We start from the raw sequence: 55,096 nt of genomic DNA on the forward strand, positions 1-55,096 counted from the left end.
CGCGCCGTCCCAGTGCTTGATCGTATTGCGATCCACCGCCGGGGCGTCATCGAGACAGTTCACATTGATCATCACCATGGCCTGGCCATTGCCATCCTCGCCGCGCGCGAACGATTCGATGCCGCAATGGCTGCAGAACAGATGGTCGATCCGGTCGGTATTGAAGTGATAGGGAACCAGCTTTTCCTCCCCGCTCAACAGCGCAAATTCGCTCGCCGGCACGGCCTGCAATATCCAGCCCAGCCGCCGGCAGCGCGAACAATTGCAATCCATCATGCCATCGAGCGCCGTCTTGGCGGTAAAGCGTACCGCTCCGCAATGGCATTGGCCGTGATAGGTCTGGGACGTGCTCATCGGAAATCTCCTCGGTTGTTCGAACAAAACAAGAACAAAAGCCGCATGGAGTCAAGTCATTGCCTGCCCCATGCCCTCGACAGCCACGCCCTGCCTGCGCTAGAACCCGAGCCAACTTGCCGCGCGCCCCTCGCGCCATTTTGCCGGAGCCTTTGCATGGATAGCCTCGAACCCAAACTCGTCACCATCTTTGGCGGTTCCGGCTTCGTGGGAACCCAGATCGTGCAATTGCTGGCCAATCGCGGCCACCGCATCCGCGTCGCCACGCGCCGTCCCGACCTGGCCGGTCACGTCAAGACGCTCGGCATGGTGGGGCAGGTGGTGCCCATTCAGGCCAACCTGCGCAATCGCGCCTCCGTTGAGCGCGCTGTCGCCCATGCCGATATCGTCATCAACCTGGTCGGCATCGGCTATGAGCGCGGCGCCCAGACGTTCAAAGCCGTGCATACCGAAGGCGCCGGCCTCGTCGCTGATGCCGCCAAGGCCGCCGGTGCGCATACCCTGGTCCATATGTCGGCGCTTGGCGTCGACAAGGCCGCCTCGGTCAGCGCCTATGCCAGCTCCAAGCTCGAAGGCGAAGCGGCCGTGCTGGCCGCCTTCCCCAACGCCGTCATCTTCCGGCCCTCCATCATGTTTGGCCGCGACGATGGCTTCTTCAATCTCATGGGCAGCCTGTCCCGGCTCCTGCCGGCGCTGCCGCTGATATCAGGCGATACAAAGTTCCAGCCCGTCTATGTCGGCGATGTCGCCCAGGCTTTCGCCAAGGCTGCCGAGGGCCAGCTCAAGACCGGCCGCATCTACGAGCTGGGCGGGCCGACCACCGAAACCCATCGCGCGCTGCTGCAGCGCATCCTGCGCGAAGCGGGCCGCAAGAATAGCCTGCTGCCGCTGTCGCCCGGCTTTGCCAAATTCCTGGCTGCTCCGCTCGCCATCCTGCCCTTCCCGCCCTTGCTGACCGCCGATCAGGTCGATCTGCTCGGCGTCGACAATGTCGTCTCGGAAGCCGCCATCAAGGAAAAGCGCACCCTGGCGGGCATTGGCATCGCGCCCACCGCGATGGACACGATCCTGCCCACCTATATGTACCGCTTCCGCAAACACGGCCAATTCGACCGTGACGCCAGCCTCGCCGATCCCACCTCCTTCAAGGCTGACCCCTCGCACTACGAAAAGGTCAAGATCTAGACCTTTCCCGGAGCGCCGGATTTTGAAAGCCACCGCCAGCGCGGTGGCTTTTTTGTTGCCTGCGGTTCCATTCCCGATGGAATCCCAAAAACAATCGTAAGATATATCTTGAAATCGCCGCAAGCCGCGCCGATCTTAGCGTTCAATGGAAACCAAGATATATCGGAGACCCATCATGGGACAGTATTGGCGCAATGGCGAACCCAATTGGCGTCGGCTTGAAGCCATGGCCCGCCGCGGCTGGGGACAGTTTGCGGGCGGCGTTGGTGGTGACGGCTGGGGCAATATGGGCGGCAATTTTCGCATCGGCCGCATGCTTGCCTCGGGCGACCTGCGGCTCGTGGCGCTCTATCTCATCGAGCAGCAGCCGCGTCACGGCTATGACCTGATCAAGGCCATCGAGGAAAAATCGGGCGGCTTTTATTCGCCCAGCCCCGGCATCGTCTATCCGGCGCTGACTTTCCTCGAGGAAGCCGGCTATGTCACCTCGGAAGCCGATGGCAACAAGAAGCTCTATACCATCACCGATGACGGGCGTTCGCACCTGGCCGACAATCGCGAAGCCATCGAATCGACCCTGTCATTCCTCGCCAAGGCCGGTGAGCAGATGAACCGCTTCCGCGAATTCGCCAAGGCTGATTGGCCGTTCAACCGCGAACAGGGTCCCGATTTCGGCAATCGCCCGCCCCATCGCGGGTTCGGTTTCGGCCCCGGCCACCACGAGCCTGACGCTGACCGCGACCTGCGCGACGTGGTGCCCGAGCTCAATGAAGCCCGCCGCGCCCTCAAGGCCGCCCTCAAAAAGGCGCGTTCCGGCTCGCCCGAACAGCAGCGCGAAGCCGCCGATATCCTGCGCCACGCCGCCGCCCAGATCGAGGCACTCGGCGAAGACGACGTCGATATCTGAGCGCCAGCGTTACACTGGCGAGGGGAGTGCCGCCATCGCGGCGCTTCCCTCATTCGAGTAGCGGCCGCACCGCCACAATCTCCCCACAGCACTACCGATTTCCTTGGGCTTGGCCCGAGGACCCTTCGTCACGGTGGTTGAGTGGGATTGAAGTTGGCCCGCGCCACCAGCCATCGATAATACCTATCTAATACCTCTTCCGCTTTTGCCAGCTGACATGTTAGCCTCGCTCCATGCAGCAAGCCGTCCTCTCACCCTCCCCCGTCCACCAGCCCACGCCCGACCGCATCGCGGCCGGCGAGCGCCTTGTCGCGCGCCTCAAGGGGCGGGTTGCCGGGCGCATGTTCACCGATCCGCTGATGACCTATGCCTGGAGCGGGGATGCCAGCTCCTACCGGCTGGTGCCGGCCGCCGTGGTCTTCATCAATTCCGAAGACGATGTGCGCGCGGTGATCGAGGCCTGCCGGGCGGAGCATCTGCCGCTGACCTTCCGCGCCGCCGGCACCTCGCTTTCCGGCCAGGCGGTTACCGATGGTGTCCTGGCCGTGCTGGGCGATGGCTGGCGCAAGCTCGACATCCATCCCGGTGCCGACCAGATCACCCTGGGGCCGGCGATCATCGTCGCCCAGGCCAATGCCGCCCTCAAGAAATTCGACCGCAAGATCGGTCCCGATCCGGCCAGCCAAGCCACTTGCAAGATCGGCGGCGTGGTCAACAACAATTCCTCGGGCATGTGCTGCGGCGTGGCGCAGAACACCTACCACACCATGGCGCGCCTCAGGATCGTGCTGGCCGACGGCACAGCTCTCGATTCGGGCGATCCGGCTTCCTGCGATGCCTTCCGCATTAGCCATGCCGTCATGCTTGACGCCATTCATGACCTGCATCACCAGGTCATGGCCGATCCCGACCTCGTCGCGCTGATCAAAAAGAAATACCGCATCAAGAATACGGTGGGCTATTCGCTCAACGCTCTGGTCGATTATCACGACCCGCTCGATATCCTGATCCACCTGATGGTGGGGTCGGAAGGCACGCTCGGCTTCGTCTCCGAGGTCACCTATAATACAGTGCCCGAGCACCCCTTCAAATCGACCGCCTTGGTGCCCTTCCCGGACCCCTATGCTGCTGCCAGTGCAATCAGTGTGCTGGCCAATAACGGGGTGCAGGTAACAACGGGCGTCACCGCCGCCGAATATATCGAACGCCGTGCCCTTGCGACGGTCGAGCATCTCGCCCCCATGGCGCCCCTGCTGCCCTGGCTCACCGAAACTTCCCCGGCGGTGCTCATCGACGTCACCGCGCCCACTGCGCAGGAGCTCGATACGGAAGTCGAAAAAGCCGTCGCCATCCTGTCGTCCAATGGCGCCACCCATATCGATTTTTCGACCGACGAAGCCCGCTCGCACGCCCTCTGGGATATCCGCAAGGGCTTCTTCGCCTCGGGCGGCGCTGCCCGTCCCAAGGGCACCTCCATGCTCACCGAAGACGTCGCCGCGCCTATCGACCGGCTGGCTGAATTCGTCATCGCCATGCGCGATCTGCTCGACGAGCACGGCTATGAAGACGCCATCATTTTTGGTCACGCCTTGGCGGGGAACCTGCATTTCCAGATGAGCGACGATTTCGCCGCGCCCGGCGCAGCGGAAAAATTCGACGTCTTTTCCAAGGCCCTGTCCGATCTGGTCTCGATCGAATTCGGCGGCTCGCTCAAAGCAGAACACGGCACCGGCCGCGCCATCGCGCCCTTTGTCGAGGCTGAATGGGGCTCCAAGGCCTATGGCTTGATGCACCAGATCAAGGCGCTGTTCGACCCCGAAAACCTGCTCAATCCTGGCGTCCTGCTCAATGCCGATGCCAAGGTGCACATCAAGAATCTCAAGGTCATGCCGCTCGCCAACGAGCTGGTCGACATGTGCATCGAATGCGGTTTCTGCGAGCCGGCCTGCCCCAGCCACCAGATGACGCTCTCCCCGCGCCAGCGCATCGCGGTGACCCGCGAGCGCGAACGCCTGCGCGCCAGTGGTGAAAACCCCGAACGGCTCGCAATTCTCGACCGGGATTTCCAATATCCCGGGCTCGACACCTGCGCGGCGTGTAATCTGTGTTCCCTGCGCTGCCCCGTCGGCATCGAAACCGGCACCATGATCATCGGCCAGCGCGGTCAGCGCCGCGGCGGCACCTCCCGCTCGGTGGCCGGTTTTGCTGCCGATCACACTGGCGGCATCGAAGCCTTCATGCGCGGCGGTGTGGCCCTGGCCGATGCCGCCCGTACCATAATCCCGGCTCCTGCGATGGAAGCCATCACCGAAACCGCCCGCCGCGCTTCTGGCAATCGCATTCCCCGGCTCTCCCGCGCCCTGCGCCATGGCCCCGGCGCGCCAAAGGCCCCGTCAAAGGTCTCGCGCGACGATCCACGCGACACCGGCTTTCCTGTGCCCATCGTGCAAGGCGGCCGGCAGAAAATCGTCTATTTCCCCTCCTGCGCCAGCCGCATGTTCGGCGCCCCGCAAACCGGCCAGAATCTTCTGCCGGTCACCGATGCCATGGTTGCCCTGCTCGACCGGGCGGGGTTCGACGTGACCATGCCCGAGCATCTGAATGGCCAATGCTGCGGTCAGCCCTTCCAGTCCAAAGGCTTTCCCGAACAGGCGGCCGAAGTGGGCGGCGCGCTCAAGCGCGAACTCTCGGCCCTCAGCGATGCCGGCGCGACACCGGTCGTCACCGACGCTTCCACCTGTGCCAAGCATCTCAAGGAATTCCCCGGCGATGCCGCCGTGCTCGATTCGGCGCAGTTCCTCGTCACCCATGTCCTGCCGCGCCTGACCATCACGCAGAAACTGCCGACAGTGGCCGTGCATCACAATTGCTCGGCCCAGCGCCTCAAGGAACAGCCCTCCACCGAAGCCATCGCCCGCGCCTGCGCGGAAGATATCGCCGTGCTGAGTTCCGTCACCTGCTGCGGCTATGCCGGCGACAAGGGCCTGTTCTTCCCCGAACTCAATCAGCACGCCACCCGCTTCGCCAAAAACGACATACCGGCAGGTTGTACGTTAGGCGTCTCCACCGTTTCCACCTGCGCCTCTGGCCTCAGCGAACATGCGGGCGTGCCCTTTGTCGGCCTGGCGAGTCTCTTGGAATGGGCCAGCCGCCCGGTGCATTAAAAGCTTTTTCTGATAGTTCGAGAGCCCCGATCCAATCCCCTCCCCCTTGAGGGGAGGGCTAGGGTGGGGGTGTCGCGCCCTCCACGAATTCGATGCCGGTGGATAGCTCGACACCCCCACCCTCAATCCCTCCCCTCAAGGGGGAGGGAGGCAGATCGCGGCTTACGGAATTTATTCCAGAACCTGAATGTCGGTTGGCCTAAGCCGGGCCAAAAACCCGCTCCCTTCACACACCGCCCGCAACAGGCTACTGAACCCTTCAGCAAGCCCCGGACGTTCATGAGCATCACCACCCATATCACCAGCCTCGGCCACAAGGGCGAGGGTGTCACCGAGATCGATGGCACCAGGATTTTCGTGCCATTGGCCCTGCCGGGAGAGTTGGTGGATATCACTGCCGATGGCGATCGCGGCACGCTGGTCTCGGTGCTTGAACCGGCCGCCAACCGCATCACGCCGTTCTGTCCGCATTTCGGCGCCTGTGGCGGCTGCCAGCTCCAGCATATGGACCGGCCGAGCTATGAGGCCTTTAAGACCGGGCTGGTCGAAACCCCGCTGCGCTTTGCCGGGCTCGATCACAAGGTCATGAGCTTTATCGACGCCGCCGACAATGGCCGCCGCCGCGCCACGCTCCATGCCCGCAAGGAAGGCGCCGGCTATATGCGGCTGCGCAGCCATCAGGTGCATGACCTTGATGCCTGCCCGATCCTCGTGCCCGAACTGGCCCGCGCGCCCGACATCGCTCGCGCGGTCATGGCGGCCGTTGGCGAGGCCGATGTGAGCTTTACCGCCAGCGTCACCGGCCTCGATGTCGCCGTCCGCACCGAGAAGAAACAGGCCCGCGCCGACCGGCTGCAGCCGCTGGTCGCCCGCTTCCGTCTCGCCCGGCTGGCGCTCAATGGCGAAATGGTCCTTCAGACCCAGCCGCCCCTTGTCGGCATGGGCCGTGCCCAGGTGGAATTGCCCATCGGCAGCTTCCTGCAGGCCACCGAAGCCGCCGAAACCATTCTTTCCGACTATGTGCTCAACGCCGTCGGCAAGGCCAAAAACGTCGCCGATCTGTTCTGCGGCATCGGCCCCTTCGCCCTGCGCCTGGCCGAACAGCGCCCGGTGGCCGCCTTCGACAGTGACAAAGCCGGCATTCTGGCGCTCGACAAGGCCCGCCGCTTCACCAAGGGCATCAGAGAAATCACCGCCAAGCCGCGCGACCTGTTCCGCGACCCGCTCACCCAGTTCGAATTGCCCTATGACGCCGTGGTGCTCGACCCACCCCGCGCCGGTGCCGAAGCCCAGATACGCGAATTGGCCAAGTCCAAGGTCAAGACCGTGGTCATGGTTGCCTGCGATGCCCGCACCTTTGCCCGCGACGCGGCGACCTTGGTGGCGGCCGGTTACAAGATGAGCGATCTGGTGGCCGTCGATCAGTTCACCCAATCCACCCATATCGAGATCGCGGCTACTTTCCGGCGCTGATCACAGATTGCAACCGGCTCGCAGCCCGTGCGTTGGCCCTTCCGTCACCAATTTGAAAGCGACTGCTAGGGGCGGGGTTTTCGCGCGGAGAATCCTATGACTATTGCAAAAACGACTTTCGCAATCGGCCTGTTCTGTGCCGCTGCCATCCCTGTGTTGGCGCAGGATGCGGCCGATCCCAGCGGCACCTTTGTCGACGAGTTCGGCACCTCGTTCGAATTCTCGCTTTGCGGCGAATCCGGCACCGATCTCTGTGGCGTGCTGACCAATCTCGAGGGCGAATCGGCCACCGAGGAGAACCTGGCCTTTGTCGGCACACAGGTCATGCAGGCCGAGCAATCGGGCCCCAATGAATGGAAGGGATCGCTGAGCGCCGGTGGCATCAGTGCCGATGCCACCATTACCCAGACCGGTCCGGATACGATCGAAATCCAGGGCTGCCGCGCGGCGGTGCTGTGCCAGACCCTGGCCTATAACCGCGCCTGAAGGGTCAGCAGACCGTCGCGACACGCTCCTTGATCACGGCGAGAACTTCGTCGCCGGGGCGTTTCCACCAATTGTCGGCGGAGAAGATTTCCACTTCCTGCGGCCCGAAAAACCCAGCATCTTCAATCATCTTGCGGATGGACGGCAGGTCGATGACGCCGTCGCCCATCATGCCGCGGTCGAGCAGCATGTCCTTGGTGGGCACCAGCCAGTCGCAGATGTGATGGGCGAAAATGCGGTTCATCCGCCCCGCCCGGGCGATGGCGCGGGCGAGATTGGGGTCCCACCAGACATGGTAGACGTCGATGGCAACGCCAACCGTCTCGCCCAGCGTTTCGCAGATGTCGAGCGCCTGATCGATCGTGTTCACGCAGGCGCGGTCGGCGGCATACATGGGGTGCAGCGGCTCGATGGCTATTCTGACGCCCGAGGCCTTGGCATGGGGCAGCATGGCGGCGATGCCATCGGTCACCATTTGCCGGGCACCCGGTAAGTCCTTGGAAGAACCGGGTAATCCGCCGACGACCAGCACGAGGCAATCGGCATTGAGGGCGGCGGCTTCGTCGATGGCGCGCAGATTGTCATCGATATTGGCCTGCCGTCCGGCGGCGGTTTCGGCCGGGAACATGCCGCCGCGGCAGACGCCGGTGACTTGCAATTTGTTGTCGCGAACGATGCGGGCGGCTTCATCCAGACCGATGGCCGCGATCTGGTCGCGCCAGGGTGAAATGGCGGTGATGCCCGCTTTCAGGCACCCGTCGACCGCGTCCTTGAAGCCCCAGACCTGTCGCGTGGTGGCCAGGTTCAACGAGATAGCACGCTGGGTCATTATGCTAACACACTGTTAACGTTGAGCACCGCATTCATGCGCTTTACGGCGAGATCGGGGTCACTGAGGACACGCGCCTTGTCGGCCAGCCGGAACAGCTCGCTCAGATGCTGGACGGAGCGGGTCGATTGCTGTCCGCCGATCATCTGGAAATGATCCTGCAGCCCATTGAGATAGGCGAGGAACACCACCCCGGTTTTGTAGAACCGGGTGGGGGCGGCAAAGATATGCCGGCTCAGCGGCACGGTGGGTTCGAGCAGGTCGAAGAACTCGTTGGTATTGCCCTTGCCCAATGCGGCCAGCCCCGCCGAGGCCGCCGGGGCGATGGCGTCGAAAATGCCGAGCAGGGCATGGGAATAGCCCTGATCATCGCCTGATATCAGTTCAGCATAGTTGAAATCGTCGCCGGTATACATCTTGACCGACGCGGGCAGGCGCCGGCGCATGTCGATTTCCTTTTCCGCCGAGAGCAGGGAAATCTTGATGCCGTCGACCTTGTCGGCATGGGCGGCGATCACGTCGAGGCACACATCCATGGCCTCTTCATGTGTGCCCTTGCCCCAATAGCCGGCCAGGGCCGGATCGAACATCTCGCCCAGCCAATGCATGATCACCGGTTGCTTGACCTGGCTCAGAATGCGGCCATAGACCTTGGCGTAATCGTCCGGCGACTTGGCGGCGGCGGCCAGTGCCCGGCTGGCCATCAGAATGATCCGTCCGCCTTCGCCTTCGACAAAGCCGATCTGTTCTTCATAGGCCTTGATGATGGTGTCGATGGTCACGTCCGGCCCCGGTGCCAGATGGTCGGTGCCCGCGCCATAGGCGATGAGGCTGTCATCGCGCGTGCGCGCTTCGGCCTGCGCCCGGCGGATCAGTTCCTGCGCCTCGGCCCAACCCAGCCCCATGCCGCGCTGGGCGGTATCCATGGCCTCGGCAACGCCCAGGCCCAGATCCCACAGGCGATGGCGGAATTTGAGCGTCGTGTCCCAGTCGATCGCCGGGGTCAGCCAGGGATCGTTATTGGCCAGGGGATCGGCCACCACATGGGCCGCCGCATAGGCAATGCGCGGAAAGTCTGTGGCCTTGTGGCGGATAAAGGGGATGGGTTCGCCGCTGAGAGTATAGGGCGTGATGGTCCGGTCGGGATTGGGCAGGTTGATGCTGGTCATATTTTCTCAAAGCCTCAACAAACGCGATGTCACCCCGGCGCAGGCCGGGGTCCATGCTGTGTGCCCCCCAACCCTGGATGCCGCTGCTGGTCTTCAGCATGGATTCCGGCCTGCGCCGGAATGACATCGGGGGCGGGAGGGCCGGTAACTAGAAATCCAGCTTCGGCACGTCGAGCCAGCGGCGTTCGGCCCAGCTCTTGAGGCCGAGTTCGGCCAGCTGCACGCCCTTGGCGCCCGCTTCGAGGCCATATTCCCATGGCGCGTCTTCGGCGACGTGGCGGAGGAACATTTCCCACTGCGCCTTGAACCCGTTCTGGGCCGGCCAATTGTCCGGCACTTCTTCCCAATCGGCAAAGAAATTCATGGTCTGTGGCTGATCGGGATTCCACACCGGCTTGGGCGTATTGACGCGATGCTGGCTCCAGCATTTGTGCAGCCCCGCCACGGCCGAACCATGGGTGCCATCGACATGGAAGGTGACCAGGTCATCGCGGCGGACGCGGGTGGTCCAGCTCGAATTGATCTGGGCGATCACCCCGCCTTCGAGTTCGAACGTGGCATAGGCCGCGTCATCGGTGTCGGCCTTGTAGCGGTTGCCCTTCTCGTCGACGCGGCTCGGAATGTGCGTGGCGCCGAGGCAGGAGACCGCCTTGACCTCGCCGAAGAGATTGTCGAGCACATAGCGCCAGTGGCACAGCATATCGAGGATGATGCCGCCGCCATCGGCCTTGCGGTAATTCCAGCTCGGGCGCTGGGCCGGCTGCCAATCGCCTTCGAAAACCCAATAGCCGAACTCGCCGCGTACCGAGAGGATGTCGCCGAAAAAGCCGCTATCGCGCAGCATTTTGAGCTTCATCAGCCCGGGCAGGAACAGCTTGTCCTGCACCACGCCATGCTTGAGGCCCGAAGCGCGGGCGGTCTTGGCGAGGTTGACGGCGATGTCGAGGGAATCCGAGGTCGGCTTTTCGCAATAGACATGCTTGCCGGCCGCCAGTGCCTTTTCGATGAGGCCAGCGCGCATCAGCGTCGTGCCGGCATCGAAGAAGACTGTGTCCTCGGGATTGGCCAAGGCCGCGTCGAGATCGGAACTCCAGCGGGCAATATTGTGCTTCTTGGCCAGCCGCTCGATCTTGTCGGCGTCGCGGCCCACAATGATCGGGTCGACCACCAGCCGGTCGCCATTGGAAAGGGCAATGCCGCCCTGGTCGCGAATGGCCAGAATCGAGCGCACCAGGTGCTGATTGTACCCCATGCGGCCGGTCACGCCATGCATGATCAGCCCAAGCCGTTGTTCCGCCATCCGAAAATCCTCCCGATCACGCCATGCGTGTAACTAACTAGTTACTTAGGTACACGCGGCGTCCCGTTGTCGTCAAGATGGCAAGATGCGATTGGCCCATGTCTGCCCGCCGCTGCCCGATTGGGGCCGGTCTTTACCGGCCGCGCCCGCGCTGTTATCTGATGGAGATACGGCAAGCCGGGTAACCGGTCCGTTCATCTGGCGAGGCTTTATGGATCAGCGGCTGACAGAGCCGGCGCCCGCCCCCAAGCGGGCGCGCAATTCGAGCAAGACCAAGGCCGATATTCTGGTCGCCGGTCGGGCTGAATTTGCCGAGCGCGGTTTCGAGGGCGCTCGGGTCGATGCCATTGCCGAACGCGCCGGCGCCAACAAGCGCCTGCTCTACCATTATTTCGGCAATAAGGAAGATCTCTACCGGGCGGTGCTGCTTGACGCCTATCAGGAGATCAGGCGCGGCGAGCGTGCGCTGAGCCTGGACCAATTCGGGCCGGTGGACGCCATGGACCGGCTGGTGCGCTTCACCTTCCGGCATTTCCTGGCCAATCCCTGGTTTCCGCGCCTCCTGGGCACGGAAAACATCGAAAATGCCCGCTTCCTCAAGACCCTGCCTGATATCCAGGCGCTCCATTCCCCGCTGGTCGGACAGATCACGACGATCGTTGATCGCGGCGCCGATTCGGGCATTTTCCGGCGCGATGTCGACCCCGTGCAGCTCTACATTTCCATTGCGGCGCTGGGCTTTTTCTACGTCTCCAACATGGCGACGCTCTCGGTGATCTTCTCGCGCGATCTCTCCGGCATCGACATGGTGCAGGAGCGCGAGGCCCAGGCGGTGCAGATGGTGCTGGACTATCTACGGACCAAGCCGGCCTGAGCGCAGGCGGGGTTTTGGGTTAAAGGGGATGTGGAAGCGCGAAGCAATCCCACCCACAATCGCTTCCCTCGGGCTTGACCCGAGGGCCACTCGCAACACGGCGCAAGCGGCAAATGGTCCTCGGGTCAAGCCCGAGGAAGGCGGCGGTGGTTGGGAGAGATGCAGCTTCGGTCCACAATGTCATTCCCGCGAAAGCGGGAACCCCTGTTTTCTTTTCCAGCATTCCGAAACGGAGGTCCCCGCTTTCGCGGGAATGACCCTGTGGGTGTTGGAATCTAACGCCCGACGGGCGATGAAGCGTTCCCCCTATTGCAAGGGCGGCAATACGGCCTTTGCGGCGCCTTCCAGCCAGGCGATCAGATTGGCCAGCCGCGGCTCGTCGGCCCGTTCATTGAGCGCATAAATGCCGATCGTGCTCTTCTGCTCCGGCTCGGTGACGTCAATTCGCTGGAGCCCGCGCAGGCCGAATTCCTGGTCCATCACCTCGGTATGCTTGATCACCGCATCGGTGCGGGCGACATAATCGAGGCACGCCGCCAGTGAATTGGAGGCAAAGGCATATTTGCCCTGATCAAAGGCTGCCCCGCCTGCCGTGGTGCGGCTCCAGGTCTCGAAGAACCGTTGATGGCGGGTTTCCGGCAGCGCGCTGGTGACGGCCGGATAGGCCTCGACCTCGGCAAGGCTGCGCGGCGCCAGCAGCAGCGGATGCCCCTCGCGGCAGAAATAGCTTTGGCCGACCCGGGTCAGCGGAATGAAGCGGGCGCCGGTGCTGCGGCTGAGGCCTTCGATCTCATGGGCGACGAAGAGTGAAATGTCCCCCGAGAGCAATTGGTCCATGCAGCGCAATTGATTGCCCAGGCTCACATGGATGCGGGCGCTGGGGAAGCTGGTGGAATAATCGACCACCATGTCGCGAATGAACATGGTCCACCACGAATAGCCGGTGCCGATGCTGAGCCCCTGCTCGGTGCGGCCGCGCTGATGTTCGAGCGCCTTCAGCGTATTGTCATATAGCCGGCGCATCAGCCTGGCGTTCTGATACAGCGTTTCGCCATAGCTGGTGAGCTCGATCCCGCGCGAGGATCGCGTCAGCAGCGGCACGCCCATGGTTTCCTCGAGCTTGCGCATGTTGAAGGTCAGCGTCGGCTGGGTAACGAACAGCGCCGTGGCCGCGCCACTGATCGTGCCGGCCTCGGCGACGGCCAGAAACTGGTTGAGCAGCTTATCCATCGCGTGTCCCATAGAAATTTTCTATAATAGCGACGATATTTCGTATTTTTCTTTGGGTCCAGTCTGGTCCAAACTTTCATCCATAAATGCATTTCGTCGAATAACGGCGGGGCAAATGGGGGTGAGGACCGATCGGTAGCGCTCCCAAAAGAATAAGGGAGGCAAGGGGTTACTTGAGATCTTATGGCCCGGATTGCGTGGCGTTTGGACCCCTGTCCATCTTCCATACAAGTCGATTGCGCCGCCTCAAATCTCTATGCTATGTCGTAACCGACCGGTTGGCTCCTCACACGGAGAGTTCCGCAAAAAGTGCTTTGGCCCGCTCTTGACTTCGGGGTTAGACTGCGGGGCTATGTAACCGGTTAGTGATTTAGGCGACGGGGAGGTCGCCGCACCCGTTCTGCGTTTCGGAACGACCAAGAGTTTTCAAGGGAGGAACCTGATGACTATTTCTATCGACCGCCGCAAATTTCTGATGGGCAGTTCCGCGCTGATTGCGGCTGGCGCCGCCGGCGTAATGCCGGCCTGGGCCCAGGCGAGCAATCTGCGCCTCACCTTCTGGGGTGGCCAGGCCCGCGCCGACCGCACCTATGGCGTGACCGATCTCTATGAGGCTGCCAATCCCGGCACCACCATCGAGGGCGAATTCCTGGCCTGGAACGATTACTGGCCCAAGCTGGCCACCCAGACCGCCGGCGGCAATGCCCCCGACATCATCCAGATGGATTATCGCTATATCGTCGAATACGCCAAGCGCAACGCCATTGCCCCGCTCGACGAATTTGTCGGCGGCGTCCTCAAGCTGGACAATTTCGATCAGGACCAGCTCGATGGCGGCAAGGTCGATGGCAAGCTCTATGGCATTTCGCTGGGCGCCAATTCGGTAGCGACCCTGGTCAATACCGCCGCCTTCGAGGAAGCCGGTATCGAGGCCCCGACCAATGCCTGGACCTATGACGACCTGATGACCATTGGCGAGGCCTTCAAGAGCGCCAATGTCCGCGGCGGCATGAAGGCGATCTCGGATGCTTCCTATACCGAGCCCATGCTCGACAACTGGCTGCGCCAGCGCGGCAAGGCGCTCTATACCGCCGAAGGCAAGCTCGGGTTCGACGAAGCCGATGCCATCGAATGGTACACGCTCTGGTCCAAGCTGCGCGAGGCTGGTGTCTGCGTCACCGCCGAAGAACAGGCCGTCGATACCGGCGCGGTTGAGACCACCATGCTGGTGGCGGGCAAGGCGGCCATGATGCCGTCCAACTCCAACCAGCTGGTGGGCTACCAGGCCATCATGAAGGACAAGCTGGGCATGATCGGCTATCCGCGCATCGCCGCTGGCGTTGGCGGCGGTCACTACCGCAAGCCCTCCATGTTCTTCTCGGTCGGGGGCAGCTCGGCCAATAAGGAAGCCGCTTCCGCCTTCCTCAGCTTCTTCATCAATGATCCAGAAGCGGCCAAGCTCCTGGGTGTTGAACGCGGCATTCCCTGCATCGCCGCCACCCGCGACGTGGTGGCTCCGACGCTGGACGAACAGAGCCAGATCGCGCTCAATTTCGTGTCCAATCTGGGCGACCTGCTCGGGCCGCTCCCGCCATCCCCGCCCGCTTCGGCCGGCGAAATCGACGCATCCTTGATCCGCACCCTGGGCCAGGAAGTCGGCTTCGGCGCCAAGACGCCCGAACAGGCCGGCCCCGAACTGATCAGCGGTGCCAACGAAATCCTCAGCCGGGCCTGATCCCTGGTTCCGCCGCGCGCCCTGTTGGCGCGCGGCTTTTTTATAAGCCTATGGAGTATCTCATGGCATTGGTCGCCAACAGACGGCAGTTTCTCATGGCCGGTTCGGCTCTCGCGGCGGCAACCGGTCTGGGCGCCTTGCCCGCCTTTGCCCAGGATACGCGGCTCCGGCTGATCTTCTGGGGCAGCCAGGCCCGCGCCGACCGCACCTATGGGGTCTCCGATCTCTATACCGGCGAGCATCCGGGCCTCGCCATCGAAGGCGAATTCCTGGGCTGGGCCGATTACTGGCCCAAGCTGGCCACCCAGACCGCGGGCGGCAATGCGCCCGACATCATGCAGATGGATTACCGCTATATCGGGGAATATGCCCGCCGCGGCACGCTGGCCCCGCTCGACCAATATGTGGGCGCCGCGCTCGATACGAGTTCCTTCGACCAGGACCAGCTGCACAATGGCACCATTGACGGCAAGCTCATGGGCATCAGCCTGGGCGTTGCCGCCGGTGCTGCCGTCTATAACAGCAAGGCGCTGGCCGATGCCGGGATCGAGCTCGACCCCATGGGCTGGACCTATGAGGATCTGAAGGCCAAAGGCGCCGCTTTCGCCCAAAGCACCGGTGGCGCCGTGGCTCTGGCCCCCGATGGCAGCGGCGTCGAGCTGCTGTTCGAAAACTGGCTGCGCCAGCAGGGCAAGGCCCTCTATACCGCCGAAGGCCAGCCTGCTTTCACCGCCGAGGACGTCACGGCCTGGTTCGCCCTCTGGGCCGACCTACGCGATGCCGGCGCCATTGTCAGCCCCGACGAGCAGGCCATCGATACCGGCAAGCTCGAAACCTCGCCCCTGGTGCGCGGCAAGGCAGCGATGAATTTCACCACCTCCAACCAGCTTGTTGCCTATCAGACCCTGGTACCGGACGCCCTCGGCATTGCCGCCTATCCGGCGACCAAGCCCGGCTCGACCGGCGGCCATTATCGCAATTCCTCGCAATATTTCGCCATCTCGGCCGGCTCCGCCGCGCCCGAACAGGCCGTGGAATTCATCAATTTCTTCGTCAATTCGCCCGCGGCGGCCGCCCTTCTGGGCGTCGAGCGTGGCGTGCCGGCCTCCTCGGCCATGCGCGCCGCCATTACTCCGGACCTTGACGAGCGCAGCCAGCAGGCGGTGCGCTATATCGACGATCTGGGCGCCATTGCCGGTCCCGTGCCGCCCACCCCGCCCGCCGCGGCCGGCGAGATCGAAGTGGCGCTCAAGACCAAGAGCCAGGAAGTGGCCTTCGGCGCCCAGTCGCCGCAAGATGCCGGTCCCGCCTTTTTCGACGAAGTCGTCGCCACTCTCGGCCGGGCAGCCTGATCATGGCGGAGCACACAGCAATATCAGCCAAAGCCGCCCCGCCCATGAGCCAGGCGCGGCAATCGATCTGGTCGCGCATCTGGCAGAACGATGCGCCCGGATATCTTTTCCTCCTGCCCTGGTTCATCGGCTTTTTCGGCCTGACCATCGGGCCGATGATCACGTCCTTCTATCTCAGCTTCACCAATTTCGACCTGTTGCAGGCGCCCACTTGGGTAGGCGCCAACAATTACGTGCGCATGTTCACCGCCGATCCGAAATTCTCGGCCTCCATGCGGGTGACGCTGTTCTTCGTGGTCTTCTCGGTGCCGCTCAAGCTCGCTTTCGCGCTAGCCGTGGCCATGCTGCTCAATCGCGGCATCAAGGGCCTGCCCATGTACCGGGCGCTGTTCTATCTGCCGAGCCTGCTCGGCGCTTCGGTCGCCATCGCCATTCTCTGGCGGCAGATTTTCGCCGGCGACGGCCTGGTCAACAAGTTCCTCGCCATGTTCGGCATTATCGGCCCGAGCTGGATTTCCAATCCCAATTATTCGCTATGGACGCTGATCATCCTCTCGATCTGGCAATTCGGCTCGCCCATGATCATTTTCCTGGCCGGCCTGCGTCAGATTCCGCAGGACATGTATGAGGCGGCAAGCCTGGACGGCGCCAGCAAATGGCGGCAATTCGTCAAGATCACGCTGCCGCTTTTGACCCCGGTGGTCTTCTTCAACGCCATCATCCAGACCATCGAGGCGTTCAAGAGCTTCACCCCCGCCTTCATCATCTCTGGCGGCACCGGCAATCCGATCAATTCGACGCTGTTCTATACGCTCTACCTCTACCAGGAGGCCTTCGGCTTCTTCCGCATGGGCTATGCCTCCGCGCTGGCCTGGGTATTGCTGGCACTGGTCGGCCTGTTCACGGCCTTCTCCTTCCTCACCTCCAAATACTGGGTGCACTATGACGATTAATGCCCCCGCCAAATTGACCGTGGTCACCGAGGGCGCGCCCTCCCCGCTGCGCCGCCGCACCACCTCGATCATCATCCATGTCCTGCTGATCGGCGCATCCATCCTGATGCTCTATCCGCTGCTCTGGCTCCTGGCGGCTTCGTTCCGGCCGGAAAACGAGATCTTCACCTCGGCCAGCATCTGGCCGTCGTCCTGGAGTCTCGATGCCTATTTCCGTGGCTGGAACGGGTTGCGTACCGGTTTTGGCACCTTCTATCTCAACAGCTTCATCATTTCGGGTCTGTCGGTCATTGGCAATGTGCTGGCCTGTTCCATGGCCGCCTTCGCCTTTGCCCGGCTGAACTTCAAATATAAGAACTTCTGGTTCGCCATGATGCTGATGACCCTGATGCTGCCCTATCAGGTGACGCTCATCCCCCAATATGTGCTGTTCCGCCAGCTGGGTTGGGTCAACACCTTCCTGCCGCTGGTCGTGCCCAAATTCCTCGCCGCCGACGGCTTCTTCATCTTCCTCATGGTGCAGTTCTTCCGTGGTCTGCCCAAGGAACTGGACGAGGCCGCGCAAATGGATGGCTGCTCGCCCTGGCGCATCTATTGGCGCATCATCATCCCGCTCTCCATGCCGGTGCTGGCGACTGCCGCCATCTTCACCTTCATCTGGACCTGGGACGATTTCTTTGGGCCCCTGATCTATCTGGGCGAAATGCGCCAATATACGGTGATGCTGGGTCTGCGCACCTTCACCGACTCGACCGGGGAAAGCGACTACGGGGGGCTGTTCGCCATGTCGGCGCTATCCCTCGTGCCGATTTTCCTGTTCTTCCTCTTCTTCCAGCGACTGCTCATCGAGGGCATCGCCACGACCGGTATGAAACGCTAGATCCATGACTGACATCAAATTTGCCGCCATCGGCATCAATCACGCCCATATCTACGGCCAGGTGGAATGCCTCAAGCGCGCCGGCGCCCAGTTCGTGGCCTTCCATGCGGTCGAGGACGATCTGGCGGCCACCTTCTCGGAAAAGTTCCCCGAGGCGCGGCGCGTTGCCGACCCCAAGGAAATCCTCGAAGACGCTTCGATCGCCGTGATCACGACCGCGGCGATCCCGGCCGACCGGGCCGCCATCTCCATTGCCGCCATGCAGCATGGCAAGGATGTGCTGTCCGACAAGCCGGGCATGACCACCTTCGCCCAGCTTGAGGAAATCAAGCGCGTGCAGAAGCAGACCGGCCGCATTTTCGGCGTGCTCTATTCGGAGCATTTCGAGGTCAAGGCCACGGTCGAAGCGGGCAATCTGGTCGCCCAGGGCGCTATCGGCAAGGTGATCAACACGGTGGGCCTCGGCCCCCATTCCCTGCGGCTGAACAATCGTCCCGACTGGTTCTTCACCCGCAATCGCTATGGCGGCATCCTCACCGACATTGCCAGCCACCAGTTCGAGCAATTCCTGTTCTTCTCGGACGCCATGGATGCCGAAGTGGTCTCGGCCAGCGTCGCCAATCGCGGCCATCCTGAAAAGCCGGGCCTGCAGGATGTGGGCGATGTGCATCTCAAGGCCGATGGCACTTCGGGCTATATCCGCGTCGATTGGTTCACCCCCGAGGGCCTGCCCACCTGGGGCGACGGGCGCCTCACCATTCTGGGCACTGAAGGCTATATCGAGCTCAGGAAATATATCGACATTGCCGGCCGCCCCGGCACCGATCACCTGTTCATCGTCAACAAGGATGGCCCCCGCCATATCGATTGCTCGACCACCGATCTTCCTTTCGGCCGGCAATTCCTCGACGATGTGCGCAACCGCACGGAAACTGCCATGCCGCAGGAGCGGTGCTTCAACGCCATGAAGCTGGCGCTGACCGCCCAGCAATTGGCCGAACGCGGTACGGAGTGGGCACAATGAGCCGGATTTTCAATGTCGCCATTGTCGGCGTCGGCATCGGCCGCAGCCACCTGGTCGAGGGCTATGTGCCCAATGCCGACAAGTACAAGGTGCTCGCGCTCTGCGATCTCAATGTCGAGCGCATGACCCCGATTGCCGATGAATTCGGCGTCGAGCGCCGCATCACCAATTTCGACGACATCCTGGCCATGGACGATATCGACGTGGTCGATATCTGCACCCCGCCCGGCCTGCACTATCCCATGGTCATGGCGGCGCTGAAGGCCGGCAAGCATGTGATCTGCGAAAAGCCGCTGGTCGGCTCGCTCAAACAGGTCGATGAAGTCATTGCCCAGGAAAAGATCTCCAAGGGCAAGCTGATGCCGGTGTTCCAATACCGGTTCGGCGATGGCATCGAGCAGGCCAAGGCCATTATCGATGCCGGCATTGCCGGCAAGCCCTTTGTCGGCACGGTGGAAACCATGTGGCGCCGCGGCCCCGATTATTATGCCGTGCCCTGGCGCGGCAAATGGGCGACCGAGCTGGGCGGGGTTCTCATGACCCACGCCATCCACCAGCACGATCTCTTCACCTATCTCATGGGCGACGTGAAGCGCCTGTTCGGCCGCGTCGCTACTCGCGTCAACGCCATTGAAGTGGAAGACTGCGTCACTGCTAGTCTCGAACTCTCCAATGGCGCCCTGGGCAGCTTCACCGCCACTTTGGGCGCGGCCGAGGAAATCACCCGGCTGTTCCTCACCTTCGAGAACGTCACCTTCGAAAGCGATTACGAGGCTTATAATCCCGGCGCCAAGCCGTGGAAAATCCAGCCGCGCAATCCCGAGACGGCGGCCAAGATCGATGCCCTGCTCAAGGATTGGAAACATGTGCCCTCGCGTTTCGAAACGCAGATGGCCCGCTTCCATGCCGCCCTATTGGGTGAAGCGCCCATGCCGGTAACCTCGGTGGACTCACGCCGGGCACTTGAGCTCGTCACCGCCTTCTACCATTCCTCGACCACCCACGAAGATGTGGCCCTGCCCATCGCGTCCGACCATCCGCGTTATCAGAGCTGGGTTCCGCCCCAGTTCCGCGCTGCCTGAGGAGACAAGCCATGTCGACAAATATCGAGCTGCGCAAACTCGTCAAAGCCTATGGCGATATCGAAGTGATCCACGGCGTGGATCTGACCATCGATCCCGGCGATTTCACCGTCTTTGTCGGTCCGTCCGGCTGCGGCAAATCCACCCTGCTGCGCATGATTGCCGGCCTTGAGCCGATCACGGGGGGTGACCTGCTGATCGACGGGCACCGCATGAACGAAGTGCCCGCTGCCAAGCGCGGCATTGCCATGGTGTTCCAGTCCTATGCGCTTTACCCGCATATGAATGTCTACCAGAACCTGGCTTTTGGCCTGGAAACCGCCAAGACCCCCAAGGCCGAAATCAAGGAACGCGTGCAGCGCGCCGCCGAGATCCTGCAGATCGTGCCCCTGCTGCAGCGCAAGCCCAAGCAGCTTTCGGGCGGCCAGCGCCAGCGCGTCGCCATCGGCCGCGCCATTGTGCGCGAGCCCAAGATTTTCCTGTTCGACGAGCCGCTGTCCAATCTCGACGCCGAACTGCGCGTGCAGATGCGTGTCGAGATCGCCAAGCTCCACAATGATCTGGGAAACACCATGATCTATGTGACCCATGATCAGGTCGAGGCCATGACCATGGCCGACAAGATCGTGGTGCTGCGCAATGGCGTCATCGAGCAGGCCGGCGCCCCGCTCGAGCTCTATAACAATCCGAAAAACCTGTTCGTGGCCGGCTTTATCGGCTCGCCCAAGATGAACTTCCTGGCGGCCGCGGCCGATGGCAGCGGCCTCAAGGTGGCAGGCAATAGCGTTGCCCTGCCGGGCAAGACGGCCGGAGCCACCACCCTGGGCATCCGCCCCGAACACATCACCCTGTCCGAGGGTTCCGGGATCAAGCTGGCCGAGGTCAGCGTCGACCTGGTGGAAAATCTCGGCGGCCAGACTGTGGTCTACGCCACGACCGCGGACAAGCAGTCCATCACCATCGTCCTCGAAGGCCAGCGCCAGGTGGAACTGGGCTCCACCGTCACCGTCCATGCCGACCCCGCCCGCATCCATCTGTTCGATGCAACGGGCAATGTGATCCTGGGGTAGGGGGGCTTCCTCGGGAAGAGCATTCGTTCCTGACGGTTTTTCCTGAGGCGGTTGCATTTCGGGGCAGGAACATTTGGTTCTACCCTCCCTCCCCCTTGAGGGGAGGGCCGGGGAGGGGGTGGTTTGGTGGGCCGCTCAACGACCCCCACCCTCAATCCCTCCCCTCAAGGGGGAGGGAGGCCGATCAGGGCTCTCAAGCTCATGAGGTTCTCCTCCTACCGTTTCTTGTCGATCATCAGCGCCAGCCCATCCAGGATGCGCTCGAGCCCGAAATCGAAGGCCATGTCCGGGTCGCCCAGGCCATAGGTCTCTCCCACCACCGGGCCGATGCGGTTGGCCACCGGATAGGGCGAGAAATCCAGCGTTTCGAGATAGGGCGCGATGGCATACCACCATTCGTCATCGCTCTGGCCGGTCAGCTCCTTGACCATCTTGGCCCGCGCCACGTCGCGCGCCGCGCCATGCACATAATTGGCGATCAGTGTCACCGACAGGTCCATTTCGATTTCGCTCAGGCCCAGCCCGTCAAAGGCGCTGAGGAAAATTTCGTAGGACCGCAAGGTGTGCGGCCCCAGCACCGGACGATGGGTTGATATCTGCAGGACCCAGGGATGGGTGATGTAGAAATCGCGAAAGGCGCGGGCGACGAAGGCCACATTGGCCCGCCAGTGTTCCGCCTTGAAAACGGGCGCATCGCCGGCCCGCAACCCCGCCGCCGCATCCAGCATCAGGTCGAGCAGCACGGCCTTGTCGGGCACATGGGTATAAAAGGACATGGCCGAAATCCCCACCGCCTCGGCCACCCGCCTTGTGGAGACGGCCTCGATCCCCTCGGCATCGGCAATGGCAATGGCCGCCATCACCAGATCGTTGAGACCCACTTTGGCCTTGGGGCCGCGCTTGGGGCTGTCGGCCGTGCCCCACATCAATTGCAGGGTCTTGATCGGATCGCCCCTGCCGGCAATGTCCTCGGCCATCGGGCCTCCAGATTAAAACTCTTTACACCGTACAAAATTCTGCTAAACCTTGTGCGGCGTACGATGTTTGTAGGGCGTGCGCGCAAAAAAGTCGAGCATTCTGTCGAAATCGCCCCTGCTGACGCGTCATGTCAGCAGGGCCGGATCAGTGTGCCTGCGCGATTAGAGAGGGACGTTCCATGATCCATGCCAGAGACCTCACCCGCACCTTCAAGACCAAGGGCGGAACAGTCGAGGCCGTGCGCGGCCTCAATCTCGATGTCGCCGAGGGGGAGATGGTGGCTTTTCTCGGCCCCAATGGCGCGGGCAAATCCACGTCCCTGCGCATGCTGACTACGCTCCTGCCGCCCAGCTCGGGCAGCGCGCGGGTCGGCGGGTTCGATGTGGTATCCGATCCCGCCGGCGTGCGGCGGCGCATCGGCTATGTGGGGCAGGGCACCGGCTCGGGCCCCTATCACCGCGTCCGCGACGAGCTGGTGACGCAAGGCCGCGCCCAGAAGATGAGCCCATCGGACGCCCGCAAGCGTGCCGACGAACTGCTCGGCATGCTCGAACTCGAGGGGCTGGCCGACCGCGATTGTGCTTCGCTCTCGGGCGGCCAGAAGCGGCGGCTCGATGTGGCGCTGGGGCTGATGCATACCCCGCCCATCCTCTTTCTCGACGAGCCCTCGACCGGGCTCGATCCCCACAGCCGGGCCAATCTGTGGGATCACATCACCCGCATCCGCAAGGCCAGCGGCATGACCATTTTCCTTACCACCCATTATCTCGACGAGGCCGATACCATGGCCGAGCGGGTCATGGTGATGGACAATGGCATGATGATCGCCGACGACACGCCCGCCCGGCTCAAGGCGGATCTGGCGGGCGACACCATCCATGTCAGCGTGCTCTGCGCCGACCAGGCCGCCAGCGCCGCCGAGCTGGCCCGCAACCTCCCCGATGCCCGTGAAACCCTGCTGGATGGCCGCGATATTTCGGTCACCCTCCGGGATGGCGAAGCCGTACTCCCCGAATTCGTCCGCCGCCTGCACCAGGCCGGCATCGAAGCCATCAGCGCCCGCGTCGTGCGGCCCACGCTCGATGACGTGTTCCTGGGGCTGACAGGACGCTCGCTGCGAGAGGCGGCGGGGTGAGGTTCTACACCTCTCCCTTTGGGGGAGAGGTCGACCCGTCTTCGGGTCGGGTGAGGGGGCCTTTCTTTCACCGCGCCCGGTAAAGGCCCCCTCACCCGCCGGCTTCGCCGCCGACCTCTCCCCCCAGGGAGAGGTGAAACGCGGCTCCCAATCAACGAGGTTCCCTTATGACCTTCCTCACCGATACCGCCATCTCCTTCCGCCGCGAGATCGGCCCGACCCTGCGCAGCTGGTACTACATCATCTTCGGACTGGTGCAGCCGCTGCTCTATCTGGCCCTCTTCGTGCCCCTGCTGGGAAATATCCCGGGGCCCGATGGCGCCAGCCCCCTGCAATGGTTCGTGCCCGGCATGGTGGTCATGCTGGTGCTGTTCACTACCGTTTCCTGCGGCTGGTCGCTGACCGAGGAGTTGATGAGCGGCAGTTTCGAGCGCTTCCTCGCCACCCCGATGAGCCGGCCGGCCATCATGGTGGGGCGCGCGCTCAAGGAATTGGCGCCCCTGCTGGTGCAGGCGCTGATCCTCATCGTCGTCGCCGCGCCCTTCGGTTTGCAGCTCCATCCCCTCTCCATGCTGGCAGGCCTGGTGCTGCTCCTGCTGTTCGGCGTCGGGGTGGCTTCGCTCTCCTATGCGCTGGCCATAGCCAGCAAGCATGATGGCTCGCTCTTCTATATGGTCAGCCATTCGGTGGCCCTGCCCATGATGCTGCTGGGCGGGGTGCTGCTGCCCATGACCAATGCGCCCGCCTGGCTCTACATCGCCAGCCGCTTCAATCCCCTGACCTATCTGGTCGAGGCCGAACGCGCGCTGTTCTCCGGCGAGATATCAACGCTTCCCGTGCTCTATGGCGCGCTGGTCGCCCTCCTGGTTGGCGCCATCGGCCTGGCCATCGGCGTCAGCCAGATTCGCAAGGCATCGCTCTAGTCCTTGACTCACTCATACCTCGCTGGCTATATATCAATCCATAGCCAGCGAGGTATGAGTCTACGATGTCGACGCCGCAGGACATGCTCTTCAAGACTTTGGCCGATCCCACGCGGCGCGCCATTTTCGAGCAGCTGTGCCGGGAAGGCGAAAAGAGCGTCGGGGTGCTGACGGCCCGGGCCGGAGTGTCCCAGCCAGTGGTCTCGCGGCATCTGGCGGTGCTGAAACAGGCCGGATTGGTTGGGGATCGCCATGCCGGCCGCCAGACCTATTATAGCGCCCTGCCGGGCGCGCTATCGCCCCTCACCGACTGGACCCAAGAAATGGCGGGCTATTGGGAGGGGCGGTTCGACGCGCTCGAAAACCTGCTGGGGAGGATGGATCAATGAGTGCTGAAATCCGCACCGTCACGGTCGAGCGGGAGCTTGCCGCCGCGCCCGAGAAAATCTGGCGGGCGCTGACCCAGCCGCATTTGCTTGAGGAATGGCTGATGAAAAGCGATTTCGCGCCTGTCAAAGGGCAGAAATTCACCTTCTCGAACCAGCCCCGGCCCGATGTGAGCGTGGTCATCGATTGCCAGGTGCTGGCCATCGAGCCGCACCGTACCCTGTCCTATAGCTGGGCCGCCTTTGGCCTCGAAAGCACCGTGACCTTCACCCTGGAGCCGACGGCGAAAGGCACCATGCTGCGCATGGAGCAGGCCGGTTTCAGGCCGGATCAGGACCTGGCCTATAAAGGCGCCAGGGCATCGTGGAAACAATTCCTGGCACGGCTGGACCAGCTCGTCGCCACGATCGATTGACACCCATAAAGAGGAGACCAATCATGGCCGGCACGAGCAAATCCAAGAAAGTCTTTTCCGAGGCCGAACTCGAGGCGATGCAGGACGCCAAGGTCGAACGCAAGAAGGGCAAGAAAGCCGATGGCGAAGCCGACCTGCTGGCCAAGGTGGCCGAGATGAGCCAAAGCGACCGCGCCATTGCCGAACGCCTGCACGCTCTGGTCAAGGAAAACGCCCCCGATCTCTCCCCCAAGACCTGGTATGGCATGCCCGCCTGGGCCGATGCGGCCGGCAAGGTGGTCTGCTTCTTCACCGCCGCCGGCAAGTTCGATTCCCGCTATGCCAGCTTCGGCTTCAACGACGTGGCCAAGCTTGATGACGGTACCGTCTGGCCGACGGCCTTTGCCGTGACCAGGCTGACCCAGGCCGATGAGAAGATGATTGCGGGGTTGCTGCGGCAGGCGGTGGGCTGAAGGCTTGGGATGGCGCTGGGCTATCCGCAACGCCTCCCTCCCCCTTGAGGGGAGGGCCGGGGAGGGGGTCGTTGGGGCATTTGCGCAGAGACCGCACGACCCCCACCCTCAATCCCTCCCCTCAAGGGGGAGGGAGGCGATAGAACGATAGATCTACGCCAGACCATAAATCCGCCGCCGCCGTCGAAATCCACTCTGCTGACTCGTCATGCCACCAGAGCGGCGCATGGATTGCCGCCAATGCCAATGAGGACCCCGCTTTGACCCCACCTGATTACGGCTCGATCATCATTCGCGGCGCCCGCGAGAATAATCTCAAATCCGTCTCGCTCGACATTCCCAAGCGCCAGATCACGGTCTTCACCGGCGTCTCGGGCTCGGGCAAATCGTCCTTGGTGGTCGGCACGATAGCGGCCGAAAGCCAGCGGCTGATCAACGAGACCTATCCCAGCTTCGTGCAGCAATTCATGCCGCGCTATGGCCAGCCCGATGCCGACCAGCTCGAAAACATCTCGGCCGCCATCATTGTCGACCAGCAGCGGCTGGGCGGCAATTCGCGCTCGACCGTCGCCACGGTGACCGATGCCGCGCAGATGCTGCGCGTGCTGTTCTCGCGCCTGGCCGAACCGCGCCTGGGCCCGCCTTCGCTCTATTCCTACAATGACCCGCGCGGCATGTGCCCCGATTGCGAGGGTATCGGCCAGGTCGCCGCCATGGACATGGCGGCCGTTGTCGACGAGAGCAAATCGCTCAAGGGCGGCGCGCTGCTACCCAAGGATTTCGCCGTCGACACCTGGTATTGGGAAATCTACGCCAATTCGGGTCTCTTCGACCTCGACAAGCCGATCGGCAAATATTCCGAGGAGGAACGGCATAACCTCTTCCACCTCGATGACGGCCGCAAGATCAAGGTCGGCAAGATCGGGCTGACCTATGAAGGGGTGGTCGCCAAGCTCAAAAAGGGTTTGGGCTCCAAGGACCCCGAGAGCCTGCAGCCCCATGTGCTGCGCGAATATGAGAAGATCTTTACCCGCGCCACCTGCCCGGCCTGCCACGGCACCCGCCTCAATCAGCAGGCACTGGGCAGCACGGTCAAGGGCCGCAATATTGCCGAGCTCTCGGCCATGCAGGTCAGCGAACTGGCCACGCTGATCCGGGCCATCGAGGCGCCGCAAGTGGGCCCCATGCTCCAGGCGCTGGCGCTGCGGCTCGAAAATCTCGTCACCATCGGGCTGGGCTATCTGAGCCTGGATCGGGAAAGCTCGACCCTCTCGGGTGGGGAAAGCCAGCGCGTCAAGATGGTGCGCCATCTCGGCTCCTCCCTTACCGACATCACCTATGTGTTCGACGAACCCTCGGTGGGGCTACATCCCCATGATGTGGGCCGGCTCGCCGGGCTGATGCAGCAGCTGCGCGACAAGGGCAATACCGTGCTCATCGTCGAGCACAAGCCCGACATGATCGCCATTGCCGACCATGTGGTGGATATGGGTCCCTTTGCCGGCAGCAAGGGCGGCGAGGTGGTCTATGAGGGCGATTTTGCCGGGCTGCTGACCTCCGGCACGCTGACCGGCAACCACATCAAAAAGCACCAGCCCATCAAGGACAAGGTGCGTGGGGGCGCGGGCCAGCTCAAAATCGCCAATGCCCGGCTCAATAACCTGCAGGATGTATCTATTGCCATTCCGCAAGGCGTGCTGACCGCCGTTACCGGCGTTGCCGGCTCGGGCAAGTCATCCCTGATCCAGGGCTGCCTGCCGCTCGCCTATCCCGATACCATCATCATCGACCAGAACCTGGCCCGCGGCTCGCGCCGCTCCAACACGGCCACCTATACCGGCATTCTCGATAGCGTGCGCAAGGCCTTCGCCAAGGCCAATGGGGTCGATGCGGCCCTGTTCTCTGCCAATTCCAAGGGCGCCTGCCCCGATTGCAACGGGCTGGGCGTGATCTATACCGACCTCGCCCATCTCGACCCCATGGTCACCACCTGCGAAACCTGCGAAGGCAAGCGCTTCCTGCCCGAAGTGCTCGAGCATCACCTGCGCGGCAAATCGATCAGCGATGTTTATCTCATGAGCATCAGCGAGGCGGTCGACTTCTTCACCGAACCGGCCGTGGCCAAAATCCTCAAGGGGCTCGACGATGTGGGCTTGGGCTATCTGACCCTGGGCCAGCCGCTCTCGACCCTGTCCGGCGGGGAACGCCAGCGCCTCAAGCTCGCCGCCGAACTGGGCAAGAAGGGCAATATCTACGTGCTCGACGAGCCCACGACGGGCCTGCATATGAACGATGTCGATACCTTGATCGGCCTCTTCGACCGGCTCGTCGATGCCGGCTCGACCGTGATCGTCATCGAGCACAATCTCGACGTCATCTCCCGCGCCGATTGGGTCATCGACCTGGGCCCCGGCGCCGGGCACGATGGCGGCAGGATACAATTCGAGGGCGTTCCGGCCGATCTGGTCAAGGCCGGCCATTCATTGACGGGGCAGCATCTGGCTTCGCGCTAGACGTGGTGGGGGAAAGCTGCCCATCCTTGCCGCCACCGCCCCAGGCCCCTAAATATGGCTCTCCCCGGGAGCCCCGCCTTGTCCGATCCATTCCCTTCCATGCGCGTGGCGCTCAAAACCCGCATCGTCGTCATCGGCGCGGGGCAGGCGGGCCTCTCCTCGGCCTATCACCTCAAGCAACTCGGCCTTGTGCCGGGCCGCGATTTCATCGTGCTCGACAAGGCCCCGGCGCCCGGTGGCGCCTGGCAATATCGCTGGCCCTCGCTGACCCTCACCACGGTCAATCGCGTCCATGACCTGCCGGGCCTGTCCTTTGCCGATTTCGCCGGCGCCGATCAGTCCGTGCAGGCCTCTATCGCCGTGCCCCGCTATTTCGCCGCCTATGAGGAGCGCTTCGGCCTTGATGTGCTGCGCCCCGCCAGCGTCAGCGTGGTCTGCGATCGCGGTTCGAGACTGCGCGTCGAAAGCGACCGGGGTCTGTTTTCCGCCGAGGGGCTGATCAATGCCACTGGCACCTGGGAAAAGCCCTTCATCCCCGACTATCCCGGCGCCGACAGTTTCACCGGCCGCCAGCTCCATACCAGGGACTACAAGACCGCGGCCGAATTTGCCGGCCAGCATGTGCTGGTAGTGGGCGGCGGCATTTCGGCCATCCAGCTGCTCGACGAAATTTCCCAGGTCACCCGGACCAGCTGGGTCACCCGCACGCCGCCGCGCTTCCGCGAGGGGCCCTTCGACCAGGACGCAGGCCGCGCCGCCGTGGCCATTGTCGAAGACCGCGTGCGCGCTGGGCTTCCGCCCGGCTCGGTGGTTTCGGTCACCGGCCTGCCGGTAACGCCCGCCATCGAAGCGGCCCGGGCCCGTGGCGCACTGAACCGGCAGCCAATGTTCGAGGCCATCACGCCCAATGGCGTGCGCTGGGCCGATGGCAGCAGTCTCGATGTCGATGTGATTTTGTGGTGCACCGGCTTCCGCAGCGCCCTCGACCATCTGGCGCCGCTGCAATTGCGCGAGCCCTCGGGCGGCATCGTCATGAGCGGGCGCCTTGCCACGCAAGTCGAGCGCGACAAGCGCATTCATCTCGTCGGCTATGGCCCCTCGGCCTCCACCATCGGCGCCAATCGCGCCGGCAGCGCCGCGGCCCGCGAATTGCTGGCCCATCTCGACGCCATGACGCAATCGCCCGCCTAGGCTTTAGCGCCGCTGCGGCCGGTTGGGCGGCTCGATCAGATCGTCCTCGACCTCGGTTTGCGGCCGGTCATCGCCGCGCGCCAGCTCTTCGTGCCAGCGGCCCTGCTCGTCCTGATAGCCGATGGCCTGGGTCTGCCCGGCCGCCTGTTGCCGGTCGGCTGCCGCTATGGCCGCGTCCAGCGCCGCCCGATGCGTCCGGAATGTCTCGGAAAACACATCCCCCACCTTATAGGCAAAGCCGCCATCGTGTTCGACGACCTCATATCGCACATGCACCATTTTCACCCGTCTCCCTTCCTGCCGGCAGGAAAACTATCCGCCGCCATTTCGGTTGCGGAGAAAATGCAGCGGCCGTTGAGATATTCGGGCAAAGCCGGTGGATATCCCACCGGCAATTCAGGCGATCGCGCCTTCAAATTCCTCAGCTGCGCTACCCGACAACGAGGCGGCCGCCTCGCGCGCATAACGCACCGGTGACAGGCCAACGTCGCGCGTAAAGGCCACGCTGAAAGCGCTGGCCGAGCGGTATCCAACCTGCCGGGCAATTTCGCTCACTGTTGCCTTTTCCCTGCGCAGAAGATTCTTGGCCAAGGCCAGCCGCCACGCCGTCAGGTATTCCATCGGCGCCATGCCCACCGCGTTGTGAAACCGATCATGAAAGCCTGATCGCGAGAGGGCCGCCTCGCGGGCCAGTTCGGCGACCGTCCACCCGCGGTCGGGCCTGGCATGCATCCCCCTGATAGCCATGGCCAGCCTGTCGTCGGAAAGGCCGCGCAGCAATCCCGGTGCGTCGCCGAGTTCGACCGACGAGCGGAGGGCTTCTATGAGCAGCACCTCCAGCAGGTGCTGGAGGACAACCTCTCGTCCCGGCTTGCTCCCCACCGCCTCTTCGCCCAGCAATTGCATCAGCATGGCCAGACGGTGCTCACCCCGCACCACCACGACTTCGGGCAGCAGCGACGACAGTAGGATCGCGTCGTCAGACTGAAAAACGCAGTAGCCGACGAGAGCCCGCATATCGACCGGTCCGTCGATGCTGCCCACCCTATACCCGCCTCCAGGCAGGATGACGGGATTGATGACCTCGTCCCTCTCCGTGCTTGGCACCTCACTCCACATCATGAAGTCCTGGGCGGAAGGGATCAGGATGAAGTCTCCGGCATTGACCACGACCTCATCGCTCTGCTTGTCGCCGAAGCGCAGGCTCCCCTTGAGTACCGCGACGTAATAGGGATTGGGCGATTGCGTCCGCCGGACCCGCCATGGTCCCGACCCCGTCACGCATTTGGAAAATGGCGCGCCCGGTTGAAGCAAACCCACGATCTGGGCGAGAGGATCAGCCATTTGGACTCATTCGAATAAACTCTGGACATTGAAACATAGAACGTCCGATCACTCGTGACCATCTCCTGCTCGGCCAATCAAGAACAGGATCATGCCATGACCGAGAATTCACGCATTGCCCTTGTCACCGGCGCCAATCAGGGCATCGGGCTTCAGATCGCAAAGGACCTCGTTGCCAACGGGCTCACCGTACTTCTCGCCTCGCGCAATCGCGAGCGCGGCGAGGCGGCCGCTCAGACCATTGAGGGTGATATCCATCCTATCCAGCTCGACGTCACCGACCCGGTTTCCATCCAGACCGCGGCCGCGCAGGTCGAACAGCAATTCGGCCGTCTCGACATCCTCATCAACAATGCCGCCATTTCCCGGGCCAACGGGCAGGACGTGGAAACCATGCGGGACTATATCGAGCGCTCGCGAGCAACCCTCATCTCGGTGGATGAAGTCCGCACCATCTGGGAGACTAACGTGTTCGGCGTCCTGTCCGTAACGCAGGCCTTTGTGCCGCTACTGCGCAAGTCAGCTGCAGCCCGCATCGTCAATGTATCGAGCGGCTTGGGCTCGCTGACCTTTAACTCCACGCCAAATCCCTATCGCGGCACCTTCAACCCCGGCTACGGTGCTTCGAAAACGGCTTTGAACGCGATTACCCTGGCCTTCGCCATCGATCTTGAGGCCGAAGGCATTAAGGTCAACGCCGTGACGCCGGGCTTCACCAGCACTGCACTCAACAATTTCGAAGGCACCGAAACCGTCGAACAAGGCGCCGCCGAAGCGGTACGCGTCGCACTCCTCGGCAGCGACAGTCCGACCGGGACCTTTACCGGTTCGGTCAACGAACCTTATCCCTGGTAATTGGGCACGGGTTCGCCGGCACACAGTCGGCGAACCTCGTTCCTCCTGGTTGTCAGGCCGACCACCAAGCGTCCCTTTCGGCGTAGCATTGGCATTGGGCGGCGGCCATGATGACCGCCACCCAGGCGTCTCTAGATCCAATTCGGGACCATGTCGCCGGCGTAGCGAGCACCGAAAGCACCATCGGGGAGGATGCCCCGGATACGCGCAAGATCGTCCGCCGAGAGCTTAATCTCGGCAGCGGCGGTGTTTTCCTCCAGGCGCTCGATACGCCGGGTGCCGGGGATCGGCACGATGTCATCGCCCTGCGCCAGCAGCCAGGCCAGCGCCAGTTGCGAGACAGTGATGTCCTTTTCCCTTGCCAGCTCCCCCAGCTGACCAACGGCGTCGAGGTTCTTTTCGAAATTGCCCGGCTGCCAGCGCGGATCGAAGCGGCGCATGTCGCTGTCTTCATATTCGGACGATGGCTTGACCGCACCGGTGAGGAAGCCGCGTCCCAGCGGGGAGTAGGCGACAAAGCCGATGCCCAGTTCGCGCGTGGTCGGCAGCACGGTTTCGACATCGCGCTCGAAGACGGAATATTCCGTCTGAAGTACCGTCACCGGCTGCACGGCATGGGCTTTACGAATGGTCTGTGGCCCCGCCTCGCTGAGGCCAAAATACTTGACCTTGCCTTCGGCGATCAGGTCCCTGACCGTGCCAGCGACGTCTTCGATCGGCACATTGGGGTCGACGCGGTGCTGGTAGAGTATGTCGATCTGCTCGACACCGAGATAACGCAGGCTGTTCTCGGTCACGTCGCGAATGTGGTCGGGCCGGCTGTTGACGCCGTAATTGCCGTTTTCGTGGGTGAAGCCGAACTTGGTGGCGATGACGATATCGTCGCGAAAGCCCTTCACCGCCTCGCCGATAAACTTCTCGTTCTCGCCCCAGCCATAGAGCTCAGCGGTATCGAAAAAGGTCACGCCCAGATCATAGGCACGCTTGATGAGATCGAGGCCGGCCTGAGCGTCAGCGGCGCCATAAGCCAGATGAAACCCCATGGCCCCGTAGCCGATGGCCGATACATCCGGTCCATTCCTGCCGAGTTTGCGCTTGTGCATCGCAATATCCTTTCGTGCGTATACGGGGCAGAATGTAGGTACGCCACCCTCACGGCCGGATGTCCGATGGTCCTGAATGATTGCCTGATCCTGCCGATCGCTTGACCTTTTGAGGCAAGCGATATGGGATACGGCCATGACCGATCTCGAGGACATCCGTGCCATCGCCCTGCGTCACGCCGGCCACCACAACGCCGCGATACCGCGGCTGCATATCTACTGCATCGACACGCCCACCAACGCCGCGGGCCTGATCTACGAGCCTGTCGTCTGCCTCGTCCTGCAGGGCCGCAAGCGCACATTCATCGGCGATGGCGTGCTTGAATATGGTGCAGGCGAATGCATGGTGGTGGCTGCCGAGGTCACGGCCATGGGGCAGGTGTGCGAGGCCTCGACGGACGAACCTTACCTGGCGCTCAATCTCTATCTCGATCCGGCGGTTATCTCGGCAATTCTGCTGGACATGAATGGCCCTGCCGAGCCGGCGATCCGGTCGGGCTTTGGTGTTTCAAAGGCGGGGCCGACACTGCTCGAAGCCTGGCGGCGGTTCGCCAGCCTGCTCGACAGCCCCGACGAAATCCGGGTGATGGCCTCCCACCTTGAACACGAACTGATGTTCCGGCTTCTGATGGGGCAACAGGGGGCATTGCTGCGGCAAATTGCCGGCGCCGATACCCGCCTGTCCCATATCCGTCGCGCCATGGCCTGGATCCGCCAGCACTATGCTGAACATCTGAGCATCGATGCCATGGCGGCCGTGGCTGGCATGAGCGTTTCGGTGTTTCACCGCCGCTTCAAGGCGGTGACCAGCGTAAGCCCGCTGCAATATCAAAAGCATATCCGCCTGCACGAGGCTCGCCGGCGTCTCGTCACGGAACATGCCGAGGCGGCAACCGTCGGCTATCGGGTCGGCTACGAGAGTGCTTCCCAGTTCTCGCGCGAATATAAAAGATTATTCGGCGCTCCGCCGCGCCGCGACGCCGACACACTGCAGACAATCGTCGAGCCCGAGCCATAGCTTGCCGCTTGTCGACCTTGCGCCCTCTTTTCACTCGTTCAAGTTGCGTCGGCAGTCGCGACGCGTGTGGCAGGGCGAAGGTCCCCCAGACGAGGTAGAGTCGCACATGCGCTCCGGAATTCGGGCCTGATCATCGCGGGCAGCGACGACGCCAGGATCGTGGCTGGACCGACGCTAGTCGGCGGAGGGGAGTGCGGCCGCCACCGCATCGGCCAGCTGTTGCGGGCCGAACTCCACCAGTTCCTGGCCGTTGACGAAGAATGTCGGGGTTTGATTGACGGCAAAGGTCGCCATGTCGGCGATGTCCTGCGCCAGCAGGGCGGCAATATCCTCGCCCTTGGCATCGGCTTGCGCCTTGCCGACGTCCAGTCCCGCTGTCGCAGCGATCATCCAGGCCTGCTGCAGGTTTGGCGCTCCGTGAACGGCCCAGGCGGGCTGGCCGGCGAGAAGCGCCTCAAGCACCGGCAGGAAAAGGCCCTGCTTTCGCGCCGCTTCGATGATGCGCACGGCCTCATCTGAGCCCTGGTGGATCGGTGCATAGCGCATCACCAGCCGCACCTGGCCCGGATGCCGGTCCATGATCTGCTTCACGATCGGGTAGAAGGCGCGGCAGGCCTCGCAGGAAGGATCGAAAAATTCGACAATGGTCACCGGCGCATTCATGGGACCGATGACCGGCGAGTGCCAGCGCTCCAGCCCGCTCGCCTCGGAAACCGCCGCCGCGACGGGTTCCGCTGGCGGGGTCATGCGCGTATAGGCGAGGCCGCCAATCGCAAACGCCGCAATGGCCACGGCAACGGTCGCCAGGACCAGGATTCGACGGTTCATGGCGTTTTCCTCGACGACAGAGCCAACAGGGCGATGATGATGACGAATGCCGCCAGCGACAGCAGCGGCAGGGGGGCCACCCCGAAGAGAACCATGGCATCGTCGGTGCAGGATGGACCGGCGCCGCATCGATGGATCGTTTCGGGCAGGATCTCGAAATAGATCAGGCTATGGAATGCGGCTATGCCTGCACCTGCCGCGGCCAGGGGCAAGGCGTACCAGTTGTAGCCTCCGGTGCCGCGGAATGCGGCGACGCCCAGTATCCAGGCCAACGGAAACATGGCGATGCGTTGATACCAGCAGAGTTCGCAAGGCGCCTGGCCCATGACCTCGCCCACAAAGAGCGCCCCCAGGGTTGCCAGCAGGGCGACCCACCAGGCCCCCATCACCATTATCCACGACATTTGCCTCATGCGTCACCCAGCAGGCGACCGCGCCAGGCGAGCAGCCGCATGGCATTGAGCGTCACCAGCACGGTGGCGCCGGTATCGGCCAGAATGGCCGGCCACAGTCCGGTCACTCCGATCAAGGTTGTGACCAGGAACACCCCCTTGAGCCCGAGGGCCAAAGCGATGTTCTGGAAGATATTGCCCATGGTCGCCTTCGACAGGGCGATCATGTTGGCGATGTCGGTGACGCGGCCGTGCAGCACAGCGGCATCCGCTGTTTCGAGAGCCACGTCCGTCCCCCCGCCCATGGCTATGCCGATATCCGCCGCTGCAAGGGCCGGAGCGTCGTTAATACCGTCGCCGACTTTGGCCACGGCTCTGCCCTGCCCCTGCAATTCGCGCACGATGCGCTGCTTGTCCTCGGGCAAAAGTCCGGCCCGGATGTCGTCCACGCCCAGCTTGGCGCCGATAGCCCTGGCGGTGCGCTCGTTGTCGCCGGTCAGCATGACCGTACCGATCCCGCTCTCGCGGAGCATTTGCAGCCCGGCAATGGCATCGTCGCGTGGTTCATCCCGGATTGCCAGCAGACCTGCTATTTCCTTGCCGACCAGCAAGACCGAGACGGTCTTGCCCTCGTCGTTGAAGGCGGCGATGCGCTGGCGCAGGGCATCGTCAAATGGCGCTTTTTCCTCGGCGGCCCTGGGCGAAGCCAGATACACCTCCTCGCCACCCACCTTGCCCGCGACACCTTTGCCGGGAACCGCCTTTGACGCTCCGGCAGGGGGAACCGGGGCCTTGGCTTCCCTGGCTTTCGCCATGATGGCAACGGCCAGCGGATGGCTCGATCCGGTCTCGAGCGCGGCCGCCAGCGATAGGACCTTGCCTTCCGGCCGCGCGAGGCCGACGACATCGGTCACCTGCGGGCGGCCTTCGGTCAGGGTGCCGGTCTTGTCGAGCGCGACCATATCGATCTTGCGCAGGCTTTCGAGAACGGCGCCGCCTTTGAGCAGGAGGCCGCGTCGGGCGCCGGCGGACAGACCAGCCGCAATGGCGGCAGGCGTGGAGATGACGAGGGCGCACGGGCAGCCAATCAGCAGAATGGCGAGGCCCTTATAGATCCATTCGCTCCAGGACTGGCCGAACAGCAGCGGCGGCACGATGGCGGCAAGGGCGCCGATGACCAGGACGAGCGGCGTATAATAGGTCGAGAACCTGTCGATGAAGCGCTGCGTGGGCGCCTTGCTCTCCTGCGCCTCCTCGACCAGCTTGATCACCCGGGCGATGGTATTGTCGGCCGCTGCTGCGCTGACTTTCACCCGGAGCACAGCGTCACTGTTGATGGTGCCCGCGAATACATCATCGCCAACGGACTTGGTCTTGGGGACGCTTTCACCGGTTACCGGCGCCTCGTTGATCGCTGACGAGCCGTCGATGATGATCCCGTCCGCCGCAATGCGATCGCCCGGACGAACCAGGATAATGGAGCCGACCTTCAGTTGCCCGGCAGGCACTTCGCGTGTGGCGCCGTTTTCTTCGACCAGGCCCTTTTTGGGCACCAGGTCGGCCAGGTCGCGTATGCTGGCCCGTGCCCGCGCCGTCGCAACGCCTTCGAGCAGCTCGCCGACCAGGAACAGCACCACCACAACGGCAGCTTCTTCGGCAGCGCCGATGAAGATCGCGCCGACCGCGGCGACGCTCATCAGGGTCTCGATCGAGAATGGAGTGCCGGTGACGGCCGCGGCGAAGGCACGACGTGCAATCGGCACGAGGCCAATAAGCATGGCGGCGAGAAAGAACCAGTAGCCCATGTCCGGCAGCGCCTGGCCCAGGCCATAGGCAAGACCAAGCGCGACGGCGCAGACAATGGTCAATCTTGCCTTGGGCGTCTGGTACCACGCACCCTCGATGAGGTCGCCATGGCTCGCATTGTCACTACCCGTTTCCGGCGGCGTGGCATCATAAGGCGCGATCTGATAGCCGAGCGTGCGAACCTGCTTCTCGACCGCTCCCGGCGCGATGTCACCTTCCGGCACCAAGGTCATTGTGCCATTGGCCAGAGACACGTTTACCGCGCCAACACCGGGCAGGCGGCTCACCGCATTTTCGATCTTGGTCACGCAGGCGGCGCAATCCATCCCACCGATCCGGTATTTGGCGCCAGGGCCCTGGGCAGGGGCTGCCGTCGCCGGCACAAGCGTAGTCACGTCCGTTGCGGCCTCGTCAGCGGTCTGGGCAGGTTCGGTGCCGTCGGCGGTCAGCGGCTCAATCGTGTAGCCTTTGCCGAGAACTGCGGCTTTCAGGGCATCGTTGTCGAAGCCTTCGCCTGGCATCACCGTCATCAGGCCATTGCCGAGGGACACGCCGACGAACTTCACGCCCGGCAGGGTGTTGACCGCGTTCTCGATTTTGGTGACGCACCCATCACAATCCATGCCCCCGATGCGGAATGACAGTTTGTTGCTTGCGACGGCCATGGCGAGTCCTTTTCGATCGGCTGCGTCGGATGCTAGAACCTCAAGTCACTAGAGCTACAAGAGGTGTTTCATGGATATCGGCATAGGCGAATTGTCGCGGCGTACCGGCGTCAAGATACCCACCATCCGGTTCTACGAGCAGATCGGATTGCTGCCGGCACCGCCGCGCACCGGGGGTAACCAGCGGCGCTATGGCAAGGCCGAGGCGGATCGTCTGGCCTTCATCCGGCACTCCCGCGAGCTCGGTTTTGAGGTCGACGACATCCGCGGATTGCTGACCATGTCGGCCAGCCCGCAATCCTCCTGTCACGAAGTCGACAGCATCGCGATCAATCACCTGAAGGAAGTCGATCGGCGCATCGCCAGCCTCACGGCGCTGCGGGCCGAGCTCTCCAGGATGATCGATGAGTGCAATCGGGGTCGGATTTGCGACTGCCGGGTTATCGAGGTCCTGGCCGATCATAGCCAGTGCACAGATCACCAGCATGCCTAGGCTTGCGGCATAGCGGCCCCGGTGGACGGCACAAGCTATCGGACCGTTGGAACCGCGGACACCAACCAAGCCATTTCGTCATGCCAGAAAAACAAAAAGGGCCCCGAAGGACCCTTTGTCACCAAAGCCATGCCGGACTTTGGTATTTGGAGCGGGCGATGGGATTCGAACCCACGACCCTAACCTTGGCAAGGTTATGCTCTACCCCTGAGCTACACCCGCACTCCATATCGTCGTCACCGCCTTGGCAGTGCCCCGATGCGCGCCTATATGCCCAATCACCTGCCTGATTGCAACCCACATTTTGACCGCTTCGTCATCTTCCGGTCGCCTTGTGGATAGAAGGGCTTGTCACACCATGGTTTGCGGGCGCAAGAAGGGCCTCGAACCGACCCCAAGATCGCAAAACGCCAAGGGCCCCGTCACGCCGATGTCCACTCCGTTTAACGTTGCTACGCCCACTTCCCCCGCTGCCGCTCCTGCTGGCGCGCTGATCAAGGATTCGACCGATCAGGCCTTCAAGGCCGATGTGATCGACGCTTCGCTCGACACCCCGGTCCTCGTCGACTTCTGGGCGCCCTGGTGCGGCCCCTGCCGCCAGCTCACCCCGGCCCTGGAAAAAGTGGTCAATGAAAAGGCCGGCAAGATTCGGCTCATCAAGATCAATATCGACGAAAACCCCCAGATCGCCGGCCAGCTCGGTATTCAGTCGATTCCTGCGGTCTTTGCCTTTTCCGGTGGTCGCCCGGTCGATGGCTTCATGGGCGCCATGCCCGAGGGCGAAGTGCGCCGCTTTGCCGATAAGGTGATTGCCGCCGCCCCCGAACCGGCACCGGCCGAAGGCTCGATGGAAGCCCAGATCGCCGAGGCCCTTGCCGCCGCCGAGGAAGCCCTGACCGCGGGCGATCTCGGCCGCGCCGCGCAGATTTTCGGCATGGTGCTCCAGCATGTGCCCGATCAGGTCCAGGCGCTGCTCGGCCTCACCAAGGTTTATCTCGCCGCCGGCGAAACCGAGCAGGCCCAGGCGACCCTCGATATGGTGCCCGAGGCAGAACGCAAGGGCGACGCCTATGCCGCGCTCGCCAATTCGATTCGCCTTTTGGGCGAGGCGGCGGACCTCTCGGAAACTTCGGCGCTGGAAGCCGCTCTCGCTGCCAATCCCGACGATCACCAGGCCCGGTTCGATCTGGCCGTCGTGCTCAATGCCGAAGGCAGGCGCGTCGAGGCGGCCGAGGCGCTGGTCGCCATCTTCAAGCGCGACCGCACCTGGAACGAGGATGGCGCGCGCAAGAAGCTGCTCGAATTCTTCGATGCCTGGGGCCCCAAGGACCCGGCCACGCTTAAGGGTCGCCGGCTGCTGTCGGCAGCTTTGTTTTCCTGAGCCGGAGACCTCATGCCCAAACGCCCGACCTCTCCCGCCGAGCTGCCCAAATCCGTCCCGGTCTTTCCCTTGACCGGGGCGCTGCTGCTGCCCTTTTCGCATCGCCCGCTCAATATCTTTGAGCCGCGCTATATCGAAATGGTCGATGCGGCACTGCGCGGCGACCGGCTGATCGGGCTGATCCAGCCCGAGGATACTTCGGAAGAAAGCCCCAAGGGCCGCAGCCCGCTGCAGGCCATTGGCTGCCTGGGGCGCATTACTCATTTCGAAGAAAGCGGGGAAGGGCGCTATTTCATTATCCTGGAAGGGGTCACCCGCTTCCGCCTCGCCCATGAGCTGACGGTGATGACGCCCTACCGGCAGGCGGTGATCGCAGCCGAGGATTTTTCAACCGATTTCACCCGCGATTTCGGCGAGGATGCGGTGGATCGCGACCGCTTCATCAAGATGATGCGCGACTATGCCGAATTTGCCAATATCGACCTCAATTTCGAAGAGATCGAGCGCACCGGCACGGCCGATCTGGTCAATTTCTGCTGCATGGTCTCCCCCTATGGCGCCGCCGAAAAGCAGGTGCTGCTCGAGGCCCAGACGCTGGAACAGCGCGCCGAAACCCTGATCGCCATGACCGAATATGAAATGGCCCGCGGCGGCAGCGACCGCCCGCCGCTCAACTGATGCCCTCGGCCGTCGATCCCCGCCATATCATCGATGTGCGTTCGCTCGAAATGCTGGTCTGCCCGCTGACCAAGACGCGGCTGACCCTGTCTGCCGACCATACCGAACTGATTTCCGTCGCCGCGCGCCTGGCCTTCCCCATCACCAAGGGCGTGCCGCTATTGAGCCTGGACGAAGCGCGCGGCGTCGATCCCGAAGAGATCAAGGCGCTGACGCAGGGGCATTCGTAGAGCCAAGCTTTCCTGATGGGTTGGAGGGCCCCGATGCGGTCCCCTCCCCTCAAGGGGGAGGGAGGCGCATCGAGGCTCGCCACCTCCACAATGTGGGTGGTTAGGGTAAGTGGGGACGAATGTTGCAAAAAACCTAAATCGGCAACCCGCTCAGCAGCCTCGGCCCATTCCCCGATACCCCCGCTGCCGTACGGATCATTGCTGCCTTGAGCGGGCCGGCGCGGTCGACCAGCCCCAGTCCGAAATCGCGCAGGGCGCGCACCGGGGCAGCATCGTTGGAAAACAGCCGGTTCATGCCATCGGTCACCATGGCCATGGCCGAGGTGTCGAGCCGCCGCCAGCTTTGATAGCGCGCCAGCGTGTCATCGGCGCCGGGGTCGAGCCCCAGCCGGATGGTGTCGATCACCACTTCGGCCAAAGCCGCCACATCCTTGAGGCCCAGATTGAGCCCCTGGCCGGCAATGGGATGGACCACATGGGCGGCATCGCCCACCAGCGCCAGGCGCGGGGCGACGAAATCGCGGGCCAGCCGCATCCGCAGCGGAAAGCCCGCCAGATCTTCCTCGACGCTCACCGCGCCCAGGCTCGACCCCATCACCGCCTCGATCTCGAGCGCCAATTGCGCCTTGTCCATGGCAAGGAAGCGGGGGGCGTCGGCAGCTGCCTCCGTCCAGACCAGCGAGGAGCGATTGCCCGGCAGGGGGAGGCTGGCAAAAGGCCCCGCCGGGCGGAAATGTTCGTAGGCCACGCCTTCATGGGCCAGTTCATGGCCGATCGTGGTGACCAATCCGATCTGCCGGTAATCGTGTTCGACGACGCCGATCCCCGCCATCTGCCGCAGCGCCGACTGCGCCCCATCGGCCGCCACCACCAGGGGCGCCGCCAGCACCCGCCCATCGGCAAGCGTAAGCCGGGCGGCGTGGGCATTGCTGTCCCATGCCGTGATTTCGGCCGGCGCGATCACCTCGATCTTCGGGCCGGCCGCATCGAGCAGCACCTGTCCCATGACGCGATTGGGCACCATATGGGCAAAGGCTTCGCCCGGGGCCACATCGCCCTCAAAACTTAGAAACAGCGGCCGGGACAGATCGCCCAGGCCCGAATCGGTAATGCGCATGGCAGTGATGGGCTGGGCTTCCGCCACCATTTGCGGCCAGACGCCCAGCGCCTCGAAAACCCGCCGCACCCCCGCCGCAATGGCCGAGGCGCGATTGTCGCGCGGCACCGATAATGGCCGCCGGTCGACCAGCCCGACGCGAATGCCCCGCGCCGATTGCACCAGGGCCAAAGCCAGCGTCAGCCCCACCGGCCCCCCGCCGACAACAAGCACATCATGGGTCTCTGCTGGATTGGCCATGTCCATTTCTCCTTTCCCCTATTGAGCGCCTGCACGCTCCCGGTGCAAGAGGCCGAACGTCGCGGGCGCCGCATGCCGTGCCGCAATTTTGCCCAAATCGCTCCACTTTCGCCCATTTTTTAGGCAGTTCTTCGCGCCCGGACGAGCGTGAATCCTTTATGAATTGCTAATGCATTGTATTTGCTGATAAATTAAGCCTGGCACCGACTTGGCACGGCGCTTGAGTCTAGTTTGCCATTCAGACCAGCGCCAAGTCGCAAAGGGGCTCACATGAAACTGGTGATTGCAATTATCAAGCCGTCACGCCTCGAAGAGGTTCGCCAGGCTCTCAACTCGCTCGATGTCCACGGCATGACCGTGACCGAGGTGAAGGGTTATGGCCGCCAGAAGGGGCATTCGGAAATCTATCGCGGCACCGAATATGCCGTGCACTTCCTGCCCAAGCTCAAGGTTGAAATCGCCGTGGATGACGCCCTTGCCGATGCCGTGAGCACCGCCATTCGCGACAGCGCTCAGACCGGTCGGATCGGCGACGGCAAGATCTTCGTGCTCGATCTGCTCGCCGTCACCCGTATCCGCACCGGCGAGACCGGCGCGGCTGCCCTCTAAGCGTCATCGGGAGAACAACAAGATGAAGATGTCAAAGGTTCTGGGGAGCGCCGCACTTGCCTCCCTGCTGCTGGCGCTGCCGGCATTTGCACAGGATGCCGCCGCTCCGGCGGCCGAGGCGGCTGCTGAAGTCGCCACCATCGACACCGGCGATACCGCCTGGATGATCGTTTCCACCCTCCTGGTCATTCTGATGACCATTCCGGGCGTCGCCCTGTTCTATGGCGGCCTGGTGCGCGCCAAGAATATCCTCTCGGTCGTCACCCAGGTCTTCGGCGCCTTCTCCATGATCGCCCTGCTCTGGGTGGCCTATGGTTATTCGCTGGCCTTTTCCGGCCCTTCCGAAGGCGGGCTCTCCGCGTTCATCGGCGATTTCTCCAACTTCTTCCTCGCCAATGTCACCCCCGATTCGGTTTCGGGCACCATTCCTGAAATCATCTTCGTGGTGTTCCAGCTCACCTTCGCCTGCATCACCGCGACCCTGGTGGTCGGCGGCATTGCCGAGCGCATGAAGTTCGGCGCCGTGATGGGGTTCCTGGCGATCTGGTTCACCTTCGCCTATCTGCCCATCGCCCACATGGTGTGGTCGGGTGCGGGCCTGTTCTTCAACATGGGCGCGCTCGACTTTGCCGGCGGCACCGTGGTTCACATCAATTCCGGTGTGGCCGCACTCGTTGCCGCCATCGTGCTGGGGCCGCGTCTGGGTTACCTCAAGGAGCCGATTGCGCCCCATAACCTGGTCTTCACCTATATCGGCGCCTGCCTGCTCTGGGTTGGCTGGTTCGGCTTCAATGCCGGCTCGGCTCTGGGTGCCAATGGCCTTGCCGCTCAGGCTTTCCTCAACACCATCACGGCCCCTGCCGCGGCCGCCATTGCCTGGGCCGTCGGCGAAAAGATCACCCGTGGCCACGCTTCGGCCCTGGGCTTTGTCTCGGGCGCCGTTGCCGGTCTTGTGGCCATCACCCCGGCCGCTGGCTTTGCCGGCACCTTCGGCTCCATCGTTCTGGGCGCCGTCACCGGTTTTGTCTGCCTGTGGGCCGTCGTGACCCTCAAGCCGATGCTCAAATATGACGACAGCCTGGACGTCTTCGGCATCCATGGCGTGGGCGGCATTGTCGGCGCCATCGGCACGGCCATTGTCGCGGCCCCCTCGCTGGGCGGCTTCGGCGCCGAGGGCTACAATATGGGCGGCCAGCTCGTCACCCAGTTCCTGGCTGTGGCCGTGGCCATCGTCTGGTCCGGTGTCGTGGCTCTCGTTGCCATGCTCATCGTCAAGGCGGTCTTCGGCGGCGCCCGTGTCTCCGAATCGAGCGAAAGCGATGGCCTGGATCTCTCGAGCCACGGCGAACGCGCCTACAATTCGTAAATCTCTTACCCGGCGGCGCCCTCCGCCGCCGGGCCTCTTCAGTGACCAGAAAATTGATCGCGGCGTGCGGCTCGTGTCCCTCTTGGCCCGCCACAGAGGCTTCCCACTCGCAAACTGCACGGGCTGCACACCCCGATCAATTTCCCGGCCTCTCCTCCCATGAGCGCCGCGACCCTGACCCGCCCGATTGTGGCGGGTCTTTTCTTGAACCGTGCTTTTGGCCATCCTGATCCGATCTATCCCATCCACCGGCTCTTGGAACCACCGATCCATCCCCCTCACCGATGCTCCCTCGGGCTTGACCCGAGGGCCTCTCGCCACTTGTGCCGGGCTGAGAGTGGCCCTCGGGTCAAGCCCGAGGGAAAACCGTGGGTGGGAAGAGCTGGTGGGGAGAACCGGTGAAGGCAGGAAGATCGGTGGGTGGGAAATCCGCCGCGCAAAACAGCACACGCGCAAATGCCGCACCACCGCCCCATGGTTAGCCTTGGGTTAACCCGGTCCCGCTAGCATGACGGCAATTGGGCCCGGTCAGTTCCGGGCAGTATTGAGTTTGCCCCATGCCCAGCCATCCCGCTCCCGTGCTCGATGAAATCCGGTCCCTGCCGCAGCGCGGCACCCGTAGCGGTGCCAAGGCCATGCCGGCGCCGCCGCCCGCTCTGTCGATTCGCATCCCGATGCGGCTGATCGGCTTCGTGCTGCTGGGTCTGGTGGCGATATGCCTCGCCGCGCTCGCCTCCTGGTCGGTGGACGATCCGAGTTTTTCCTATGCCACCAGCAAGCCGCCGGCCAATTGGCTGGGCTTTCCCGGCTCAGCCATAGCCGACATCCTGTTCCAGACCCTGGGGCTTGCTTCGCTGGTGCTGATGGTGCCGCCGGCGCTGTGGGGCTGGGCCATGGTCCGCCGCCGCGTGCCGACAAATATGGGCCTGCGCCTCATCGGCTGGCTGGGCGCAACAATTCTGGGTGCCGGCGTCTTCGCCTTTGTCGCCATGCCGGAAACCTGGCCGCTGCCCACCGGGCTGGGCGGCCTGGCCGGCACCGGTTTCACCACCCTGGCCGCCATGATCACCGGCGCCCAGCCACAGGCTGTTACCGCCGCGCTCTTTGCCATCATCATCGCCGCGCCTGCTTTGGCCCTGTTCTGGATCGGCATGGGGCTGGGCAGCACGGTTTCGACGGCGCCGGGCAAGGCCCAGGCCGCCGCCGGCCGCAAGCCGGGCGCCGCACCGGCCGAAGCCGATGAGGAACCCGAATCCAATCCGATCATCGATATTGCTCTCGGCGCCATGGTCCATATGGGCTATTCGCTGCGCACCGCCTTCCGCCGCGCCCGCGCCAGCCACGCTGAAAAGCGGGCCGCCGATGCCGCCCCCTGGCGCGATGACGAGGTCGAGCCGAGCATGGATGGCCGTGCGCCCACCGTCTCGCGCAACGAGCCGTCCATCGATGGTCCGGCCCAGCGCCGCATTCATTCGCCCAGCGCGCCGCAGGTCGAACCCGGCTTTGCCGCGCCAGGCGACGTGTCGCCCCGCATCAATGCCCGCCCCAGCTATGACGACACCGAACTCGATTATCCCGACGAAGCTGATGACGATTCGGTGCCCTTCGTGCCCGATGCGCCGCCGCCCCCGGCCGTGATCAATCACCGTCAGCAGGGCGATTCGCGCTTCCATCCCGCCGATCCGACCAAGCCGCGCGTCACCGCGCCCGCGCCGCGTCCCGTGCCGGGCAATCGCATGGCGCGCGAGGCCCAGACCTCCTTCCTCGACGAGCCCGGCGGGTTCGAACTGCCCCCGCTGAGCCTGCTCGCCGAGCCGCGCCACAAGGGCCCTTCGCCCGAGCACGCGCCCGAGCGGCTTGAGGAAATGGCCCGCCAGCTCGAAGGCGTGCTGGAAGATTTCGGCGTCAAGGGTGACATCATCAATGTTCGCCCGGGTCCCGTCGTGACCCTGTTCGAACTCGAACCCGCGCCGGGCATCAAATCGAGCCGCGTCATCTCGCTGGCCGACGATATCGCCCGCTCCATGTCCGCCATATCAGCCCGCGTCGCCGTGGTGCCGGGCCGCAATGCCATTGGTATCGAACTGCCCAACCAGAACCGCGAAACCGTCTATTTCCGCGAAATGCTGGCCAGCTCCGATTTCGAGAAGATGAAGGGCAAGCTGCCCATCTGCCTGGGCAAGACCATTGGCGGCGAGCCGGTCATCGCCGATCTGGCGCGCATGCCCCACCTGCTCATCGCCGGCACCACCGGCTCGGGCAAGTCCGTGGGTATCAATACCTTTATTCTGTCGCTGCTCTACCAGATGACGCCCGAGCAGTGCCGCATGATCATGATCGATCCCAAGATGCTGGAACTCAGCATCTATGACGGCATCCCCCATCTGCTGACCCCCGTCGTCACCGACCCGCAAAAGGCCGTCGTGGCGCTCAAATGGGCCGTGCGCGAGATGGAAGATCGCTATCGCAAGATGAGCAAGATCGGCGTCCGCAATATCGACGGCTTCAACCAGCGGGTGAACGAATCCAAGGCCGAGGGAAGGGTCATTACCCGTACGGTGCAGACCGGCTTTGACCGCGAGACCGGCGAGGCGATTTTCGAGAGCGAGGAATTCGACCTCGAGCCCTTGCCCTATATCGTCGTTATCGTCGACGAAATGGCCGACCTGATGATGGTGGCCGGCAAGGACATTGAAGGGGCCATCCAGCGCCTCGCCCAGATGGCCCGCGCCGCCGGCATCCATATCATTACCGCCACACAGCGCCCCTCGGTCGACGTCATTACCGGCACGATCAAGGCCAACTTCCCCACGCGTATCTCGTTCATGGTCACGTCCAAGATCGACAGCCGCACCATCCTGGGCGAGCAGGGCGCCGAGCAGCTGCTGGGCAATGGCGACATGCTCTATATGGCCTCGGGCGGCCGCACCAAGCGCCTGCACGGACCCTTCGTCTCCGATGGTGAAGTGGAAGCGGTGGTCAACCATCTCAAGAGCCAGGGCACGCCCGACTATCTCGATTCCATCACCGCGGATGACGAGGAAGGCGGCGAATTCGGTGGCGACAGCGATGGCGGCGGCGACGATTATGCCGGCTCGGGCGACGAGCTTTACGACAAGGCCGTCCATATCGTGCTGTCAGACAAGAAGGCCTCCACCTCCTATATCCAGCGCCGTCTCGCCATCGGCTACAACAAGGCGGCGACGCTGATCGAGCGCATGGAACGCGAAGGCGTCATCAGCCAGGCCAACCATGCCGGCAAGCGCGAAATCCTGGTGGGCAACAACGCCGACGGGTATTAGGCTCATCGATTGCCACAACGTCATTCCCGCGCAGGCGGGAATGACGCTGCGTGTGCGAGCAATTTCCGCCGCGTCAGGCAGCGTGCCCCACCAGACTCGACTCTATTTCAGTTTCAACTTATATAAGTGAAAACTGAAATAAGGAGTGGACGCATGGCCTTCGATATTGCGGCGCATCTGGGCGCCATAAAGCGCGAAGTGCGCGATCTGGAAATTGACGGGCAGCCGGGCAAGGTAATTGTCGCCTCGCGGCTCTATGATACCACGCCGGCCGATCTGTGGGATGCCCTTACCCGCCCCGAGCGAATCAGCCGCTGGTTCGCGCCCGTCTCGGGCGAACTGAAGCTGGGTGGGCGCTATGCCATCGAAGGCAATGCCAGCGGGACGATCACATCGTGCGAGCCGCAGAAACGGGCGGAGCTGACCTGGGAATTCGGTGGCTATACCAGCTGGGTCAATTTCAGCATTGCCCCTGCCGAGGGCGGTACGCTGCTGGTGCTTGAGCATATCGCCCATTTCAGCCCGCACTGGACCCAATTTGGCGCCGGAGCCGGCGGGGTTGGCTGGGAACTGGGCCTGCTGGGCCTTGCCGAGCATTTAAAGCGCCCCGCCGAGGATGTCCGGGCCGAAGGCGTCAATGGCTGGGAAACCTCCCCCGAAGGCCTGGATCTGGTGCGCCAGGCCAGCACCGGCTGGGGCGAGGCTGAAATCGCCGCCGGCGAGGACCGCGAACAGGCGCTCAAGGCCGCCGAAGCCACGCGGCGCTTCTATTCGGGCGAACCGCCGCTGGAGAGCTGATGCACGCCTTCGATGTCCTGGGCGACCCTGTTCGCCGCCGTATCCTGGAACTGCTGTCCGATCGCGAGCACAGCTCGGGCGACGTGGTGGCGGTGATTTCAGCCGAATTCGGCATTTCGCAAGCCGGTGTCAGCCAGCATCTCAAGGTCTTGCGCGATGCCGGCTTCGCCCGGGTACGCCCCGAAGGCACGCGCCGCGTCTATGTGCTCGATGCCACGCCCCTGCGCGATATCGACGATTGGCTGGAGCGCTTCCGCGTCTTCTGGCCGCACAAGCTCGACGCCCTCGCCACCGAAATCGCCCGCGGCAAGAAGGCGCGTGGTGATTTCAGCGACTAGGCTTGGCGCATTGCCACCGCTTCGATTTCGACCAGGAAATCGGGCGAGGCGAGCGCCTGGACGAAAACCAGGCTGGAGGCCGGTGGCGGCACCGGCAGCAGCGGCCCCGCCGCCGCCCGATAGGCATTGATGTCAATGCCCGCGACCAGAAAGATCGTATATTTGACCACGTCGGCGCGGGTCATATCCGCGCCTGCCAGTACGCGGTCGATATTGGCGATAACAGCCTGCACCTGCGCTTCAATGCCTTTGGCAATGCTGCCATCGGGCAGGGCACCCACCTGGCCCGAAATGTAAAGCATGCGGGCGGGCGTCGCGATCTCGACGCCATGGCTATAGGCCGGCGAAACCATCATGCCATCGGGATTGAACTTGCGGACCATGCCTGTTCTCCCTTAGCGGCAAACCGGCTCGCCCACTGCGAGGGCGAATTCGCGCGGACCGGCCCAACCTTCGCCGTGAGTGTTGGGTACATCGACGATCTTGACCTCGAGCGTGCAGGCGCCCCCGGTGACGCGGTAGAGATCGGGTTCGACATATTCAATGGCGCTGATCCCCTCGACGCCAAAGGCATCGGCCACCTCATTGTCGGCGAGGATCGCCTGCAATTCCCTTTGCCGCTGATATTGCGGCGGCAGCGCCGCCAGGGCGGGCAGGGTGGTAATGGCGACCAAGGCCATGGCAAACAACAAGCGATGCATCACTCTCTCCCAATCTCCGGCATGACCATGGCGCGGCCGGATGAACCAGCTGTGAATGCAACCTTCCACCTGTTGCCGCAATTGTTTTCTAGCTAGGTTCTCTTCGACTTCAGCCAGGAACAGAGATTTTTCATGATTCGCCGCGATGCCCTGCTGCTCGGTCTTTCCACCGTTTTTGCCCTGAGCCTGCCTGCTTTGGCGCTCGATCGTGCGCTGACGCCTGAGGAACAGCAGCTGATTGCCAATATCAACCAGCACAATTCGGCGATCCGCACCATGGCCGGCCGGTTCCTGCAGATCGATACCAATGGCGGGCGCACCGAGGGGACCTTCTTCCTCGAACGCCCAGACAAGGTGCGTTTCCGCTACAATCCGCCCAGCCGCGAGGAAATCGTCTCGGTGGGCCGCGGCTTCTACGTCCTCAATCGCAAGGACGAGACCTATTACGCCTATCCGCAGGACACCATTCCGCTGCGCCAGTTCCTGGGCGACAATATCAACCTGCTCAATGCCAATGTGGTCAATATCACCAATTCGGACGGCTATATGTCGATCACCGTGGTCGATGAAACCGTGGCCGGCACGGTGCAGGTCTCGCTGATTTTCGACACCCAGACCCTCGATCTGGCGCAATGGAGCCTGGTCGAGCCCAGCGGGGCCGAGCTGACCTTTTCACTCTATGACGTGGAAAAAGGCGTCGACATCCCCCGCGCCTTCTTCTCCATTCCGGCAACCTACAAGGGCCTCGATCCCTCGACGCGGTAAGATCAGGCACCAAAGGTTCGTAGAACCCGATGCGCCTCCCTCCCCCTTGAGGGGAGGGGATTAGATCGTGGCTGGCGAGGCGTCGCGGAAGGCCCCTATCGCCCAAACGCCAAAATCGCCACCAGGCCCGCGCCGCCGACCAGGATGCGCCACCAGGCGAAGGGGGCAAATCCGTGCTTTGTGACAAAGCCCAGCAGGTATTTGACCACGATCGCGCCCACCACGAACGAGGCGGCAAAGCCGATGGCGATATTGAGGCCCAGGCTCATATCGATCAGCTCGCGGCTCTTGTAGAGATCGTAGCCGAAGGCGCCCACCATGATGGGCAGGGCGATGAAGAAGGTGAATTCGGCAGCGCTCCGCTTGGTCGCGCCGAACAGCATGGCACCCACCACGGTCGAGCCCGAGCGTGACACGCCAGGAATGAGGCTGAGCATCTGGAACAGCCCCACGATCAGCGCCATGTGCCAGGGAAAATCATAGATATCGTCGTATTTTTCCTGCTTGGGCATGCGATCGACGATGAGCAGGATAATGCCCCCGATCACCAGGCTGATGCAGATGACGAGCGGGGATTCGTAGATGACCTGCTGGATATAGTCGCGCGCCAGCACACCCGCGACGATGGCGGGCAGACAGGCCAGGATCACCGCCAGTGCGAAGCGCCAGGCATAGGCTTTGCCGGTCAGCGCGTCGCGGATCAACAGGCCCAGCTTGGCGAAATAGACCGTGATCACGGCCAGGATCGCCCCGAGCTGGATCAGCACGATAAAGGTCGCCGGCTGGCTCAGGCCGAAAAAATGACCGGCCAACAGCAGGTGACCGGTGGAACTGACGGGCAGGAATTCGGTAAGGCCTTCGAGGATTCCAAGGATCAGCGGCACAAAAAGACCTTGATCGACGTTCATTTGATCTCCTAAGTCATTCCGATGGGCCTCTCCCTCGCCAAGCTCTAGCGCTGTTCGCGCCATGCGCCAAGCCGCAGCGGGATGTGGGCTCCAAAACAACAAGAGCGCAATTGCCCATGCCGACATTGCTCCACCATCCGCTGGACCCCTCTTCCCGCCTCATCCGCCTGATGTGCGCCGAATATGGGGTGCCGCTCGATATGGAGGAGATCAAGCCATGGCTGCGCACGCCCGAATTGCTCGAACTCAATCCGGCCGCCACGCTCCCCATCTTCATGGGCGAAGATGACATTGCGGTGATCGGCATCCTGGCCAATATCCACACCATCGAGGATCTCTATACCCCCGCCGTCGTGGCCGGCCTGATCCCGGCCGATCCGGGCCCCCGCGCCGAAATGTGGCGGCTCATTGAATGGGTTATCTTCAAGCTCAATGACGAAGTGACCCGCTATGTGCTCGAGGAAAAGATCGTCAAGCGCGACCAGCGCGGCGCCACGCCCGATCCGGCCGTGCTGCGCGTGGCCAAGGCCAATCTCAATGAGCATATGCTCTATTTCAACTGGCTCTTCGCCACCCGGTCCTGGCTGGCCGGCGACGCCATGACCCTGGCCGATTTCGCCCTCGCCGCCCATCTGTCGACGCTCGACTATCTGGGCGATATCGATTGGGGCAAGGCGGGGGAAACCCGCGACTGGTATTCCCGCATCAAATCCCGCCCCGCCTTCCGCACCCTGCTCAACGACCGTGTCGTCGCCATGCCGCCGCAACGGGGCTATGCCGATCTCGATTTCTAGACGGCCAACCGCCATGCCATTCCCGCCAAAGCGGGAACCTTCGTTTGCAGACGCCGGTCTAGCTCATTAAACAGGGGTTCCCGCTTTCGCGGGAATGACCCGGATGATGATGGCCGACGCAACGACACTGGCGAGCACCGAAAAACTCATCGCCGAGCTGCGCGCCCGGGCCGAGGCGCTGGGCTTTGACAGCTTTGGAATTGCCCCGGCCAGTGCCCGGCCCGATCTGCCCCAAAAGCTCAGGGCGGCGCTGGATGCCGGCTGGCATGGCGATATGGACTGGATGGAGGAGACGGCCGAGCGCCGCGCCAGCCCCAGCGAGCTCTGGCCTGAGGTGCGCTCCATCATCCTGCTCGGCATCAATTATGGCCCCGAGACCGATCCCCTCGCCATTCTGGACGAAAAGTCCCTCGGCTCCATCTCGGTCTATGCCCGCAATCGCGACTATCACGAGATCATCAAGGGCAAGCTGAAGGAACTGGCCGGGCTATTGGCCCGCCGCGCCGGGGCCGATGTGAAGGTCTTTGTCGATACCGCTCCAGTCATGGAAAAGCCGCTGGCCGAGGCGGCGGGCCTGGGCTGGCAGGGCAAGCATACGGTTCTGGTCAGTCGCGAATTTGGCTCCTGGCTGTTTCTGGGGGCTATTTTTACCTCGGCCGAGCTGCCCGGGGATAAACCGCATGCGGAAAGCTGCGGCTCCTGCACCAGATGCCTCGATATCTGCCCCACCAAGGCCTTTCCTGCCCCGTTCCAGCTCGATTCGCGGCGGTGCCTGGCCTATCTCAGCGTCGAGCATAAAGGCCCCATTCCGGTGGAGTTCCGAGTGCCCATGGGCAACCGCATCTATGGGTGCGACGATTGCCTGGCCGTCTGCCCCTGGAATAAATTTGCCAGTGTCAGCCGCGAGGCCCGGCTGCGGGCGCGGGAAGACCTGGAACGCCCGGCCTTGGCCGATCTCGCCCGGCTCGACGATGCCGGTTTCCGGGCGTTTTTTGCCGGCTCGCCGGTCAAGCGCATCGGCCATGGCCGGTTCCTGCGCAATGTGCTGATCGCTATCGGCAATTCGGGCGATCCCACGCTCCTGCCGCTGGCCCGGGCCCGGCTCGATGCCGACGATCCCCTGGTGCGCGGCGCCGCCATCTGGGCGCTCCGACGTCTCGACCCAGCCGGGGCCGAGCGCTTGCGGCTGGACTATTTGCCCGCCGAAAGCGACAAGAGCGTGCGCGAGGAATGGACCGGGGATATCTGATGCAGGCTTTCTTTTTCGGCCTTGGCTTTTCGTCAACATCGGCTGCGCGTTTCCTGGCCAAAGGTGAGCAGACTGTTAGCATTTCAGGCACATTCCGGTCGCGGGAAAAGGCCGATATGCGTCCGGCAGTGGCAACCCACATGCACCACTTCGACGGCACGGCGCCCGGGCCCACCCTAGGTCCCGACCTGCGGGCGGCCAGCCATGTCATCTTTTCCATCGCGCCCGGGCCGACAGGTGATCCGGCGCTGTTGCAGCACCGTGCCGATCTCGATGCGGCAAAAGAGCTGCAATGGCTCTGCTATTATTCCACGGTCGGCGTCTATGGGGATTTCGGCGGCGCCTGGATCGATGAAACTGCCCCGCTGGTGCCGCGCAATGAGCGCAGCGACCGGCGCGTGTTGGCCGAACAGGCCTGGCGCGATTATGCGGCGGAGCGCGGCGTGCCGCTGGTCATTCTGCGCCTGGCCGGCATTTACGGCCCTGGCCGTTCGGCCTTCGATAAGCTGCGCGACGGCACGGCCCATCGCATCGTCAAGCCCGGGCAGGTCTTCAACCGCATCCATGTCGCCGATATCGGCCGCATCACGGCGCTGGCGGCGCAACAACGCCTTGCCGGCACCTTTAACCTCGCCGATGACGAGCCGGCTCCGCCGCAGGACCTGGTGACCCATGCCGCCGATCTCCTCGGCATGGAACCGCCGCCGGCCCTGGATTTCGAGACGGCCGAGCTCACCCCGATGCAGAAGAGCTTTTACGCCGACAACAAGCGCGTCTCCAACGCCGCCATCAAGACGGCTTTGGGGATCGAGCTGCTCTATCCCAATTATCGCACCGGCCTTGCGGCCATTCTGGAGGCCGAGGAACCATGAGCGCACCCCAACCCGCCAAATCGGCGCCCCAGCGCATCGTGCTGGAGGGCCATTATATCAGGCTCGAGCCGCTCGATCGCCAGCATGCCGCCGATCTCCTTGCCGTTTCCACCATGCCGGGCGGCGCCGAGCGCTATCGCTGGCTGTTCAGCGAACCGCCGCAGACCCTGGCGGAACTGGAACAGCGGATCGCCGAGACCAATGCCGGTCCCGACCGCTATGTGGCGGTGATCGACAAGGCCAATGGCCGGGTCGAGGGCCAGCAGGGCTGGATGCGCATTTTCCCCGAACATGCCTCGATCGAAATCGGCGGGGTCTATTGGGGGCCCAGAATGGCCCGCACGCGGCTGGCGACCGAAGCGCTGTTTCTCTTTGCCCGGCACGCCTTCGACGATCTGGGCTATCGGCGCTTCGAATGGAAATGCAATACGCTCAACCTGCCCTCCAAGGCGGCCGCCGAGCGGTTCGGTTTCATCTATGAAGGTCAGTTCCGCAAGGACCGCATCTTCAAGGGCCAGAGCCGCGATACCGACTGGTATTCGATCGTCGATGACGAATGGCCGGCCCTGCGCGCCGAATATGAGCGCTGGCTGAGCCCGGACAATTTCGACGCCCAGGGCCAGCAGAAAACCAAGCTCAAGACACGATGAAGCTGTTTCACCTGAGCGAAAATCCGGCTATTGCCCATTTCGCGCCGCGCCCCTCGGACTATACGGCCAAGCCGGTGGTCTGGGCCATCGACGCGGCCAAGCGGCCCAATTATCTGCTGCCGCGCGATTGCCCCCGTGTCTGCTTCCGCGCCGGGTCCACCAGCTCGGCGGACCACCGGGCGCAGTTTCTCGGCACGGACCGGGCCGTGATCGCGGTGGAGGCGGCCTGGTGGGCGCGCATCCGGACCACGACGCTGTTCGACTATGCCATGCCGCCAGCCAGCTTTCGCCTGCAGGATGAAAGCGCCGGCTATTGGGTCGCCGAAGCCCCGGTCACCCCGCTCGGCATGGAAGAAATCCCCGACCTGCCCACCGCCATTGCCATGGAAGACGCCACCCTGCGCGTGCTGCCCTCGCTCTGGGCATTGCATGACGCGGTGGCGGCATCGAGCCTGGTGTTCTCGATGATCCGCATGCGCAATGCCGGGCCGAGGGGGTGAGGGGAGGCCGGGTGCTTCCGGCTTTTCCATCCACATCGCTTCCCTCGGACTTGATCCGAGGGCCACTCGCCGCTTGTGCCGGGTTGGAAATGGCCCTCGGGTCAAGCCCGAGGGAGGCGCCGGTGGGTGGGAAGCATGGAGCGCCGTGCAGGGATGTGGGGAAAACGAAACCCTAAACCGCCTCCACCAGCGCCATCACCGCCGCCTTGAGCCGCAGCAAATCCTCGTCCCGGCTCAATCGGTGGTCGCCGTCGGGGATGAGGGTCAGCGTCACCGGATCGTGCAGGATATGGGTGACGAGCCTTATGGCATGGGCCTGGGGCACGTCGGGGTCCTGTCCGCCCTGCAGGATCGTCACCGGGCAGCCGGTTTCGATCACGCTGCCAAACAGCAGGTGGCGTTCGCCATCCTCGATCAGCGCGCGGGTGATGCGATAGGGCGTGTCCGAATATTGGCTGGGCTGGTCGACATGGCCATTGTTCTGCAGGCTCTCATGCTCCTCCGGTGTAAAGCCGGGCAGCATCAATTCGCGCGTCATATCCACCGCCGGAGCGATCAGCACCAGGCCATGGGCGCGGGCGTCGCCGCGCCGGCGCAGGGCCTTGACCAGCAGCAGCGCGAGCCACCCGCCCATGGACGAGCCGACAATGATCTGCGGCCCATGGGTCCTGGCCAGGACCGCCTCGGCCTCTTCGAGCCAGCGGCTGATCGTGCCATCGTCGAACGCCCCGCCCGAGCGGCCATGGCCGGAATAGTCGAACCGCGTCACGGCAAAGCCGTTTTCGGCGCCCAGGCTGTCGAGCGCCATCGCCTTGGACCCCGCCATGTCAGAGCGGAAGCCGCCCAGCCAGAACAGGCCCGGGGCCGTGCCGGGGCGCTGTTCGACCGCGATATCGCGGCCCTGGGCGGCTGAACCAACGGGAAGGGAGAAGGCATTGATGGTAGACATGGGGCCGGCACTCTGCAATTGACGTCACTGGAGCGGTTCAAGGTGACAAACGGGCGCAATATAGCCCGGTTTGCCAGTTGACTT

Annotated in this window: 54 protein-coding genes and 1 tRNA gene (1 of these 55 running past the window's edge); 37 read left to right on the forward strand and 18 right to left on the reverse strand. The window is 63.3% G+C overall.

The features are described from left to right. A protein-coding gene (locus QQL79_RS21660) for a GFA family protein (RefSeq protein ID WP_284394312.1) crosses the window boundary here: on the reverse strand, positions 1-354 show its 5' portion. The gene continues 9 nt to the left of window position 1, outside the view; the window shows 354 of its 363 coding nt (coding positions 1-354); its start codon is at positions 352-354; its stop codon lies off the left edge, out of view. Positions 355-510: 156 nt separating this feature from the next. Here QQL79_RS21660 and QQL79_RS21665 point away from each other — a divergent pair, with 156 nt between their 5' ends. The 5 genes from QQL79_RS21665 to QQL79_RS21685 all read left to right on the forward strand — a co-directional run bounded on the left by QQL79_RS21665 (position 511) and on the right by QQL79_RS21685 (position 7,569). Continuing rightward, positions 511-1,539 carry a complex I NDUFA9 subunit family protein gene (locus QQL79_RS21665; RefSeq protein ID WP_284394313.1) on the forward strand — a complete coding sequence of 343 codons (1,029 nt, stop codon included), beginning with the start codon at positions 511-513 and terminating at the stop codon, positions 1,537-1,539. A gap of 175 nt (positions 1,540-1,714) precedes the next feature. Further along, entirely contained in the window at positions 1,715-2,446 is a 732-nt protein-coding gene (locus QQL79_RS21670) for a PadR family transcriptional regulator (RefSeq protein WP_284394314.1), read from the forward strand. A gap of 233 nt (positions 2,447-2,679) precedes the next feature. Further along, on the forward strand, positions 2,680-5,610 hold the full coding sequence (locus tag QQL79_RS21675) for an FAD-binding and (Fe-S)-binding domain-containing protein (RefSeq protein ID WP_284394317.1): 2,931 nt from the start codon (positions 2,680-2,682) through the stop codon (positions 5,608-5,610). A 279-nt stretch (positions 5,611-5,889) separates the two neighbouring features. After that, positions 5,890-7,083, forward strand: a complete 1,194-nt coding sequence (locus QQL79_RS21680) for a class I SAM-dependent RNA methyltransferase (RefSeq protein ID WP_284394319.1) — start codon at positions 5,890-5,892, stop codon at positions 7,081-7,083. A gap of 96 nt (positions 7,084-7,179) precedes the next feature. Then, positions 7,180-7,569 (forward strand): hypothetical protein, encoded by a 390-nt coding sequence (locus QQL79_RS21685; protein ID WP_284394321.1) that lies wholly within the window; start codon positions 7,180-7,182, stop codon positions 7,567-7,569. Between the two features lie 4 nt (positions 7,570-7,573). Here QQL79_RS21685 and QQL79_RS21690 read toward each other — a convergent pair whose 3' ends face one another. From QQL79_RS21690 to QQL79_RS21700, 3 genes are all read right to left on the reverse strand, one after another. Then, entirely contained in the window at positions 7,574-8,398 is an 825-nt protein-coding gene (locus tag QQL79_RS21690) for a sugar phosphate isomerase/epimerase family protein (RefSeq protein WP_284394322.1), read from the reverse strand. After that, positions 8,398-9,567: a dihydrodipicolinate synthase family protein gene (locus tag QQL79_RS21695; protein ID WP_284394325.1), complete on the reverse strand. Its 1,170-nt coding sequence runs from the start codon at positions 9,565-9,567 to the stop codon at positions 8,398-8,400. The genes QQL79_RS21690 and QQL79_RS21695 overlap by 1 nt, the downstream gene beginning before the upstream one ends. A gap of 148 nt (positions 9,568-9,715) precedes the next feature. Next, positions 9,716-10,867 (reverse strand): Gfo/Idh/MocA family protein, encoded by a 1,152-nt coding sequence (locus tag QQL79_RS21700; RefSeq protein ID WP_284394327.1) that lies wholly within the window; start codon positions 10,865-10,867, stop codon positions 9,716-9,718. A 211-nt stretch (positions 10,868-11,078) separates the two neighbouring features. On the opposite strand from QQL79_RS21700, the gene QQL79_RS21705 reads away from it, so the two are divergent. Further along, complete coding sequence (locus QQL79_RS21705; protein WP_284394329.1) at positions 11,079-11,741, forward strand: TetR/AcrR family transcriptional regulator; 663 nt, start codon at positions 11,079-11,081, stop codon at positions 11,739-11,741. A gap of 306 nt (positions 11,742-12,047) precedes the next feature. Here QQL79_RS21705 and QQL79_RS21710 read toward each other — a convergent pair whose 3' ends face one another. Next, positions 12,048-12,971, reverse strand: a complete 924-nt coding sequence (locus QQL79_RS21710) for a LysR family transcriptional regulator (RefSeq protein ID WP_284394331.1) — start codon at positions 12,969-12,971, stop codon at positions 12,048-12,050. A gap of 442 nt (positions 12,972-13,413) precedes the next feature. Between QQL79_RS21710 and QQL79_RS21715 the strand changes: the two genes are divergently transcribed. The 7 genes from QQL79_RS21715 (at position 13,414) to QQL79_RS21745 (ending at position 21,067) form a co-directional block, all read left to right on the forward strand. Further along, positions 13,414-14,706, forward strand: a complete 1,293-nt coding sequence (locus QQL79_RS21715) for an ABC transporter substrate-binding protein (protein WP_284394332.1) — start codon at positions 13,414-13,416, stop codon at positions 14,704-14,706. Positions 14,707-14,768: 62 nt separating this feature from the next. Then, positions 14,769-16,058 carry an ABC transporter substrate-binding protein gene (locus QQL79_RS21720; RefSeq protein ID WP_284394333.1) on the forward strand — a complete coding sequence of 430 codons (1,290 nt, stop codon included), beginning with the start codon at positions 14,769-14,771 and terminating at the stop codon, positions 16,056-16,058. 44 nt (positions 16,059-16,102) lie between these two features. After that, on the forward strand, positions 16,103-17,011 hold the full coding sequence (locus QQL79_RS21725) for a carbohydrate ABC transporter permease (RefSeq protein WP_284394512.1): 909 nt from the start codon (positions 16,103-16,105) through the stop codon (positions 17,009-17,011). A gap of 106 nt (positions 17,012-17,117) precedes the next feature. Further along, entirely contained in the window at positions 17,118-17,891 is a 774-nt protein-coding gene (locus tag QQL79_RS21730; protein WP_284394513.1) for a carbohydrate ABC transporter permease, read from the forward strand. A 4-nt stretch (positions 17,892-17,895) separates the two neighbouring features. Beyond that, complete coding sequence (locus QQL79_RS21735; protein ID WP_284394335.1) at positions 17,896-18,915, forward strand: Gfo/Idh/MocA family protein; 1,020 nt, start codon at positions 17,896-17,898, stop codon at positions 18,913-18,915. Then, entirely contained in the window at positions 18,912-19,997 is a 1,086-nt protein-coding gene (locus tag QQL79_RS21740; protein WP_284394338.1) for a Gfo/Idh/MocA family protein, read from the forward strand. Before QQL79_RS21735 ends, QQL79_RS21740 begins: the two co-directional genes overlap by 4 nt. An 11-nt stretch (positions 19,998-20,008) precedes the next feature. After that, positions 20,009-21,067: an ABC transporter ATP-binding protein gene (locus QQL79_RS21745; protein ID WP_284394340.1), complete on the forward strand. Its 1,059-nt coding sequence runs from the start codon at positions 20,009-20,011 to the stop codon at positions 21,065-21,067. 215 nt (positions 21,068-21,282) lie between these two features. On the opposite strand, the gene QQL79_RS21750 is transcribed toward QQL79_RS21745, so the two are convergent. Continuing rightward, a complete protein-coding gene (locus QQL79_RS21750; protein WP_284394341.1) occupies positions 21,283-22,044 on the reverse strand; it encodes a TetR/AcrR family transcriptional regulator in 762 nt (253 codons plus the stop codon). A gap of 179 nt (positions 22,045-22,223) precedes the next feature. Here QQL79_RS21750 and QQL79_RS21755 point away from each other — a divergent pair, with 179 nt between their 5' ends. From QQL79_RS21755 to QQL79_RS21785, 7 genes are all read left to right on the forward strand, one after another. Further along, positions 22,224-23,180 carry an ATP-binding cassette domain-containing protein gene (locus QQL79_RS21755; protein ID WP_284394344.1) on the forward strand — a complete coding sequence of 319 codons (957 nt, stop codon included), beginning with the start codon at positions 22,224-22,226 and terminating at the stop codon, positions 23,178-23,180. 167 nt (positions 23,181-23,347) lie between these two features. Continuing rightward, the gene (locus tag QQL79_RS21760) at positions 23,348-24,103 is read left to right on the forward strand and encodes an ABC transporter permease (protein ID WP_284394346.1); all 756 of its coding nucleotides are present in this window, start codon (positions 23,348-23,350) and stop codon (positions 24,101-24,103) included. A gap of 65 nt (positions 24,104-24,168) precedes the next feature. Then, the gene (locus QQL79_RS21765; protein WP_284394348.1) at positions 24,169-24,492 is read left to right on the forward strand and encodes an ArsR/SmtB family transcription factor; all 324 of its coding nucleotides are present in this window, start codon (positions 24,169-24,171) and stop codon (positions 24,490-24,492) included. Next, on the forward strand, positions 24,489-24,905 hold the full coding sequence (locus QQL79_RS21770; protein WP_284394350.1) for an SRPBCC family protein: 417 nt from the start codon (positions 24,489-24,491) through the stop codon (positions 24,903-24,905). The genes QQL79_RS21765 and QQL79_RS21770 overlap by 4 nt, the downstream gene beginning before the upstream one ends. Before the next feature lie 23 nt (positions 24,906-24,928). Continuing rightward, positions 24,929-25,357, forward strand: a complete 429-nt coding sequence (locus QQL79_RS21775; RefSeq protein ID WP_284394352.1) for an iron chaperone — start codon at positions 24,929-24,931, stop codon at positions 25,355-25,357. 260 nt (positions 25,358-25,617) lie between these two features. Then, entirely contained in the window at positions 25,618-27,870 is a 2,253-nt protein-coding gene (locus QQL79_RS21780; protein ID WP_284394354.1) for an ATP-binding cassette domain-containing protein, read from the forward strand. 78 nt (positions 27,871-27,948) lie between these two features. Continuing rightward, positions 27,949-29,061 (forward strand): NAD(P)-binding domain-containing protein, encoded by a 1,113-nt coding sequence (locus QQL79_RS21785; RefSeq protein WP_348523197.1) that lies wholly within the window; start codon positions 27,949-27,951, stop codon positions 29,059-29,061. A 3-nt stretch (positions 29,062-29,064) separates the two neighbouring features. Here the strand turns inward: QQL79_RS21785 and QQL79_RS21790 are convergent, their stop codons facing one another. Together QQL79_RS21790 and QQL79_RS21795 are read right to left on the reverse strand one after the other, a co-directional pair. Next, complete coding sequence (locus tag QQL79_RS21790) at positions 29,065-29,340, reverse strand: hypothetical protein (protein WP_284394356.1); 276 nt, start codon at positions 29,338-29,340, stop codon at positions 29,065-29,067. A 117-nt stretch (positions 29,341-29,457) separates the two neighbouring features. After that, positions 29,458-30,405 carry an AraC family transcriptional regulator gene (locus QQL79_RS21795; RefSeq protein WP_284394358.1) on the reverse strand — a complete coding sequence of 316 codons (948 nt, stop codon included), beginning with the start codon at positions 30,403-30,405 and terminating at the stop codon, positions 29,458-29,460. A 96-nt stretch (positions 30,406-30,501) separates the two neighbouring features. Here QQL79_RS21795 and QQL79_RS21800 point away from each other — a divergent pair, with 96 nt between their 5' ends. Beyond that, the gene (locus QQL79_RS21800; protein WP_284394360.1) at positions 30,502-31,260 is read left to right on the forward strand and encodes an SDR family oxidoreductase; all 759 of its coding nucleotides are present in this window, start codon (positions 30,502-30,504) and stop codon (positions 31,258-31,260) included. Between the two features lie 131 nt (positions 31,261-31,391). On the opposite strand, the gene QQL79_RS21805 is transcribed toward QQL79_RS21800, so the two are convergent. After that, entirely contained in the window at positions 31,392-32,363 is a 972-nt protein-coding gene (locus tag QQL79_RS21805; protein WP_284394362.1) for an aldo/keto reductase, read from the reverse strand. Positions 32,364-32,499: 136 nt separating this feature from the next. Here QQL79_RS21805 and QQL79_RS21810 point away from each other — a divergent pair, with 136 nt between their 5' ends. Then, entirely contained in the window at positions 32,500-33,381 is an 882-nt protein-coding gene (locus tag QQL79_RS21810) for an AraC family transcriptional regulator (protein WP_284394364.1), read from the forward strand. 174 nt (positions 33,382-33,555) lie between these two features. Here QQL79_RS21810 and QQL79_RS21815 read toward each other — a convergent pair whose 3' ends face one another. The 3 genes from QQL79_RS21815 to QQL79_RS21825 are packed head-to-tail and all read right to left on the reverse strand — an operon-like array spanning position 33,556 to position 37,072. Beyond that, positions 33,556-34,209 (reverse strand): DsbA family protein, encoded by a 654-nt coding sequence (locus tag QQL79_RS21815; protein WP_284394365.1) that lies wholly within the window; start codon positions 34,207-34,209, stop codon positions 33,556-33,558. Continuing rightward, entirely contained in the window at positions 34,206-34,595 is a 390-nt protein-coding gene (locus QQL79_RS21820) for a disulfide bond formation protein B (RefSeq protein WP_284394367.1), read from the reverse strand. Before QQL79_RS21820 ends, QQL79_RS21815 begins: the two co-directional genes overlap by 4 nt. Positions 34,596-34,618: 23 nt before the next feature. Beyond that, the gene (locus tag QQL79_RS21825; protein ID WP_284394374.1) at positions 34,619-37,072 is read right to left on the reverse strand and encodes a heavy metal translocating P-type ATPase; all 2,454 of its coding nucleotides are present in this window, start codon (positions 37,070-37,072) and stop codon (positions 34,619-34,621) included. A 70-nt stretch (positions 37,073-37,142) separates the two neighbouring features. Here QQL79_RS21825 and QQL79_RS21830 point away from each other — a divergent pair, with 70 nt between their 5' ends. After that, positions 37,143-37,565: a MerR family transcriptional regulator gene (locus tag QQL79_RS21830; RefSeq protein ID WP_284394377.1), complete on the forward strand. Its 423-nt coding sequence runs from the start codon at positions 37,143-37,145 to the stop codon at positions 37,563-37,565. A 147-nt stretch (positions 37,566-37,712) separates the two neighbouring features. Here QQL79_RS21830 and QQL79_RS21835 read toward each other — a convergent pair. Further along, a tRNA-Gly gene (locus QQL79_RS21835) sits at positions 37,713-37,787 on the reverse strand. 208 nt (positions 37,788-37,995) lie between these two features. Between QQL79_RS21835 and trxA the strand changes: the two genes are divergently transcribed. From trxA to QQL79_RS21850, 3 genes are read left to right on the forward strand one after another with little or no spacing between them, the layout of a single operon-like run. Continuing rightward, the gene (gene trxA, locus QQL79_RS21840) at positions 37,996-38,946 is read left to right on the forward strand and encodes a thioredoxin (RefSeq protein ID WP_284394379.1); all 951 of its coding nucleotides are present in this window, start codon (positions 37,996-37,998) and stop codon (positions 38,944-38,946) included. Between the two features lie 12 nt (positions 38,947-38,958). Then, entirely contained in the window at positions 38,959-39,624 is a 666-nt protein-coding gene (locus tag QQL79_RS21845) for an LON peptidase substrate-binding domain-containing protein (protein WP_284394382.1), read from the forward strand. Then, complete coding sequence (locus QQL79_RS21850; protein ID WP_284394385.1) at positions 39,624-39,854, forward strand: Trm112 family protein; 231 nt, start codon at positions 39,624-39,626, stop codon at positions 39,852-39,854. Before QQL79_RS21845 ends, QQL79_RS21850 begins: the two co-directional genes overlap by 1 nt. A 133-nt stretch (positions 39,855-39,987) precedes the next feature. Here QQL79_RS21850 and QQL79_RS21855 read toward each other — a convergent pair whose 3' ends face one another. Then, on the reverse strand, positions 39,988-41,211 hold the full coding sequence (locus QQL79_RS21855; protein WP_284394387.1) for an FAD-dependent monooxygenase: 1,224 nt from the start codon (positions 41,209-41,211) through the stop codon (positions 39,988-39,990). 270 nt (positions 41,212-41,481) lie between these two features. Here QQL79_RS21855 and QQL79_RS21860 point away from each other — a divergent pair, with 270 nt between their 5' ends. The 5 genes from QQL79_RS21860 to QQL79_RS21880 all read left to right on the forward strand — a co-directional run bounded on the left by QQL79_RS21860 (position 41,482) and on the right by QQL79_RS21880 (position 47,624). Further along, positions 41,482-41,820: a P-II family nitrogen regulator gene (locus QQL79_RS21860; RefSeq protein WP_046134535.1), complete on the forward strand. Its 339-nt coding sequence runs from the start codon at positions 41,482-41,484 to the stop codon at positions 41,818-41,820. Between the two features lie 22 nt (positions 41,821-41,842). Beyond that, positions 41,843-43,186: an ammonium transporter gene (locus QQL79_RS21865; RefSeq protein WP_284394401.1), complete on the forward strand. Its 1,344-nt coding sequence runs from the start codon at positions 41,843-41,845 to the stop codon at positions 43,184-43,186. 557 nt (positions 43,187-43,743) lie between these two features. Beyond that, positions 43,744-46,488 (forward strand): DNA translocase FtsK, encoded by a 2,745-nt coding sequence (locus QQL79_RS21870; protein ID WP_370461282.1) that lies wholly within the window; start codon positions 43,744-43,746, stop codon positions 46,486-46,488. 153 nt (positions 46,489-46,641) lie between these two features. Continuing rightward, on the forward strand, positions 46,642-47,286 hold the full coding sequence (locus QQL79_RS21875; RefSeq protein WP_284394404.1) for an SRPBCC family protein: 645 nt from the start codon (positions 46,642-46,644) through the stop codon (positions 47,284-47,286). Next, the gene (locus tag QQL79_RS21880; protein WP_284394408.1) at positions 47,286-47,624 is read left to right on the forward strand and encodes an ArsR/SmtB family transcription factor; all 339 of its coding nucleotides are present in this window, start codon (positions 47,286-47,288) and stop codon (positions 47,622-47,624) included. Before QQL79_RS21875 ends, QQL79_RS21880 begins: the two co-directional genes overlap by 1 nt. Here QQL79_RS21880 and QQL79_RS21885 read toward each other — a convergent pair. After that, positions 47,621-48,007 (reverse strand): RidA family protein, encoded by a 387-nt coding sequence (locus QQL79_RS21885; protein ID WP_284394411.1) that lies wholly within the window; start codon positions 48,005-48,007, stop codon positions 47,621-47,623. The two genes, QQL79_RS21880 and QQL79_RS21885, sit on opposite strands and share 4 nt — an antisense overlap. Before the next feature lie 12 nt (positions 48,008-48,019). Next, a complete protein-coding gene (locus QQL79_RS21890) occupies positions 48,020-48,325 on the reverse strand; it encodes a hypothetical protein (RefSeq protein WP_284394414.1) in 306 nt (101 codons plus the stop codon). A gap of 132 nt (positions 48,326-48,457) precedes the next feature. Between QQL79_RS21890 and QQL79_RS21895 the strand changes: the two genes are divergently transcribed. Next, positions 48,458-49,090, forward strand: a complete 633-nt coding sequence (locus QQL79_RS21895) for a LolA family protein (protein WP_284394416.1) — start codon at positions 48,458-48,460, stop codon at positions 49,088-49,090. Between the two features lie 95 nt (positions 49,091-49,185). Here the strand turns inward: QQL79_RS21895 and QQL79_RS21900 are convergent, their stop codons facing one another. Further along, a complete protein-coding gene (locus QQL79_RS21900; RefSeq protein WP_284394419.1) occupies positions 49,186-49,998 on the reverse strand; it encodes an undecaprenyl-diphosphate phosphatase in 813 nt (270 codons plus the stop codon). Positions 49,999-50,114: 116 nt separating this feature from the next. Here QQL79_RS21900 and QQL79_RS21905 point away from each other — a divergent pair, with 116 nt between their 5' ends. The 5 genes from QQL79_RS21905 (at position 50,115) to QQL79_RS21925 (ending at position 54,063) form a co-directional block, all read left to right on the forward strand. Continuing rightward, positions 50,115-50,792: a glutathione S-transferase family protein gene (locus QQL79_RS21905; RefSeq protein ID WP_284394421.1), complete on the forward strand. Its 678-nt coding sequence runs from the start codon at positions 50,115-50,117 to the stop codon at positions 50,790-50,792. Positions 50,793-50,901: 109 nt separating this feature from the next. Then, positions 50,902-52,041, forward strand: coding sequence for a tRNA epoxyqueuosine(34) reductase QueG (gene queG, locus QQL79_RS21910; protein WP_370461286.1), 1,140 nt, complete (start codon positions 50,902-50,904; stop codon positions 52,039-52,041). After that, the gene (locus tag QQL79_RS21915; protein ID WP_284394424.1) at positions 52,041-52,913 is read left to right on the forward strand and encodes an SDR family oxidoreductase; all 873 of its coding nucleotides are present in this window, start codon (positions 52,041-52,043) and stop codon (positions 52,911-52,913) included. The genes queG and QQL79_RS21915 overlap by 1 nt, the downstream gene beginning before the upstream one ends. After that, positions 52,910-53,563: a GNAT family N-acetyltransferase gene (locus QQL79_RS21920; protein ID WP_284394427.1), complete on the forward strand. Its 654-nt coding sequence runs from the start codon at positions 52,910-52,912 to the stop codon at positions 53,561-53,563. Before QQL79_RS21915 ends, QQL79_RS21920 begins: the two co-directional genes overlap by 4 nt. Next, positions 53,560-54,063, forward strand: coding sequence for a DUF6886 family protein (locus QQL79_RS21925; RefSeq protein WP_284394429.1), 504 nt, complete (start codon positions 53,560-53,562; stop codon positions 54,061-54,063). The genes QQL79_RS21920 and QQL79_RS21925 overlap by 4 nt, the downstream gene beginning before the upstream one ends. A gap of 172 nt (positions 54,064-54,235) precedes the next feature. On the opposite strand, the gene QQL79_RS21930 is transcribed toward QQL79_RS21925, so the two are convergent. Next, positions 54,236-55,012 (reverse strand): alpha/beta hydrolase, encoded by a 777-nt coding sequence (locus QQL79_RS21930; protein ID WP_284394431.1) that lies wholly within the window; start codon positions 55,010-55,012, stop codon positions 54,236-54,238. Positions 55,013-55,096 lie beyond the last annotated feature (84 nt).

The sequence above is a fragment of the Devosia yakushimensis genome (assembly GCF_030159855.1).
In the GTDB taxonomy this organism is placed as follows: Bacteria; Pseudomonadota; Alphaproteobacteria; order Rhizobiales; family Devosiaceae; genus Devosia; species Devosia yakushimensis.

Bases quoted from the DNA above. Each gene is read 5' to 3' on its own strand.
- QQL79_RS21665 (WP_284394313.1), top strand. From the start codon at position 511: ATGGATAGCCTCGAACCCAAACTCGTCACCATCTTTGGCGGTTCCGGC.
- QQL79_RS21670 (WP_284394314.1), top strand. From the start codon at position 1,715: ATGGGACAGTATTGGCGCAATGGCGAACCCAATTGGCGTCGGCTTGAA.
- QQL79_RS21675 (WP_284394317.1), top strand. From the start codon at position 2,680: ATGCAGCAAGCCGTCCTCTCACCCTCCCCCGTCCACCAGCCCACGCCC.
- QQL79_RS21680 (WP_284394319.1), top strand. From the start codon at position 5,890: ATGAGCATCACCACCCATATCACCAGCCTCGGCCACAAGGGCGAGGGT.
- QQL79_RS21685 (WP_284394321.1), top strand. From the start codon at position 7,180: ATGACTATTGCAAAAACGACTTTCGCAATCGGCCTGTTCTGTGCCGCT.
- QQL79_RS21690 (WP_284394322.1), bottom strand. From the start codon at position 8,398: ATGACCCAGCGTGCTATCTCGTTGAACCTGGCCACCACGCGACAGGTC.
- QQL79_RS21695 (WP_284394325.1), bottom strand. From the start codon at position 9,567: ATGACCAGCATCAACCTGCCCAATCCCGACCGGACCATCACGCCCTAT.
- QQL79_RS21700 (WP_284394327.1), bottom strand. From the start codon at position 10,867: ATGGCGGAACAACGGCTTGGGCTGATCATGCATGGCGTGACCGGCCGC.
- QQL79_RS21705 (WP_284394329.1), top strand. From the start codon at position 11,079: ATGGATCAGCGGCTGACAGAGCCGGCGCCCGCCCCCAAGCGGGCGCGC.
- QQL79_RS21710 (WP_284394331.1), bottom strand. From the start codon at position 12,971: ATGGATAAGCTGCTCAACCAGTTTCTGGCCGTCGCCGAGGCCGGCACG.
- QQL79_RS21715 (WP_284394332.1), top strand. From the start codon at position 13,414: ATGACTATTTCTATCGACCGCCGCAAATTTCTGATGGGCAGTTCCGCG.
- QQL79_RS21720 (WP_284394333.1), top strand. From the start codon at position 14,769: ATGGCATTGGTCGCCAACAGACGGCAGTTTCTCATGGCCGGTTCGGCT.
- QQL79_RS21725 (WP_284394512.1), top strand. From the start codon at position 16,103: ATGAGCCAGGCGCGGCAATCGATCTGGTCGCGCATCTGGCAGAACGAT.
- QQL79_RS21730 (WP_284394513.1), top strand. From the start codon at position 17,118: ATGCTCTATCCGCTGCTCTGGCTCCTGGCGGCTTCGTTCCGGCCGGAA.
- QQL79_RS21735 (WP_284394335.1), top strand. From the start codon at position 17,896: ATGACTGACATCAAATTTGCCGCCATCGGCATCAATCACGCCCATATC.
- QQL79_RS21740 (WP_284394338.1), top strand. From the start codon at position 18,912: ATGAGCCGGATTTTCAATGTCGCCATTGTCGGCGTCGGCATCGGCCGC.
- QQL79_RS21745 (WP_284394340.1), top strand. From the start codon at position 20,009: ATGTCGACAAATATCGAGCTGCGCAAACTCGTCAAAGCCTATGGCGAT.
- QQL79_RS21750 (WP_284394341.1), bottom strand. From the start codon at position 22,044: ATGGCCGAGGACATTGCCGGCAGGGGCGATCCGATCAAGACCCTGCAA.
- QQL79_RS21755 (WP_284394344.1), top strand. From the start codon at position 22,224: ATGATCCATGCCAGAGACCTCACCCGCACCTTCAAGACCAAGGGCGGA.
- QQL79_RS21760 (WP_284394346.1), top strand. From the start codon at position 23,348: ATGACCTTCCTCACCGATACCGCCATCTCCTTCCGCCGCGAGATCGGC.
- QQL79_RS21765 (WP_284394348.1), top strand. From the start codon at position 24,169: ATGTCGACGCCGCAGGACATGCTCTTCAAGACTTTGGCCGATCCCACG.
- QQL79_RS21770 (WP_284394350.1), top strand. From the start codon at position 24,489: ATGAGTGCTGAAATCCGCACCGTCACGGTCGAGCGGGAGCTTGCCGCC.
- QQL79_RS21775 (WP_284394352.1), top strand. From the start codon at position 24,929: ATGGCCGGCACGAGCAAATCCAAGAAAGTCTTTTCCGAGGCCGAACTC.
- QQL79_RS21790 (WP_284394356.1), bottom strand. From the start codon at position 29,340: ATGGTGCATGTGCGATATGAGGTCGTCGAACACGATGGCGGCTTTGCC.
- QQL79_RS21795 (WP_284394358.1), bottom strand. From the start codon at position 30,405: ATGGCTGATCCTCTCGCCCAGATCGTGGGTTTGCTTCAACCGGGCGCG.
- QQL79_RS21800 (WP_284394360.1), top strand. From the start codon at position 30,502: ATGACCGAGAATTCACGCATTGCCCTTGTCACCGGCGCCAATCAGGGC.
- QQL79_RS21805 (WP_284394362.1), bottom strand. From the start codon at position 32,363: ATGCACAAGCGCAAACTCGGCAGGAATGGACCGGATGTATCGGCCATC.
- QQL79_RS21810 (WP_284394364.1), top strand. From the start codon at position 32,500: ATGACCGATCTCGAGGACATCCGTGCCATCGCCCTGCGTCACGCCGGC.
- QQL79_RS21815 (WP_284394365.1), bottom strand. From the start codon at position 34,209: ATGAACCGTCGAATCCTGGTCCTGGCGACCGTTGCCGTGGCCATTGCG.
- QQL79_RS21820 (WP_284394367.1), bottom strand. From the start codon at position 34,595: ATGGGGGCCTGGTGGGTCGCCCTGCTGGCAACCCTGGGGGCGCTCTTT.
- QQL79_RS21825 (WP_284394374.1), bottom strand. From the start codon at position 37,072: ATGGCCGTCGCAAGCAACAAACTGTCATTCCGCATCGGGGGCATGGAT.
- QQL79_RS21830 (WP_284394377.1), top strand. From the start codon at position 37,143: ATGGATATCGGCATAGGCGAATTGTCGCGGCGTACCGGCGTCAAGATA.
- trxA (WP_284394379.1), top strand. From the start codon at position 37,996: ATGTCCACTCCGTTTAACGTTGCTACGCCCACTTCCCCCGCTGCCGCT.
- QQL79_RS21845 (WP_284394382.1), top strand. From the start codon at position 38,959: ATGCCCAAACGCCCGACCTCTCCCGCCGAGCTGCCCAAATCCGTCCCG.
- QQL79_RS21850 (WP_284394385.1), top strand. From the start codon at position 39,624: ATGCCCTCGGCCGTCGATCCCCGCCATATCATCGATGTGCGTTCGCTC.
- QQL79_RS21855 (WP_284394387.1), bottom strand. From the start codon at position 41,211: ATGGCCAATCCAGCAGAGACCCATGATGTGCTTGTTGTCGGCGGGGGG.
- QQL79_RS21860 (WP_046134535.1), top strand. From the start codon at position 41,482: ATGAAACTGGTGATTGCAATTATCAAGCCGTCACGCCTCGAAGAGGTT.
- QQL79_RS21865 (WP_284394401.1), top strand. From the start codon at position 41,843: ATGAAGATGTCAAAGGTTCTGGGGAGCGCCGCACTTGCCTCCCTGCTG.
- QQL79_RS21870 (WP_370461282.1), top strand. From the start codon at position 43,744: ATGCCCAGCCATCCCGCTCCCGTGCTCGATGAAATCCGGTCCCTGCCG.
- QQL79_RS21875 (WP_284394404.1), top strand. From the start codon at position 46,642: ATGGCCTTCGATATTGCGGCGCATCTGGGCGCCATAAAGCGCGAAGTG.
- QQL79_RS21880 (WP_284394408.1), top strand. From the start codon at position 47,286: ATGCACGCCTTCGATGTCCTGGGCGACCCTGTTCGCCGCCGTATCCTG.
- QQL79_RS21885 (WP_284394411.1), bottom strand. From the start codon at position 48,007: ATGGTCCGCAAGTTCAATCCCGATGGCATGATGGTTTCGCCGGCCTAT.
- QQL79_RS21890 (WP_284394414.1), bottom strand. From the start codon at position 48,325: ATGCATCGCTTGTTGTTTGCCATGGCCTTGGTCGCCATTACCACCCTG.
- QQL79_RS21895 (WP_284394416.1), top strand. From the start codon at position 48,458: ATGATTCGCCGCGATGCCCTGCTGCTCGGTCTTTCCACCGTTTTTGCC.
- QQL79_RS21900 (WP_284394419.1), bottom strand. From the start codon at position 49,998: ATGAACGTCGATCAAGGTCTTTTTGTGCCGCTGATCCTTGGAATCCTC.
- QQL79_RS21905 (WP_284394421.1), top strand. From the start codon at position 50,115: ATGCCGACATTGCTCCACCATCCGCTGGACCCCTCTTCCCGCCTCATC.
- queG (WP_370461286.1), top strand. From the start codon at position 50,902: ATGGCCGACGCAACGACACTGGCGAGCACCGAAAAACTCATCGCCGAG.
- QQL79_RS21915 (WP_284394424.1), top strand. From the start codon at position 52,041: ATGCAGGCTTTCTTTTTCGGCCTTGGCTTTTCGTCAACATCGGCTGCG.
- QQL79_RS21920 (WP_284394427.1), top strand. From the start codon at position 52,910: ATGAGCGCACCCCAACCCGCCAAATCGGCGCCCCAGCGCATCGTGCTG.
- QQL79_RS21925 (WP_284394429.1), top strand. From the start codon at position 53,560: ATGAAGCTGTTTCACCTGAGCGAAAATCCGGCTATTGCCCATTTCGCG.
- QQL79_RS21930 (WP_284394431.1), bottom strand. From the start codon at position 55,012: ATGTCTACCATCAATGCCTTCTCCCTTCCCGTTGGTTCAGCCGCCCAG.